Genomic DNA, 43,442 nt, shown 5'->3' with positions numbered 1-43,442 from the left:
TGCGCTCCGTCGACCGGCCCGTCTACGACACCCTCATGTCCGACCAGCTCGACACCGCCGTCGAACGCAACGGCAAGGGCGACCTCGCCACACTCCTCGCCGGCGGCGACACCTGGACCGTCGTCGGATGACGCCGACGGGGGAACACGGACTTCAGACTAGGAGCTCCTCGTGACGTACGTGATCGCGCAGCCCTGCGTAGACGTCAAGGACAAGGCCTGCCTCGACGAGTGTCCGGTGGACTGCATCTACGAAGGCCCCCGCATGCTCTACATCCATCCCGACGAATGCGTGGACTGCGGTGCCTGTGAGCCCGTCTGCCCCACGGAATCCATCTTCTACGAGGAGGATCTGCCGGAGGAGTGGAGCGTTTTCGGACCCGCCAACGCGGACGTGTTCGAGGGGCTGGGCGCGCCGGGCGGTGCGGCCGCTCACGGACCTCTGGCCCAGGACCACCCGGTGGTCGACAGCGTGACGGCGGTCGGGAGCAAGGCCTGACAGCGGCTGGACCGTGCCCCAGGCGTCACCCAGGCAACGCATCGCCATGCGGATGCCCAGTCCCCGGGAGGAGTTGGGGAACATCATGAGGTTCCATGTCCTCGGGCCGCTCGAAGTCACCGACCAGGGTGAAGCGGTACCGATACAAGGCATCAAGCAACGCGCGGTACTGGGCTTTCTCCTGCTCAGTGCCAACCGCGCGGTAGCCACCAGCGCGTTGATGGACGCCCTGTGGCCGGGGGGTGAGGCTCCCAACACGGCGCGCAAGATTCTGCACAACGCCATCTGGGGGCTGCGCAGTGCGCTCGGCTCCGGACAGCCGGAAGGCGACGGGCCGGCACTGATCACCCGGCCTCCGGGTTACGTGCTCCAGCTCGACCAGGACGCCGTGGACCTGCATCGGTTCCAGCGGCTTGCGGAGGAGGGGCGCTCGTACCTCGCCGAGGGGTCGGCGCAACGGGCCGCGGCGGTCCTGCGCAAGGCCGTCGGTCTCTGGCGTGGGGCCGTGCTCGCCGACCTCGTCGAGGCAGGGTTCGCCTGGCCCGAACTGGCCGGCCTGGAGAGCACCAGGGTCGACGTGCTGGAGGACTACTTCGACGCGGAGCTGTCCCTGGGCCGCCACCACGCGGTCCTGCGCGACATAGAGGCGGCGGCCGAGGCGGGGTTGCTGCGGGAGCGGCTGTGCGGGCAACGGATGCTCGCGCTCTACCGGTGCGGCCGGCACACCGACGCGCTCGGCGCGTACAACCGGATGCGCCGGCAGCTCGTCGAGCAGCTCGGCCTCGAACCGGGCCGCAAACTGCAATGGCTGCAGCAAGCGATCCTGCGGCACGACGATTCGCTGCTCGTACCGGAAGCCGTCCGGGAGACGATCGTCGCGGGTGAACGGTCCGCCAGGCAGCCGCGGACGGCCGAGGAACGGTCCCGCACGTCTGCCGGGGCCGCGGAAGCAGGGGCGTCCCGGGTGCTGGAGCACCCGGAGACGGTCAGGGCGCCGTACCTGCCGACGCAGCGGGCGAACGTCGCCCCCGCGTCGGCGGTCGCGTCGGTGTCGGTCCCATCCGTGCGCGCGGGGGTCGTGCGGCAGGACTGCAGCGTGGTGATGGTGCAGGCAGCGGTCGACGAACGCAGGGCCGACCCCGAGGTCACGCGGGCGGAGCGGAGCCTCGCCGAGACGCTGCGGCGCACGGCCGGCTACTTCGACGGGACCGTGGCGGCCCCGGCGGGACCCGCGCTGCTCGCCGTGTTCACCGGCCCCGACGCGGCCAAACGAGCCGTCTCCACCGCTCTGGCCATGCTGGAGCCACGCGTCCGAGGCATGTCCGCACGCGCCGTCGTCGTCACCGGCGAAGCGCGGTTGTTCCAGTTGGACAGGGGACCGGAGGTGGCCCCCATGGTCGCCGGCCCCGTCCTCGACACGTGCCGAGCCGTGATGGCGCACACCGCACCAGGCACGGTCCGGGCCTGTGAGCGGACCCGGGAGCAGACCAGTGGGAGCGCGGGAGTGAGCTACGCAGCGGCGGGCCGGCCGGCCGCGGGGTGGCGCGCGCGCTCCGTCCGGTGGCGCTCCCTGGCCCATCCGTCCATTCCCATCGTGGACCGGGACTACGAACTCGAGGTGCTGTACACCCTGCTGGGCCGGGCCCGGCACCGCTCCGTGGCGCAGCTCGTCACCGTCCTCGGGGACGCCGGGGTCGGCAAGACCCGTATGGTTCTGGAGTTCGAGCGGCGCGCCGTGGCCCGGTGGGACGATGTGGAACTCGTCGTGAGCGGTCCCGACGGTGCCGACCGGCCCCTTGGACTGCTACGGAACCTGCTGCTGGCCCTTTGCCACGCACCGGTCGGCACGGACCCGGCGACCAGTGCTGATCTGGTGCGTCAGGTCACGCACGGATGCATCGCGGACCGGACCGAGGCCGCCCGCGTCGGCGACCGCGTCACCGAGTTGATCACGGCGGGGGAGCAGGGGCCGCCTCCGCACCGCCAGGAGGCCCTGCTCGCGGCGGGCTGCCGGCTGCTCAACGCGGCAGCCCTCGACCACCCGCTGGTGGTGTTCGTCGACGACGGACATGAACTGGACGACGCCGAACTGGACTTCCTGGAGCAGTTCGTGGCCGGCGCCCCCTCGCCGTTGATGCTGATCATGGCGGCCCGGCCCGAGCTGCTGCCGCGGAGGCCCTCGTGGGGCAGTGGTCGGACGCAGGGGGCCACACTGACGCTGCCACGGCCGACCGATGCCACCGTGGACCGGCTCTCGGACATCCTCCTGGCGAGGATGAAGCAGGGCCGGCTCGAGCTGCCCACACCGGTGATGAGCGAGATGCTCGACAGCGATGCCCCGCATGCGCGGCGCCGTGCCCTGGTGCGCACACTGATGTGTCTGGACACGACGTTGACCGGCAGGCTCGTCACCAGAGGCACTCTTCCGGATCTCTCCACCGCCTCATCGGCGACCGGGGCGTAGGGAGCGGTTGCCACCGCTCCGCCGCCGATGAAGCGGTGGCAACCGGTCAACTCGCCGTCACGTCCACGAGCAGCCCGGCCGAGAGCACCGAGGCAAGACAGGAGAGCTGCTCCTCGAGGTAGAAGTGTCCGCCGGGGAAGACCTCCAGAGCGAAGTCGCCCCGGGTGTGTTCTCCCCACTCCATCGCTTCCTGCATGGTGACGACCGGGTCGTCATTTCCGACCAGGGCGGTCACCGGTACCTCGAGTGGGGTGCCGCCGCGCCACGCGTAGGAGCCGAGCGCGCGATAGTCGGCCCGCAGCACGGGCATCACGAGCTCCAGGAGCTCGGGGTCCTGCAACACCGCCTGGCTGGTCCCGCCGAGCCGACGCACGGCGGCCAGCACCTCGGCATCGGTGGAGAGCTGGTCGTGGACGCTGGGGCGCGGCCCCGGCGCACCGCGCCCGGACAGGAACAGACGCCTGGGAAGCGGCAGACCACGTGCCGCGAGCAGACGAGCCGTCTCGTAGGCGACGACCGCGCCCATGCTGTGCCCGAAGAACGCGTACGGCTCGTCGGTCGTCGGCGCCCACTCCTCGGCGATGGCCTCGGCGAGCGCGACGAGACTCGTCGCAGGCTCCTCCAGGCGCCGGTCCTGGCGCCCGGGATACTGGACCGACAGGACGTCGAGTTCCGCGGGAAGCGTCCGTGCGAGGCGCAGGAAGGCGGTCGCCGAAGCCCCGGCGTGCGGGAAGCACAGGAGCCTGAGCTCTCCCTCCCGGGCCGTTCCGAACCTGCGGAACCATCTGCTGTCCACCATGTCGTCTCCTTCGTCTCCTCGTCTCCTTGACCCTGCTCCCGCACTCAGCCGGTGGACTCGGCCGTGCCGTCGACGCGTGCGAGGATCTCGTCGGCGACGAGCCCCGGCACTTCCTGGGGTTGCCAGTGCGAGACACCGCGGAGCGTGACCAGTCGGTACGGTGCGGACACGTACTCGGCGGTCTTCTCCGCCGCCAAGGTGGAGACCGACTCGTCGGCGACGCTCCAGATGAACGTCGTCGGCACCGTCACCTCGCCCATGTCGCTGCGCCCGTCCAGGAGCGTGCCGTGGCGGTACCAGTTGAGGGAAGCGTGGAAAGTACCGGGCTGGAGGTGGAAGCCGACGTAGCGGGCCTGCTGCTCGGGGGTCAGTGCGTTGTCGGCGCCGGCGAGCAGTTCGCGCAGCCTGGCCGCGTCGTCGTCCAGCCAGTACTGCGTGGAGCCCTCGGCGGTGAGGAGATCGACGTACTTCGAGGAGCGCTGCTGCTCCGGGTCCACGAGGTAGGCGTGCTGGTAGGCGTCGAGGTGCGGGAACGCGACGGCGGTCAGGGTGCGCACCCGGTCGGGGTGGTGGGCGGCCAGGTACCAGGCCACGATCGCGCCCCAGTCGTGCCCGACGATGTGCGCGTCGTCCAGGCCGAGCTCGTCGAGGAGGCCGAGGACGTCCTGGGCCAGCAGAGGCAGGGCGTACTGGTCGACGGGCTCGGGCCGGGCGCCGGGTGAGTACCCGCGCTGGTTGGGGGCGATGGTGCGCAGACCCGCCGAGTTCAGGGCCGGCACGACGTCGGTCCAGGACTCGAAGTGGTGCGGCCAGCCATGCAGCAGCACCACGGGTTCGCCGTGATCCGGCCCCGACATCTCCACGTCGAAGGTGAGACCACCGGTGGTGACCGGGACGACCTCACGGCCGCGGGCGATGCTGCGCTCGGTCGGCGTTCCGTCGTCGGTGAGCGAGCCGGGGCGGGCGCCCGAGGAGTGCTCCACGAGGGCGGTGATCTCGGGTGCGGAGAGCGCCGCCGCCGGGTCGAGCAGGCTGACCACCCGCACGTACGCGACAGCGACCTCGTCGTGCTCGGCAGCGGCCTCCAGCAGGCGGCTGACGTGGCGCTGCTCCGGCGAGTCCGGGTCGGCGAGGCCGAGGCGGGCGGTGTCGTTGCCGATCGCCATGCCCCAGGGTGTGTCGAGGGCCTCGCGCGCCAGATCCGCGAAGTACTCGGTGGCGCGAGGCTCCCCGGGGCGGCGCAGATGCCCGGCGAGCACCGTCGCCTCGATCGCCGCGACCGTCATCCCCTGCGCGTAGGTGGGGTTGAAACTGCACACCGCGTCCCCGATGACGAGCAGACCCTCGGGGAAGCCGGTGAGGCGCTCGTAGCGGCGGCGCAGGTTCGCCGGGAAACGGTAGGGCACCAGCTCGTCGACCGGCGTCCCCCGGGAGACGGCGTCATACACGTCGGGGGTCGCCAGCGACTTGAGGAAGGCCAGGAAACCCTCCTCGTCGGTGGGCGGGTGGTCGCCGTCCATGCCGTATGCGGTGACCACGGTGCGGTTGCCGTCGACCCGGGCGCACACCGCTCCTCGGGGAGAGGCGGGCGAGGCCACGACGTGCACGGAAAGGTCATCCCCCATGGCCTCCCGGGGGATGTCGTAGTGCCGGGTCGTGTAGCCGAGGCCGACCTTGAAGGTCTCTTCCTCCACCTGCGGGTATCCCCACTCGGTGAGCCAGACCGGTGTGCGCGAGCCACGTCCGGACGCGTCGATCACGAGGTCGGCCTCGACGCGGCGGGTCGTACCGTCGGCGTCCGCGAGCACGGCCCCCGTCACCCGCCGCTCCCCGTCCGCGGTGAGCAGTTCCCGAACGGAGGTCCGCTCCAGGATGTGTACGGACGGCAGCGCTCGTACGCGGGCGCGGACGCCGCGTTCGATCAGCGGCCGGCTCGCGGAGATCAGCTCCAGGCCGGAGCGAGGCTGCCGTATCACGCGGCCCCCGAGGATCCACCGCACGTTGCCGGTGACGTCACCGTGCGCCGCGCCCGCCGTGACGAACTCCCGCGTGATGCCGGGAAAGAGTTCCTCGATGATCCGCTGCCCACGAGAGAGCAGCGCGTGCACGTGCCGGCCTTGGGGGACACGGCGCCGCGGCTCGTTGTCGTCGGTGAGCACGTCGCGCTCCACCACGACCACCTCGTCGTACGTGTCGGAGAGCACTCGCGCGGCGAACAGTCCCGCCATTCCCGCGCCGAGCACGATCGCGCGACCCCGGCCTGAAATTCCCACGACTTTCTCCTCCGTCTGGTTCGCAAGGCGATCTCGTTGCGCGAAGCGACCGTTGAATTGCTATGCGTGATCGACGGGGCTTCACGCTACCTGCGGCCGGTGCATTTGTGTCAACCATCGGATAACCGGGCGCCCTCGACGCATTTGGAGCCGGTGATTACCGGATCGAGAACCGGAAGTGACCTGGGGTCCTGCGGGCGCCTTTACAGTGAATGTGCCATTGCGTCAGGCGCAATTGAGCGATGCTCGCGACCTGTTGACCGGGTGTACGGAGAATTCGTAGGCGAGCAGGAATTTTCGGGGGACTCGGGGTTCTTGCCGGAAAGATCGCACGGAGCAGAGGAGAAGCATGACCACGACCGTCCCAGCCACCGGAGCGTCCGTCGGTGCGGAAGAGCTGATATCCCGTGCCGGCGCACTCGTGCCCCTGCTGCGGTCCAACATCGACCGCACCGAGCAGCTCGGCAACCCCACCCCGGAGAACCTCGCCGCCCTGCGCGAGGCCGGGCTCTTCCGTCTGACCACGCCGACTGCCCATGGCGGTCTGCACCCGAGCATGCGCAGCCAGGTCGAGATCATCGCCGAGGTGGGCCGCGGCTGTGCCTCGACCGGATGGATCGTCGCCAACCACGCCGCGTCCACCGAGTTCACTCTCATTCTCGAGGAAGAGGCCACGGAGGAGATATTCGGTGACAACCCGGACGCGATCCTGCTGTCCGCGGGGACCGGGCCGGGTGCCCGTGCCGAGAAGGTGCCGGGCGGCCTGAAGGTGAACGCGCGCTTCCCGTACGCGTCCGGTTGCGAGATTTCCGACTGGGCGTTGTGCATCGCGATCCCTCTCTACGACGGGGACCGACAGATCGGCGCCGCCAATGCGCTGGTGGCGCTCGAGGACATCGAGATCACCCGCACCTGGAACGTCGCGGGCATGCGCGGGACCGGAACCCACGCCATGACCGTCTCCGACGTGTTCGTGCCCGATCGGCGCACCCTCGTCGTCGAGAAGGACGACACGGACCGTCTGGAGGAACTGCTCGGGCCGAGCGAACTCGTCAAGGGCAATCTGCACTCCCTGTCCGCCCTGGTCGGCGCGGCGCGCGGTGCCCTCGACGTGGCAGCGGAAGCGCTCGCCAAGAACAAGCCGATCGTCTACTCCACGTACCGCCGCGCCGCTGACTCGCCGGCGATCCAGCGGGCGTTCACCGAGGCGACCCACCTGGTCGACACCGCCTATCTGCACATGCTGCACGTGGCCGACGAGTTCGACCGGCTGGTGCCCGGCGAGGAGCTGCCCCGGGTGGCCCGCGCCCGGGCCCGGATGCACTCGGCGTCCGCGCTCGGCAGCGCCCGCGAGGGCATGCAGCAGATCCTGCACGTCGCGGGGACCGGTGGCTTCGCCGACACCAACCCGATCCAGGCGTACTGGCGCGACCTGGAGGTCGGCAGCCGCCACAACCACCTGGCCCTTCCGCTGATCGTCGAGGACTACGGCCGGGCCCTGCTCGACATCGGGCCGACGGTCACCGCGTTCCACTGATCACGCGAGCCGACCCATGACCGCACACGGACCACGACGGAGGTTTGACCCGACCATGGCCGAACCAGACCTTGCCGAATCGCACCTGCTCGGCTGGCTGTCCACCGTCGGCCTCGACGCCCACTACGTGCGCGCCGAGGGCGACTACCTCTACCGGCTCGACGAACGGGGACGAGAGATCCCCGTCGTCGACTTCGCCGGGGGCTACGGCTCGCTGATGTTCGGCCACAACCATCCGGAGATCGTGGCCCTGGCCCAGCAGATGCTGACTGCCCAAGCCCCCGTGCACGCACAGTTCTCGCGTCACCCCTATGCGACCGAACTCGCCGCCCGGCTCACGGCCGTGGTGCAGCGCGAGACCGGTGAGGACGGGACGTACAACGCCGTCTTCGCCAACAGCGGCGCCGAAGCGGTCGAGATCGCCGTCAAGCACGCGGAACTGGACCGCGCCCTGAAGGTCGCCGAACTGCAGACCGAGATCGCCGAGCACCTCGAGTCGGTTCGGGCAGCCGTGACCGAAGGCACCGCGGCCGTCCCGGACGAGGTGGCCCGCGTCGCGGGACTCGGCACCGGCGAGGCCGGCCCGGTCGCCATCGACCGTCTCATCGCGCACATCGACGAGGTGAACGCGGCACGGGCGGGTGCCGAACCCCTTCTCTTCGCCCTGGAGGGCGGATTCCACGGCAAGCTGATGGGCAGTGTGCAGCTCACGCACAACGCCGCCTACCGCACACCCTTCGCAGCCCTCGGGACCTCGGCCCGCTTCGTCACCCGGGAAGAGATTCCGGCCCTGCCCAAGATCTTCGAAGAGGAGCGCGTCGACCTTCTGGACCTTGCCGTCTCCGGCAACGAGGTCGCGGTCGTGCACCGTCGCCTGCCGCTGCTGTGCGCCTTCGTGCTCGAACCGATCCAGGGTGAGGGCGGGATCCGACTGCTCGACTCGGAGAGTGCCGCCACGATCCAGTCGGCATGCGCCGAGGCGGACGTCCCGATCGTCGTGGACGAGGTGCAGAGCGGTATGGGCCGTACGGGCACCTTCCTGGCCAGTACGGGCATCGGTCTGCGCGGAGACTACTACGCCCTGGCCAAGAGCCTCGGTGGTGGCATCGCCAAGGCGGCCGTCATGCTGGCCCGTTCCTCGCGCTACCGTCCCCAGTTCGAACTGGTGCACAGCTCCACGTTCGCCAAGGACTACTTCTCCACCACCATCGGGCTCAAGGTCCTCGACCTCCTGGAGGCCGACGACGGTGCGGCGTACCGCAAGGCCGCCGAACGCGGGGCGCACCTCCTCGACATGCTCCGGTCCGTGCAGCGGGACTTCCCCGACGTCGTGCGCGATGTGCGCGGCCGGGGGCTGATGGCGGGGCTGGAGTTTCACGACCAGTCCGGTTCGGAGGTCGAGGGGCTGCGGCAGCACGCGGAGGGAGCCACTCTCGGTTACGCCCTGGCGGGCAAGCTGCTCCGCAGCCACCGTGTCCGCACCTTCCCGACCGCCAGCTCGCCGAACACCCTGCGTTTCGAGCCCTCGATCCACATCGGCGACAAGGAAGTCGCCCAGCTCGAGGCGGGCCTGCGTGAAGTCTGTGCCCTCCTGCGGGCGCAGGACGGTCCGGGCCTCCTGGAGATCACTCCCGCGGCGTGAGAGGAAGAACTGCCATGGCGACACCCCTGCTGGAACGCCCTTCTGAAGGCCCCCAGGCCGGATCCGTGGCCGAACTGGACGAGATCCGCGAGCGGGCGACGGCCGGGCCGAGCGAGAAGGCGACGGCGGCGCAGCACGCGAAGGGCAAGCTGACGGCCCGTGAGCGGATCGGGCTCCTCCTCGACCCGGATTCGTTCAGGGAGGTCGAGCAGTTGCGCCGGCACCGGGCGTCCGGGTTCGGGCTGGAGAACAAGAAGCCGTACACGGACGGTGTGGTCACCGGCTGGGGGACGGTGGAGGGCCGTACGGTCTTCGTCTACGCGCACGACTTCCGGATCTTCGGCGGTGCGCTGGGTGAGGCGCACGCCACGAAGATCCACAAGATCATGGACATGGCCATCGCGGCGGGTGCGCCGCTGGTCTCCCTGAACGACGGCGCGGGCGCCCGTATCCAGGAGGGTGTGAGCGCCCTGGCCGGGTACGGCGGCATCTTCCAGCGCAACACCAGAGCCTCGGGTGTGATCCCGCAGATCAGCGTCATGCTCGGTCCGTGCGCGGGCGGTGCGGCGTACTCGCCCGCCCTGACGGACTTCGTGTTCATGGTCCGCGAGACCTCGCAGATGTTCATCACCGGCCCCGACGTGGTCAAGGCCGTCACCGGTGAGGAGATCACCCAGAACGGCCTCGGCGGTGCCGACGTGCACGCCGAGACGTCCGGTGTGGCGCACTTCGCGTACGACGACGAGGAGACCTGCATCGCCGAGGTGCGCTACCTCCTGTCGATGCTCCCGCAGAACAACCGCGAGAACCCGCCGGTGGTGCCCTCGGACGACCCGCCCGACCGCCGCGGGGACGTACTCCTGGACCTGGTTCCGGCGGACGGCAACCGGCCGTACGACATGCACAAGGTCATCGAGGAGATCGTCGACGACGGCGAGTACCTGGAGGTCCACGAGCGCTGGGCCCGCAACATCGTCTGCGCGCTCGCCCGTCTGGACGGCCGGGTGGTCGGCATCGTCGCCAACCAGCCGCAGTCGCTCGCCGGGGTCCTCGACATCGAGGCCTCCGAGAAGGCCGCGCGCTTCGTCCAGATGTGCGACGCCTTCAACATCCCGATCGTCACGCTGCTCGACGTGCCGGGCTTCCTGCCGGGTGTCGACCAGGAGCATGGCGGCATCATCCGGCACGGCGCGAAACTCCTGTACGCGTACTGCAACGCGACCGTGCCCCGCGTCTCGCTGATCCTGCGCAAGGCGTACGGCGGTGCCTACATCGTCATGGACTCGCAGTCCATCGGCGCCGACCTGACCTACGCGTGGCCGACCAACGAGATCGCGGTGATGGGTGCCGAGGGCGCCGCGAACGTGATCTTCCGCCGGCAGATCGCCGAGGCGGAGGACCCCGAGGCCATGCGGCAGAAGATGGTCAAGGAGTACAAGGCCGAACTGATGCATCCGTACTACGCGGCCGAACGTGGCCTCGTCGACGACGTGATCGATCCCGCGCAGACGCGCGAGGTGCTGATCTCCGCGCTGAAGATGCTCGCCAACAAGCACGCGGACCTGCCGGCCCGCAAGCACGGCAACCCGCCGCAGTAGGCAGGAGACCGCCATGAACATGTCCAGCGTAAGGATCGTGAAGGGTCACGCCGAGTCCGACGAGCTGGCGGCCCTCACCGCGTTCCTGGTGGCTCGCGCCGCCGCTCATGGGCGCCCCGTACCTCGGCATGACCCGTCCAAGGCCGGCTGGCGCCGCCTGGAACGCACCCCGGGCTTCCAGGCCCCCCACAGCTGGCGGAGCTAGGGCCTGTCCACCGAGCCGAGCCCGGCCGTGGCCTCGGGGCATGGCCGGGCTCTCGCGCGGTGCCGTGCCCGCCCTGCGCCCGCCGGCCCACGCATCGTCACCATCCGATCCCACATCCCTGTTGGAGTACCCCATGACCGGACTGTCCCGCCGCGGGCTGATCACCGGAGCCGCAGCGGCGGGCAGCGCCCTGACGCTGCCCATGACCTCGACGGGGGCGGCCGCGGCCGAATCCGGCCCCGCCGGTCCTGCGGCGGCCCTGCCCGAATCCGTCCAGGTCTTCCGCAACGATCCCCGGTACCCGGGTCTCGTCTCAGGAGCGAACCAGCGCTGGGTCGGCAGACCCGACTACATACGCATCGTCAGCAGCACCGCGCAGGTGGTGGCCGCGGTCCAGGAGGCCGTCGACAAGAGGCTGCGCGTCGCCGTGCGCAGCGGCGGGCACTGCAACGAGCCGTTCGTGTCCGACCAGGACGTCCGTGTGGTCATCGACATGTCCCAGATGGCCGACATCTCCTACGACAAGCGGCACCGCGCCATCGCGGTCGAGCCCGGCGCCATGCTGGGCTCCGTCTACCGGACGCTGTACAAACGCTGGGGAGTCGTCCTGCCCGGCGGGACCTGTCCGACGGTCGGCGCGGGAGGGCACATCACCGGCGGCGGCTACGGCGCGCTGTCCCGCTCACGCGGCCTGACCGTGGACCACCTCTACGGAGTCGAGGTCGTCACGGTGTCCGCGGACGGCAAGGCGCGCGCGGTGATCGCGACCCGCGAGCCCGACGACCCCAACCGTGACCTGTGGTGGGCGCACACGGGTGCCGGCGGTGGCAACTTCGGTGTCATCACCCGCTACTGGCTGCGTTCCCCGGACGCCACCGGCAGCGAACCGGCGCAGCTTCTGCCCCAGGCCCCCACCGAGGTGCTGCTCTCCGACGTCAGCTGGTCGTGGCAGGACCTGGACGAGAAGTCGTTCAGTCGCCTCGTGCGCAACTTCGACGCCTGGCACGCCCGCAACGCGGGTCCGGACTCGCCGGGCCGTTTCCTGTACAGCCAGCTGAAGCTTCAGCACCGCTCCGCCGGCACGTTCCACATGTGCACCCAGGTCGACACGGCCGCTCCCGACGCGGAGGCCCTGCTCGACGAGTTCCTCGCCGCGGTCTCGGCGGGCACCGGTGTCACCTACCAGGTCGGGGACAGGGCCCGGACTCCGTGGATGTACGCGGTCACCCAGTGGTTCGGTTTCGTCGAGGCGGCGGTCTCCCGCTGGAAGGCCAAGGCGGCCTACGTGCGCAAGCCCATGCCGGACGACCAGATCGCCGCCATGCACCGGCACCTGACCCGCACCGACTACGACAACCCGACGGCCCTGGTCAACCTGATCAGCTACGGCGGGCGCATCAACGCGGTCGCGCCCGACGCCACGGCGGTCGCCCAGCGCGACTCCCACATCAAGATCCTCTACGTGAGCCTGTGGACCGGTGTCGGCGACGGTGACACGGCACGGCACGAGAAGTGGGTGCGGGACTGTTTCGCGGACGTGTACGCGGCGACCGGTGGAGTGCCGCGCCCGGACGGCGTGAACGACGGCTGCTACATCAACTACGCCGACGCGGACATGGCCGATCCCGAGCTGAACCGCTCGGGAATCCCCTGGCACCGCCTGTACTTCAAGGACAACTACCCGAGGCTGCAGCGGGTCAAGGCGGCGTGGGACCCCCGCGACGTGTTCCACCACGCGCTCTCCGTTCGAAAGCCCTGACGGTCCTTTTGAGCCAATTGAAATTGGTTGCCGCAGAGGGGAAGGGCGGTGACGCCGCGCGAGTTTCCCTGGGTGCCGCGGATGAGCGGACCTTGGAACGGCAGTGATCACGTTCACCGATGACTGTCATGTACATGTTTTTCCGTGAGAAAGGACATCCATGTCTTCGAACCCTGTTCCGGGGCAGGAGCCTCGCGCCGGACTACGGCAGTGGTTCGGCCTCTTCGTGCTGCTGTTCCCCGTCATGCTGATGACGGTGGACCTGGGAGTGCTCTGGCTGGCGACTCCCGCCATGACCGCCGACCTGCAGCCGTCCAGTTCCCAACTCCTGTGGATCACCGATCTCTACGGATTCATGACGTGTGGATTCCTCCTGGTCATGGGGACCCTGGGTGACCGACTCGGGCGGCGTCGGCTGCTGATCCTCGGTTCGCTCGGCGTGGTCGCGGCCTCGCTGCTCGCCGCGTACTCCACCAGCCCGGAGATGCTGATCGTCGCCCGCGCCCTCCTCGGCGTCGCCGGTGCCGCGGTGCTGCCGTCGACCCTCTCCCTGATCACCCACATGTTCGCGGACGCGCGCCAGCGGGCCACGGCGATCGCCATGTGGGTCACCGCGCTGTCCGTGGGCATCGCGGTCGGCCCGATCATCGGCGGTGTGTTCCTCGAGCACTGGTGGTGGGGGTCGGTGTTCCTGCTCGCCGTGCCGATCATGGTGGTCGCCATCCCGGTGGTCCTCGCGATCGTGCCGGAGTACCGGGACCCCGCTCCGGGGCGCTTCGACCTGGCCAGCGTGATCCTCTTCCTGCTCGGCATCCTGCCGGTGGTGTACGGGATCAAGAAGTTCGCAGAGTTCGGCTGGAGCCCCACTTACCTGGTGGCGATGGTCGTCGGGGTGTTCTTCTCGGCACTCTTCGTACGCCGTCAGCGTCGTCTGGAGTCGCCGCTCCTGGACATGCGGCTCTTCGGTGACCGCGTGTTCACCGGAGCGCTGCTCGTGCTGCTCCTCGGCATGATGGCTCTCAACGGCGTCGAGTACCTGGTTCCCCAGTTCCTCCTGGTGACCGGCGACCTCAGCCCGCTGGAGGCCGGCCTCTGGCTGTTGCCGAGCGCCATCGGCCTGATCGTGGGCTCGCAGCTCACCCCGGCGCTCTCGCGCCGCATCCGGCCGGCGCTCGTGATCGCGGGTGGCACTGTGATCACCCTGGCGGGCTTCTGGCTGACGGCGACGGCGAGTCCCGACGAGTCGGGTGTCGTACCCGCCGCTGTCGGGCTGACGATCGTCATGTTCGGTGTCGCCCCGATCAGCGTGCTCGGCACCAACCTCGCCGTGGGGGCCGCTCCGCCGGAGAAGGCCGGCGCGGCGGCGGGGGCGGGACAGACCGCCTACGACCTCGGCCTGGCCCTCGGCATCGCGGTGACCGGTTCCGTCGCCGTCGCCGTCTACCGCGGTGATGTGGCCGATGCCGTACCCGCCGGAGTGCCCGCAGAGGCGGCCGAGGCCTCGCGCGACACCATCGGTGGCGCCACCGCGGCCGCCGAGGATCTGCCCGGTGGGCTCGGCGAGGAGCTGCTCACCGTCGCGCGGGACGCCTTCGCCGCGGGCTTCCACACCACCGCGTGGGTTAGTGCCGGGTTCGCCGTGGTGACCACGGTCATCGCCCTCGTGCTCCTGCACAGGATCCCGGCCATCGGCAAGGAGACCCCCGCACCGGAGGAGCCGGCCGGTCCGCCTGAACACGCCGACCGCGTCGAGCAGGAGTCCCGGACCGTCGCCTGACCCGAAGAACGCGAGGGGCGGTCGCCGCAGGGTTTCCGCGGCGGCGACCGCCCACCGTTGTGCTCAGGAGCGTGACGCGGCGGTTTCCGCCCCGTCGGGTCCGGCGGATCCGTCAGCCACGAGGAACCCGGCCAGGGCAGCGTCGACGGACTCGGCGACGTACTGGCGAACCTTCTCCTGCGGTTCGTCGGAGACGGTGTCGTGGACGAGGTGGACGGTGACGTCCTTGATGCCGCAGAACTCCGAGATGCCGACCCGCAGATGGCGGTCGATCATCGCGTCCAGGCCCTGCTCCGCGTAGGAGCGCCGCGAGCCACCGGCCAGCCCGAGCCACAGGATGCGTTTGGCGGCGAGCGCGGTGGGCTCCGGACCGTACGCGAAACCGTGGTTCCACACCCGGTCGATCCAGCCCTTCAGGATGGCCGGTACGTCGAACCACCACACGGGGAAGACGACGACGACGGCATCGGCCGAGGCCAACCGGTCCATGTGGGCGTGCACCTCGTCGGTGTACCGCTTGCCCGGATCGTGCCAGTCCGGCTCGTCCGCCGGGTCCATCCGTGGATCGAAGCCCTCGGCGTGCAGATCCAGTACGTCGACCGCGTAGCCGCTGTGTGCCAGCCGCCGCCGTGCGCGCTCGCCGGACAGGCCTGTCAGAGAGTCACCGCGGGGGTGGGCGAGAACGAGGAGCGCACGATGCGCTTCGGTGCCGGACGTTGACATAACACCCTTCTCGGATCGGTGAGTGAGTCGACGTGAAGCACCGTAGAGCCGTCCGCCGGCGGTCCCGGTGATCGGCCCGCATCGCCGTGCGACTTCGGCATTTCCGCACCGCTGTCCGACCGTGGGGGAGCCCGGCGGCAGGACGGCTGTGGGCACGGGCGTCCGGGCGCGGGAAGTGCCCCACCTCCATGAAGAACTCCGCGTACCTCGCGAACAGGTCCGGCGTCAGAGGGGGGCAGTGCACATCGCTGCCCACGAGGGCCGCATGCGTCTCGGAGGTGTCGATCGGCGGGTAGAAGGAGTCGGTGTCGGACGTCATCATCTCGAAGGCGTGGAGCAGCGGCTGCAGGGCGTTGTCCCGGTCGGACCGCACCCGGCCCCGCCACTCCTCCCAGCCCAACTCGCCGATCTCGTAGCCAAGGCTCCGGAGGTTTCGGACGCACTCGCCGAGGCTCAGAGAGCTCGGGTTGAACAGATGGAAGGTCCGACCCACGCAGGCCTCCTGCCGTGAGAGGGCGAGGATGGAGCCGCTCACGTAGTCGACCGGCAGCAGGTGGAAGCGCCCCTCGACCCCGGCCGGGGCTGCCCCCGACTGCAGGATGCCCTTGAGGCTCAGCCACACGAAGTCCCTGGTCTGGCAGGCACCGTTGACCGTGTCGCCGGAGATCACGTCGACCCGGTACACGGAGACCGGCAAGCCGCGCCCGCGGGCGAGTTCGATGATCTGCTCCGCCACCCACTTGCTCTGCAGGTAGCCACTGGGCAGGCGCTCCGCGGGCCCGGTCGGGTCGCCGACCTTCAGCGGGGCACCGTCGGGACGGGGCCCGTCGAAGACGCCCACGGTCGACACGTAGTGCACCGGCACGGTGCGGTGCCGGGCCGCGAGACGCAGGACCTCCTCCGTGCCGGCGACGTTCGCGGCGCGCAGCGTCGTGTACGGGTGCAGCCAGTGCACGTGCGCACCGTTGTGGTAAACGGCGTCGACCGTGCGCGACAGGGTGTCGAAGTCCGACGCGGACAAGCCCAGCCGGGGCCGCGAGAGGTCGCCCACGACGATCGACAGGCGGGACTCGTCGACCGCGTCCCACAACCGGTACCACTCCATGTTGGCCCGCAGCCGGGCCAGTGCGTCCTCCCCGTCCGAGCCACGCACCAGGCAGTGCACGGTCGCGTCCGTCGAACGCATCAGGTCCCGCAACAGGAACGCGCCGAGGAATCCGGTGGCGCCGGTCAGCAGGACCTCTCGGGGAGCCCGCGCGTCGGTGACGGTCTCGCTCGCCGGACGGATGTCGTCGGCCAGGCGCACCTCCGCGGCGAAGTCCACGGCGTCGGCGGTCGCGTCCCCCTCCGCCTCGCCGAGCAGCCGTGCCCGGACGTAGGCAGCCAGGGCACCGGGAGTGGGATGGTCGAAGACCAGCGTCGCGGGCAGCTTGCCGCCCGTCAGCTCGCCCAGGCGGTTGCGGAGTTCCACGGAGGTCAACGAGTCGAAGCCGAGCGTCGTCAGCGGCTGATCGACCCCCAGGGCCGACGTGTCGGGGTGGCCGAGGACGCGTGCGATCCGGTCGAGCACCGCGTCCAGGACGAGCCGTTCCTGCTCCGCCGGTTCCCGTCCCGCGAGCGCCTCGGCGAGGGAGGCCGTGGACTGCTCGTGGGCCGCCGCGACCCGGCGGCCCGGCAGGCGGTGGAGTGCCGAGAGGATCGCGGGAGAGGGGGTGCGCTGGTCGCGGAGGGCGGCCACGTCGACCGGGGTGGCGACGACCGCGGCCCGGCCCAGGGTCAGGGCGAGATCGAACAGCGCGGGACCCTGCTCCTCGGGCACCGGCCGGAAGCCGGTGCGCGCGATCCGCTTCAGGTCGGTTTCCGTGAGATTGCCGCTCATGCCGCCGCGCTGCTGCCACAGCCCCCAGGCGATGGCCGTCGCGGGCAGCCCCTGGGCGTGGCGGTACTGCGCCAGCGCGTCCAGGTAGTGGTTGGCCGCAGCATAGGGGGACTGGCCGGGGCCCCCGACCACGGCGGCCACCGAGGAGAAGAGCACGAAAGCGGTGAGGGGCAGGTCGGCCGTGAGCTCGTGCAGGTGCCAGGCCGCGTCCACCTTCGGACTCAGGACGGCGTGCAGCCGCTCGGGTGTCTGCGCCGTGATCAGGCCGTCGTCGAGGACGCCGGCCGCGTGCACGACTCCGGTCAGTGGATACGCGGCGGGTATCGCGGCCAGGAGGGCGGCGAGCGCGTCCCGGTCCGCCGTGTCGCACGCGGCGATCGTGACCTCGGCCCCGAGTTCCGTGAGTTCCTCCGCCAACTCCCGGGCCCCGGCGGCCTGCTCACCCCTGCGGCTGGTGAGCAGCAGGTGTCGCACCCCGTGCTCGACGACCAGGTGCCTGGCGAACAACGCTCCCAGGGAGCCGGTTCCGCCGGTGATCAGTACGGTGCCGTCGGGGTTCCACGGCGCGGTCCCGGTACGGGCGTCCCGGACGGCCCTGGCCAGCCGAGGGACGTACACCCGGCCCGCGCGGACGGCGGCCTGCGGCTCGCCCGCCAGGACGAGGGCGGCCACGACGTCCGGGTCGGCGGCCCCGCCGTCCGAGTCCACGAGGTGGATCCGCCCGGGGTGCTCCGACTGGGCCGAACGCAGCAGCCCCCAGGCCGCGGAACCCGCGAGGTCGGTGATGTGGTCCTGGGCGTGTGTCGAGACCGCGCCGGAGAACTCGACCACCAGGGGTGTGTCCTCCAGGCGTTCGTCGGACAGCCACTGCTGCACCGATCGCAGTACCTGCTCCGCCACCTGATGCGCCTGCGCAGGGGGTGCGGACTCCGCGACGGGCCGAGGGCGGAACACCACATGGGGCGGGGCGTGCCCAGCCGCCGCGGCGGCAGCGGCGTCGGCCGGACCCGCGAACGCGACACCCCCCGGGTCAGCGGTGCCGAGGAAGCCCGGCGCGGCGTTCACCGTGGCAGCGAGCGCGTGCGCAGGCAGGGCGAACGGCGTCCAGTCGACCTGGAACAAGGAGTCCGCGTGACGGCCGGCGACCATGGACAGCTCGGCCTCGGTGACGGGGCGCACGGCCACCGCGCCGATCTCGGCGACCGGCTGCCCGCTCGCGTCCGCCAGCCGCACTCGCGCACCCTCGGCGCGGTCGGGATCGATCCGGACCCGGAGCACCGAAGCGCCCGACGCATGGACCTTCACGTTCTGCCACCGCAGAGCCAGCTCCGGTGCGGCGTCGGCCGTGGCCGCGCCACGGACCGCCGGCCGGACGGCCGCGTCGAGGAGCGCCGGGTGCAGCACGAAGTCCGACGCCGGCTCTCCCTCGGGCAGACGCAGTTCGGCGAAGACCGTGCCCGCGCGGCGCCAGGCCGCGGTCAGCGAGCGGAACGCTCCGCCGTAGGCCAGTCCCGCGGACTCCCACAGTGCCTCCGCCTCGTCGCGGGGCATCTCCTCGGCGTCCGGCGGGGGCCAGGCCGTCAGTTCGAAGGGAGCGCCGGCCGCCGTGACGGAGAGGACCCCGTCGGCGTGCGCGGCCCACGGGGCGTCCCCCTCGTCGGGGCGGCTGTGCACGGTCACCACGCGACGGCCGTCGTCGTCCGGGCCTCCCACGCCCACCTGAAGCTGCAGCGAGCCGTTCTCCGGCACCACGAGGGGCAACCGCACGTCGAGTTCGTCCAGCGCCGTGGCACCGAACTCGTCACCCGCGCGCACGGCCAGCTCCACCAGGGCGGAAGGCGGGAGCACGGTCCGTCCGAGCACCCGGTGGCCGGCGAGCCACGGATGGGTGCGCAGTGACAGCCGGCTGGTGAACACCGCCTGGTCACCGCTCGCCACCCAAGAGGCCGGGCCGAGCAGCGGGTGCCCGGTGGCCCGCAGACCGAATCCGGTGCTCTGCCGCGCGGCGGCCGTCACGTCGTGCCAGTAGCGCTGGTGCTGGAAGGCGTACGCGGGCAGCTCGACACGCCGGGCGCCGGTCGGTTCGTAGAACGCCCGCCAGTCGACGTCGGTGTCGTGGGCGTGCAGCGTGGCCAGCGCGGCGGTGACAGCCGCGGGCTCGGGAAGATCGCGGCGGAGCAGGGACACCGAGCAGACCATGGACGCGGAGGCGAGCGCGCTGAGCACCGGGTCGGGACCGATCTCGAGCGCGTTGCCGACCTCCTCCGCGGCCAGGGTGTCCAGCGCGTCGGCGAAGCGAACGGTGCCGCGCAGCTGGCGTACCCAGTAGTCGGCGGTGACCAGGTCGTCACCGGAGGCCAGGCGGCCGGTGAGCGTGGAGACGACGGGGATCCGCGGCGGGTGGTACGTCACCGACTCGGCGACCGCGCGGAACTCGTCCAGCGCGTCGTCCATGTGCGGCGAGTGGAAGGCATGGCTGACCGCCAGCCGGAAGGTCTTGGCGCCACGCTCCCGCCACAGCCGCGCCACGGACTCGGCCGCGTCCTCGTCGCCCGAGACCACCACGGCGGTCGGACCGTTGACGGCCGCCACGGTCAGCCGTCCGGCGTACGGAGCGAGGCTCGCCACGACCTCGCTCTCCGGAGCCTGCACGGCGATCATGGCGCCGCCCGGCCGCGCCGCCTGCATGAGCCGGCCGCGTGCGGTGACCAGGGTGGCCGCGTCGGCGAGGGTGAGGACTCCGGCGACGTGGGCCGCGGCGAGTTCGCCGATGGAGTGTCCGGCGAGGTAGTCGGGTGTGACGCCCCAGGACTCGACGAGGCGGTGGAGGGCGACCTCGATGGCGAACAGGGCGGGCTGGGTGTAGGCGGTGGAGTCCAGCTCGAGGCCGGTGGCGGTGACCTCACAGATGGGCTGGTCCAGGTGCTTCGACAGGTGGGCGCACACCTCGTCGTACGCCCGCGCGAACACGGGGAAGGCCGTGTACAGCTCGCCGCCCATGCCCTTGCGCTGGGCACCCTGCCCCGTGAACAGGAACGCGGTGCGGCCGTTGCTCCGGGCTCCGTGGATCAGCCCCGGGTGCGCCTCGCCGTCCGCGAGGGCACGCAGTCCCGCGAGCAGTTCCCCGCGGTCGGCGCCGGTGACGGCGGCGCGGTGCTCCAGGGCGGCCCGGGTGGTGGCCAGGGAGCAGCCGATGTCCGCCGGGCAGAACTCGTGGTCGGTGAGGAACGTGTGCAACCGGTCCGCCTGCGCGCGCAGGGCTGCCGGCGTACGCCCCGAGAGCAGCCAGGGGGCCGGGGCCGCCACGGACGGTTCGGGCCGCTGTTCCTCCGGCTCCTGGGCGGGGGGCTGTTCCAGGATGAGGTGCGCGTTGGTCCCGCTCACCCCGAACGCGGAGACGGCCGCCCGGCGCGGTCGGTCCACCTTCGGCCAGGGGCGGGCTTCGGTGAGGAGTTCGACGGCTCCGGAGTCCCAGTCGACCATCGGGGTGGGTTCGTCGACGTGCAGGGTCCGGGGCAGTGTGCCGTGGCGCATCGCCTGGACCATCTTGATGACACCGCCGACTCCCGCCGCCGCCACGGTGTGCCCGATGTTGGACTTGAGCGAGCCGAGGTAGAGGGGGCGGTCGGCGGGGCGGTTGCGGCCGTAGGTGGCGAGGAGGGCCTGGGCTTCGATGGGGTCGCCGAGTCTGGTCCCGGTGCCGTGTGCTTCGACGGCGTCGATGTCGGCGGGGGCGAGTCCGGCGTCGGTGAGGGCCTGGCGGATGACGCGTTCCTGGGCGGGGCCGCTGGGTGCGGTGAGGCCGTTGGAGGCGCCGTCCTGGTTGACGGCGGAACCGCGGATCACGGCGAGGACCCGGTGTCCGTTGCGACGGGCGTCCGAGAGCTTCTCCACCAGGAGCAGGCCGACGCCCTCCGACCAGGACGTGCCGTCCGCGGCAGCCGCGAAGGACTTGATACGGCCGTCGGGCGCGAGTCCGCTCTGCCGGGAGAAGTCGACGAATCCGCCCGGAGTCGCGGTCACCGTGGCGCCGCCGGCGAGCGCGAGGTCGCACTCGCCGCGGCGCAGCGCCGAGGCCGCGAGATGCAGGGCCACCAGCGACGACGAACAGGCGGTGTCCACGGACACGGCCGGTCCTTCCAGCCCGAACGTGTAGGAGATCCGGCCCGAGGCGACGCTGCTCAGCTTGCTCGTCAGCAGATAGCCCTCGAACTCCTGCGGCCCCTCCAGGCCGAGATAGCTCTGCTCGATGACTCCCGCGAACACCCCGGTGCGGCTGCCGCGCAGTGTCCCCGGGTCGATCCCGGCGTGCTCGAAGGCCTCCCACGCGGTCTCGAGGAGAATCCGCTGCTGGGGATCCATCGCCGCGGCCTCGCGCGGGGATATCCCGAAGAACCCGGCGTCGAACTGTGCGGCGCCGTCGAGGAAACCCGCCTCGCGCGCGTAGGAGGTGCCGGGCTCGGCCGGGTCCGGATCGTACAGCCGTTCCAGGTCCCAGCCCCGGTCGGTGGGGAAGGGGGATATGGCGTCGGTGCCGTGCTCGACCAGGTTCCACAGATCGTCGGGTGAAGACACACCACCGGGGAAGCGGCAGGCCATGCCGACCACGGCGACCGGCTCGGTGTCGGCCGCCTCCAGTTCGGCGATGCGGCGGTTGGCCCGCTGCAGATCGACTGTGACCCGCTTGAGGTAGTCGACCAGTTTCTCTTCGTTGGACATCGCGTTCCTGACTCTCCTTGGACGAGGAAGGGGCGGATCAATGGCGGGCGGAGCCCAGTTCGTTGTCGATGAAGCTGAAGATCTCGTCCACCGACGCCGAGGCGAGTGCTTCGGCCGCGTCGACGTCGTCCTCCTCGGCGCCCGCCTCGCCCGCCGCAGCGGTCTCGATGCGACCCATCAGGGCGCGCAGCCGCGAGGACACCGTCGTGGACCAGGCATCGTCGCCGAGCATGGGCAGGAGTCCCTCCAGCTGGTCGAGCACCTCCAGGACCACCTGCTGGGAATCGGCCTCCTGAGGGGTCAGCCGTTCGCGCAGATAGGTGGTGAGGGCCGAGGGGCTGGGGTGGTCGAAGACCAGCGTCGGCGACAGTCGCAGGCCGGTCACGGCACTGAGCCGGTTCCGGAGCTCCACGGCGGTCAGTGAGTCGAAGCCCATTTCCTGGAAGGCGCGGTCGGCGTCGATGCCATCCGGGTCCGTGCGGCCGAGCACGGCCGCCACGTCCGCGCGCACCAGGGAGAGAATCAGCTGCTCCTGCTCGCGGTCGGTCATCTCGGTCAGGCGGTCCGCCAGTTGGTCCTGGGTGGAGATCTCGCCCGCGGTGGGACGGGAGATCGGCCGGCCGCCGGCCGCCAGGGTGCTCAGCAGCACCGGCACCCTGGCCTGGGCCCGCACCGCGGCCAGATTCACCGGTAGGGCGACCAGAGCCGCCCGCTCGTCGGCCGTGGCGCGGTCGAACAGTGCTCTGCCCTCCGCCGGGTCCAGAAGTTCGAATCCTTCCAGAGCAAGGCGGTCGAGGTCCTTCTTGTCCAGGCCCGCGTCCGCTCCGCCCCGCTCCCACACACCCCAGGCGATGGAAGTGGCGGCGAGGCCCCGGGCGCGGCGGTGGGTGGCGAGTGCGTCGAGGAACGCATCGGCCGCCGCGTGGTTGGCCTGACCGGGCGCGCCGAGGACGCTCGCCGCGGAGGAGAACAGCACGAACGCCGACAGGTCCTTCTCGCGGGTGAGCTCGTGCAGGTGCCAGGCCGCGTCCGCCTTCGGCCGGAGCACGGTGTCGAACTGTTCCGTGGCGAGGTTCCGGACGAGGCCGTTGTCCAGGACGTCGGCCGTGTGTACGACGGCGGTCAGCGGCCGGTCGTCGGGGATCTCGGCGAGTACGGCGGCGAGCGCCTCGCGGTCACCGGCGTCACAGGCCGCGAAGGCCACCTCTGCGCCCAGCTCACGCAGCTCCGCCGCCAACTCGTCCGCGCCGTCGGCCTGGTCGCCGCTGGGGGAGAGCAGCAGCAGGCGCCCCGCCCCGTGCTCGGCGGCCAGGTGCCGGGCGAAGTCGGAGCCCAGGGCGCCCGTGCCGTCCGTGATCAGTACGGTGCCGTCACCCCAGTCCGGGGTGTGTCCGCCCGACGCGGTGGCCGGTACGCGCTTGAGCCGCGGCACCCGGACGGAGCCGCCGCGTACCGCGGCCTGTGGCTCGCCGCCGGCGACCACCGTCGCGAGCGCCGCGGCGGCGTCGAGGGGGTCGACGTCGGTGTCGGCGATGACGAACCGGTCGGGTGCCTCGGACTGGACCCCCCGCAGCAGGCCCCAGACGGCGGCGCCCGCGAGGTCCGTGACGTCCTCGGTGGCCTCGGTGGCGACGGCACCTGAGGTCACCACGACCAGCGGGGTCCCCTCCAGCCGGTCGTCGGCCAGCCACGCGCGTACCACCTCGACGGCTCGCGTCGTCGCGGTGCGTACCGCGGCGTCCGGGGCGCCGGGCGTGGCGGGCCAGGGAAGCAGGACGGCGTCGGTGGGCCTTCCGGTGCCGATGGCCCGGGCGACCGCTTCGACGTTCTCGAAGTGGCCCTCGCCCGTGGTGCCCGGGGCGATCACCGCGAGAGCGGGGGACATGGGCCTGTCGGGCAGCACGGCCGACACCCAGACCTGCTCCAGGAGCGCGTCCTGGAACGCGCCGCCCACCGGGGTGAACCGCGCGACGGGAAGCTCCTGGTAGGTGATCGCGTCGACGGTGGCGACCAGCCCGCCGGACGCGTCGGACAGGCGGAGCGCCACCGTGTCGTCGTCGGCCGACGAGACCTGGGCCTTGACGGCGGTGGCACCGGTCGAGTGCAGCCGGATGCCCGACCAGCGCACGGCTGCCCGAACGCTCGGTCCCGGCTCCGCTTCGTCCGGCCGGGACGGACCGCGGCCGGGGGGCCGGGGGGTGAACCCCGGCAGGGCCGCGTCCAGCAGGGCGGGGTGCAGGCCGTACGCGCGGGCCTCGGACTGCAGAGCGGCCGGCAGGTGTGCCTCGGTGCCCGTGCCGGCCTCGGCCTCCGGCGCACGGAAGGCGGGGGGAGCGGCGTGGTCGCCGGGGTAGTGGCCCTCGGCAAGAAGGGTCCATGCGGCTTCGGGGACGTCCGGCCGGGCGGAGATGGCCATATGGCGCCGGCCTTCCGCGTCCGGTGCGTCCACGCGCACCTGCACCTGCACGGAACCCTCTTCGGGCAGCACCAGCGGAGTGTGCGCCTCGAGCTCCCCGACGACGGGACTGCCGGTCAGCTCACCGGCACGCACCGCCAGCTCCACCAGTGCGGCGGGCGGCAGCACCGGGCGGCCCAGCACCTGGTGGTCGGCGAGCCACGGGTGGGTGCGCAGGGACACCGAACTGATGAACACGGTCTGCCCGGTCCCGGCCACCGTGATGGGGAAGCCGAGCAACGGGTGCCGGTCGGTCCCCGGGCCCGGGGCGCCCGATTCGACGGGCAGCATGTCGAGCCAGTAGCGCTGGTGCTGGAACGCGTAGGTCGGCAACGGGACCTGGCGGGCACCGGTGGACGCGTAGTAGGCGTGCCAGTCGACGGGCGTGCCGTGCGTGTGCAGTGCGGCGATCGCGGAGGTGACGGTCGACGACTCGGGACGGTCCCGGCGCAGCGACGGTACCGCGCACGTCATGGTGGCGGCGGCCAGAGCGGTGAGGACCGGGTCGGGCCCGAGTTCCAGGGTGGTGGTGACGCCCTCGGCCTCCAGGGTGCTCACGGCGTCGGCGAACCGGACGGTGCCGCGCAGATGGCGCACCCAGTAGTCGGCAGTGGTCAGGTCGTCGCCCGTGGCCGTCAGGCCGGTGAGGGTGGAGACGACCGGGATGCGCGGCGCGTGGTAGGTCAGCCCCGATGCCACCTTCCGGAACTCGGCCAGTACGGGCTCCATGTGCGGAGAGTGGAAGGCGTGGCTGACCTTGAGCTGCCGGGTCTTGTGCCCCTGCTCCTGGAGCCGGGCGGCGATGTGGTGCACGGCGTGCTGGTCGCCGGAGATCACCAGGGACTGGTGCGCGTTGACCGCGGCGAGGGCCACCTCCGCCTCGCGCCCGGCGAGCAGTGGCGCCACGAGTTCCTCCTCGGCCTGCACGGCGATCATGGCGCCGCCCGGCCGCGCCGCCTGCATGAGCCGGCCGCGTGCGGTGACCAGGGTGGCCGCGTCGGCGAGGGTGAGGACTCCGGCGACGTGGGCCGCGGCGAGTTCGCCGATGGAGTGTCCGGCGAGGTAGTCGGGTGCGACGCCCCAGGACTCGACGAGGCGGTAGAGGGCGACCTCGACGGCGAAGAGAGCGGGCTGGGTGAATTCGGTGGAGTCCAGGCCGACGCCGTCGGCGATCACGTCCAGGACCGGGCGGTCCAGATGCGGGTCGAGTGCCGCTGCCACAGCGCCGAGGGCATCGGCGAACACGGGGAACGCGGCGGCCAGCTCCTTCCCCATGCCCACGCGTTGGGACCCCTGCCCGGTGAAGAGGAAGGCCGTACGCCCGTTCCCCCGGGTGCCGCGGAGCAGCGTCGGGTGCGGGGTGTCCTGGGACAGCGCACGCAGGCCGGCGAGCAGTTCGTCGCGGCTCGACGCCGTGATCGCCGCCCGGTGGTCCAGGGCGGCACGGCCGGTGGCCAGGGAGAAGCCCACGTCGGGGCAGGAGAGCTCCTCGGACGCCTTGACGTACGCGTACAACCGCGCCGCCTGGTCGCCCAGGGCACCCACCGTCTTGCCGGAGACGAGCCACGGCACCGCTCCCGGCAACGTGGCTGCCCGCTCTGCCTCGGCCACGGGCTGGTCCGTGCCGTCCTCCTCCGCCGGGGAGGAGCGGTGTTCCTCGACGATCACGTGCGCGTTGGTTCCACCGAAACCGAACGAGGACACCGCGGCGCGACGCGGCTGCTCCTCCCTGGTGGTCCAGGGGCGGGCTTCGGTGAGGAGTTCGACGGCTCCGGAGTCCCAGTCGACCATCGGGGTGGGTTCGTCGACGTGCAGGGTCCGGGGCAGTGTGCCGTGGCGCATCGCCTGGACCATCTTGATGATCCCGCCGACGCCCGCCGCGGCCTGTGCGTGCGCGATGTTGGACTTGAGCGAGCCGAGGTGGAGGGGGCGGTCGGCGGGGCGGTTGCGGCCGTAGGTGGCGAGGAGGGCCTGGGCTTCGATGGGGTCGCCGAGTCTGGTGCCGGTGCCGTGTGCTTCGACGGCGTCGATGTCGGCGGGGGTGAGTCCGGCGTCGGTGAGGGCCTGGCGGATGACGCGTTCCTGGGCGGGGCCGTTGGGTGCGGTGAGGCCGTTGGAGGCGCCGTCCTGGTTGACGGCGGAGCCGCGGATCACGGCGAGGACCCGGTGTCCGTTGCGGCGGGCGTCCGAGAGCCGCTCCACGAGCAGCAGGCCCACACCTTCGGCCCAGCCGGTGCCATCGGCGTCGGCGGAGAAGGACTTGCTGCGGCCGTCGGGCGCGAGCCCGCGCAGCCGGGAGAACTCGATGAACGCCACGGGCGTCGACATCACCGTGGCACCGCCGGCGAGCGCGAGGTCGCACTCGCCGCGGCGCAGCGCCGAGGCCGCGAGATGCAGGGCCACCAGCGACGAGGAACAGGCGGTGTCCACGGACACGGCCGGTCCTTCCAGCCCGAACGTGTAGGAGATCCGGCCGGAGGCGATGGAACCCGCGCTCCCGCTGAACAAGTAGCCCTCGAAGCCCTCCGGCGGCAGGTGCGGCCGTGATCCGTAGTCGTTGTACATGACGCCGGTGAACACGCCGGTGCGGCTGCCCTTCACCGACTGCGGGTCGATCCCGGCCCGCTCGAAGGCCTCCCACGCGGTTTCCAGCAGAAGCCGCTGCTGCGGATCGGCGGCGAGCGCCTCACGCGGGGACATGCCGAAGAGCTCCGGGTCGAACTGGTCCGCGTCGTGCAGGAAGCCACCCTCCCGGGCGTACGACGTACCGGACTGCTCCGGTGCCGGGTCGTAGAGCCGTTCCAGGTCCCAGCCCCGGTTCGCCGGGAACCCGGACACGGCGTCGGTGCTCTTGACGACCAGGTCCCACAGGTCCTCGGGCGAGTTCACACCGCCCGGATAGCGGCAGGCCATGGACACGATGGCGATCGGCTCGCGAGCCCTGTCCTCGACCTCGCGAAGACGGCGCTTCGCGTCACGTGCGTCGGTGATGGCCTTCTTGAGGTAGTCGCGGAGTTGCGCCTCGTCAGCCACGTGAATTCAGCTCCCGGGGATCGGTGTGTTCGGTGTACGTGCGCGGCCGTCCGGCCCGCGCGGGGGCGCGGACGGGCCACTGCGGCGTTCCAGGTGGGGCGGCAGGCCGGCACGGCGTGCCGGGCGGGGGCGTCGATGCGGTCACGTGGGCCTCACTCCGCTTCGTCGAGCAGCGCGAACAGCTCTTCGTCGCTGGCCGAGTCCAGGTCCGCATCGTCGGCGGCGGGCGCGGCCACGCCGCTGGATCCCCCCGAGGCTTCGGCCGCGGCGAGCAGTTCCCGCAGCCGTGCCGCGATGCGTCCGCGTGCCTCCTCGTCGGACGAGGACGAGCTGATCGCCGTCTCCAGACCGTCGAGGGACGCCAGGACCGGGTCGGCCGCCGAAGCCTCCTCGACCGCCAGTTCGCCGAGGACGTACCCGGCCAGGGCCTGAGGTGACGGGTGATCGAAGACCAGCGTGGTCGGCAGCCGCAGTCCGGTCGCCCGGTTCAGCTGGTTGCGCAGCTCCACCGCCGTCAGGGAGTCGAAGCCCAGTTCCTGGAAGGCACGGTCGGGTTCGATGCCGCCCGGGTCGTCGTGTCCGAGCACGGCTGCCACCTGGGTGCGCACCAACTCGGTCAGGAATCGCTCCCGCTCGCTCACCGGGAGGCTCGCGAGGCGCCGGGCGAGCGGCTCCTCCCCGGGCGCCGCGCCGGCGGCTGCCGTGTTCGTCGCCGCCCTGCGCCGGGCCGGGGGCGCCAGCGCCCGCAGCACGGGCGGTAGTTCCTCGCCGCGGGCGCGGAGCGCCGCGGCGTCGAGGCGGCTGACCGCGAGCACGGCTTCGCCGGTGGCGGGCGCCATGTCGAACAGCGACATCGCGTCCCGATTGGTGAGGGGGAGGAGCCCCAGCTGGGCCAGGCGCCGCAGATCCGTCCGGTCCAGGCCCCCGGAGATGGTGCTGGTCTCGCCCCACAGCCCCCAGGCGAGTGAGGTGCCGGGCAGCCCCTGGGCACGCCGGTGGGCGGCGAGCGCGTCCAGGAAGGTGTTGCCGGCCGCGTAGTTGGCCTGTCCCGCGGTCCCGACCAGGCCGGCCACCGACGAGTACAGGACGAACGCGGTCAACGGCGCGTCCCGGGTCAGTGAGTGGAGCAGCCAGGCCGCGTCCACCTTGGGCCGCATGACGGTCTCCAGCTGCTCGGAGCTCAGCTGCCCGAAGGTGGTGTCCGCCAGGACGCCCGCGGTGTGCACGACGGCGGTCAGCGGGTGCTCCCGCGGGACGCCGGACAGGACCTCGGCCAGGGACGCGCGGTCCGTCACGTCGCAGGCGGCCACCTCGACCTCGGCCCCCAGTCCGGTCAGCTCCGCGTGGAGTTCGGCCGCTCCCGGGGCGGCCGGGCCGCGGCGGCTCAGCAGCAGCAGCCTGCGGGCGCCGTGTTCGGTCACCAGATGGCGGGCGAGCGCGGTGCCGAGCGTGCCGGTGGCCCCGGTGATCACCACGGTGCCGGTGTCCCAGCGAGGCGTGTCCGCCCCGGTGCTCGGAGGGCCGGTGCGGGCCAGGCGCGGCACGGACAGTGTGCCGCCGCGCACCGCCACCTGCGCCTCGCCGCAGGCCACCGCGGCGGCCAGTCCCTCGTCGGGGGCACCGGACGCAGGGTCGAGGTCGACGAGCGTGAGACGGTGCGGGTTCTCCGCCTGCGCGGACCTGATCAGGCCCCACACCCCCGCGTGCGCCAGGTCGGTGACGTCCTCGGCACCGACCGCCACGGCACCCCGGGTGACGATCACGAGTCGCGATCCGGCGACACGTTCGTCGGCGAGCCACGCCTGCGTCGTCTCCAGGGCCCGCCGAACGGCGCGCCGAGCCCGCTCGGGGAGGGCGACGCCGCCGTCCCCGTGGTCCCCGCCCTCGTCGAACGCGGGCAGCAGCACCACGGGAGGCACCGGGCGCCCCGTGTCCAGGCCGTCGCCGAGGGCCTTCGGATCGGCGTACACGGAGTCGACCCCGAGGCCAGGGCCCGCCCCGGGGCCGCCGAGCACCGCCCAGTCGGCGACGGAACCGGGCTCCGCGGCGGCCGGCAGCTCCGTCCAGCCGACCCGGAGCAGCCCGTCACGGGCCGTGGCCGTACCGGCCTGGCGCAGCGCCTCCTTCGACAACGGCCGGAGCATCAGGGACTCGACGGTCGCGACCGGTGCCCCGGTACCGTCCGCGACGGTCAGCTCCGCCTGCAGGGAACCGTCACCCGCACTGGTCGTGCCCAGGCGCACCCGCAGGGTGGTGGCGCCGGTCGCGTGCAGGTTCGCGCCGGACCAGGAGAACGGCAGCCACGAGGTGCCGTCCTGCTCCGCGACGCCCGGCAGCAGCGGGTGCAGAGCGGCGTCCAGCAGCGCGGGGTGCAGCCCGAACCCGCCCGCCGCGGACCGCAGTTCGTCGTCGAGGGTGACTTCGGCGAACAGTTCGCCGTCGCCCTTCCACAGGCGCCGCAGGTTCCGGAACGCCGGGCCGTAGCCGTAGCCGAGTGCGTCGAGACGGTCGTAGGCACCGTCGAGTTCCACCTCCTGGGCTCCCGCCGGCGGCCACGACGTCAGGCCGACGCCCGGCACGGCGTCCGCCGAGACCAGTCCTTCGGCGTGCGCGGTCCAGGGCTCGTCCGGGCCTGCCCCGTCGTCGTCCGGCCTCGCGTACACGGTGACCGGCCGGCCGCCGGCGGCGTCGGGTTCGCCGACGACCACCTGGAGCTGCACACTGCCCTGCTCGGGCAGCACGAGCGGAGCGGACAGCGTGAGGTCCACCACGTGGTCGCAGCCCACTCGCTCACCGGCCGTCAGGACCAGTTCCAGCAGGCCGGTCGCCGGCACGAGCACCGTGTCGTGCACCGCGTGGTCGGCGATCCAGCCGTGGCTGCGCCGGGAGATCCGCCCGGTGAGCAGGTACGCGTCCCGGTCGGCGGTGCGCACCGCGGCGCCGAGGAGGGGGTGGCCGGCCGAGGCGAGACCGAATCCCTCGGCGTCGCCCGTCGTGACCGGCCCCTCCAGCCAGTAGCGCTGGTGCTGGAAGGCGTACGTGGGCAGCTCTTCACGGCGTGCACCCGGGTACAGGTGCGACCAGTCGGCAGCCGCGCCGCGCAGTACCGCCTGGGCCACGGCCTTCGCGAAGGTACTGGCCTCCGGCCGCCCCGACCGCAGTACCGGCACGAGCAGCCCCGCGTCCGTGGACAGGCAGTCCTGCGCCATCGACGTCAGAACGCCGTCGGGGCCCAACTCGACGAACTCGGTGACGTCCTGCTCCTCCAGGCGGCGGATGCCGTCGTGGAAGCGCACGGCCTCACGGATGTGCGTCGCCCAGTAGTCGGGAGAGGCCAGTTGCCCGGCCGTGGCGAGCTCGCCCGTCACATTGGACATGACGGGAATGCGCGGCTCGTGGTAGGTCAGCGTCTCGGCCACCGAGCGGAACTCGTCGAGGACGTCCTCCATGTGCGGCGAGTGGAAGGCGTGGCTGACCGGGAGCCGCTTGGTCTTGCGGCCCTGGTCGCGCCAGTGTGCGGCGATCCGGTCGACCAGGGCGTCGTCACCCGAGACCACCGTCGCCCGTGGCCCGTTGACGCCCGCGACGGCCACGCTCCGCGGGTCGTACTGCGCGAGGTGGGCCCGTACCTCCTCCTCGCCGGCCTGCAGCGCCACCATCGCACCGTCCTCGCGAGCCGCCTGCATGAGGCGACCACGCTCGGCCACCAGGGTGCAGGCGTCCGGAAGGTCGAGGACCCCGGACGCGTGCGCGGCGGTGATCTCACCGATGGAGTGGCCCATGAGGAAGTCGGGGGAGAGACCGTGGTGCAGGGCGAGCCGGAACAGCGCGGTCTCCACCGCGAACAGTGCGGCCTGCGTGAACACCGTCTGGTCGATCAGCGCCGCGTCCGCGGAGCCGGGCCGGGCGAACAGCACGTTCTTGAGCGGGTACGTCAACTCCTGGTCGAGATGCGTGCACACCTCGTCCAGAGCCGCGGCGAACACGGGGTCGGACGCGTACAGCTCCTGCCCCATGCCCAGGCGCTGACTGCCCTGACCGGTGAACAGGAAAGCGGTCTTGCCGCGTCGCCCCGTGCCCGCCCGGACCACGGACGGCGACTGACCGCCCTCGGCGAGGGCCCTGAGGCCGGAGAGCAGTTCGTCGCGGCTCGTGCCGACGACGGCGGCGCGCCGGTCCAGTCGGGCCCGCAGCGTGGCGAGGGAGAAGCCGACGTCCACGGGGCGCAGTCCGGGCCGTTCGGCGAGGTGGTCGTGGAGTCGCCGTGCCTGTGCCCGCAGCGCGCCCTCGTCCTTGGCCGACAGGAGCAGCGGCAGTGCGCCGTCGACCTCGCCTGCCGCCTCGTCCGCGGGCGGCGCGGGTTCTGCCGGTGCCTGTTCGAGCAGGACGTGAGCGTTGGTGCCGCTGATGCCGAACGAGGAGACACCGGCGCGTACCGGACGTCCCGTCCGCGGCCACGGCCGTTCTTCCGTGAGCAGTTCGACCGCGCCGGAGTCCCAGTCGATGTGGGGCGACGGGTTCTCCGCGTGCAGCGTGCGCGGCAGCACCCCGTGGCGCATGGCCTCGATCATCTTGATGACACCGCCGACTCCGGCGGCGGCCTGTGCGTGCCCGATGTTGGACTTCAGCGAGCCGAGGTACAGCGGGCGGTCCGCGGGCCGGTCCTGACCGTAGGTCTCGAGCAGCGCCTGTGCCTCGATGGGGTCACCCAGACCGGTGCCGGTGCCGTGCGCCTCGACGGCGTCCACCTCGTCGGGGCCGAGCCCGGCGGCGGCCAGGGCTTCCTGGATCACCCGAGCCTGCGAGGGCCCGTTGGGGGCGGTCAGACCGTTGCTCGCACCGTCCTGGTTGACGGCGGTGCCTCGTACGACCGCCAGGACCTCGTGCCCGTTGCGGCGGGCGTCGGACAGCCGTTCCACGAGCAGCAGGCCCACGCCCTCGGCCCAGCCGGTGCCGGAGGCCTCGGCGGCGAACGAACGGCACCTGCCGTCGGCGGAGAGGCCGCGCTGCCGTGAGAACTCCACGAACGTGTTGGGCCCGGACATCACCGTCACACCGCCGGCCAGGGCGAGTTCGCACTCGCCCTGCCGCAGGGCGTTCGCGGCCAGGTGCAGCGCGACGAGCGACGACGAGCAGGCCGTGTCCACGGTGATGGCGGGGCCCTCCAGACCGTACTGGTAGGCCAGGCGGCCGGAGACGACGCTGGAGAGGTTGCCCGCGAGCAGGAAGCCCTCGAACTCCTCCGGACTCCTGGCCAGCCGCGATGCGTAGTCGTCGTACATGGCGCCGGCGAACACACCGGTCCGGGACCCGCGCACCGACGCCGGGTCGATTCCGGCGCTCTCGAACGTCTCCCAGGCCACCTCGAGCAGCAGCCGCTGCTGCGGGTCCGTGGCGGTGGCCTCGCGCGGCGACATCCCGAAGAACGCCGGGTCGAACAGGTCGGCCTCGTGCAGGAAGCCGCCGTGCCGGGTGTACGAGGTGCCCGTGTGCTCCGGGTCCGGGTCGTACAGGCCGTCCAGGTCCCAGCCCCGGTTGACGGGAAACTCACTGATCGCGTCCGTGCCTTCGGCGACCAGGCGCCACAGATCCCCGGGAGAGCGCACCCCGCCCGGGAAGCGGCAGGCCATGCCGATGATCGCGATCGGCTCGTCCGTGGCACCGCGCCGCACCGGTGCGGCGGCCACGGCGGGCTTGGCGCCGTCCACCACCTTGCCGTGGAGATACGCGGCGAGGGCCGACGGCGAGGGGTGGTCGAACACCAGGGTGGCCGGCAGCCGGAGCCCGGTCGCCGCGATCAGGCGGTTGCGCAGCTCCACCCCGGCGAGCGAGTCGAAGCCGATGTCCTTGAAGGCCCGCTCCGGCTCGATCCGGTCCGCGCCGGTGTGTCCGAGCACCCCGGCCACGACGGTCCGGACCAGTTCCATGACGGCGCCCAGGCCCTCGCAGTTGGGCATCGCGGCGATCTGCCCGGCCCAGGCACTGGCGTCCGAGGTCCCCGTCGGCGCGGCCTTGGCGGCGGACCGGCGGCCGCGCACCAGCCCCCGCAGCGGCGCCGCGGGAAGTTCACCGGCCACGCGCATACGGCCCAGGTCGAGCTTGGCCGGCACGGCGAGCGCCCTGCCGCCCTCGACGACGGCCGCGTCGAACAGGGCGAGCCCGGTCTCCGGCGTGAGCGGCGTGATGCCGGCCCGGGTCCAGCGCGCCAGGTCGGCTTCGCCCAGGTCCGCGCCCATGCCGTGGGTGCCGTCCCACAGCCCCCAGGCCACGGAGGTGGCGGCCAGGCCGCGGGCGCGGCGATGCGCGGCGAGTGCGTCGAGATACGTGTTGGCCGCCGCGTAGTTGGCCTGCCCCGCGGTGCCGGTGATGCCGGACACGGACGAGAACAGGACGAAGAAGGAGAGCGGCTGGTCCGCGGTCAGCTCGTGCAGATGCCGGGCGGCGTCCGCCTTCGGCCGCAGCACGGCCGTCAGCTGTTCGTCGGTCATCGCGTGCACGGTCGCGTCGTCGAGGACGCCCGCGGTGTGCACCACGCCGGTGAGGGTGTGCCCCTGCAGGGCGGCCTCCAGGGACGCCCGGTCGCTCACGTCGCAAGCGGCGATGGTGACGTGAGCCCCCGATCGGGTGAGCTCCGCCGCCAGCGCGTCGGCCCCCGGGGCCTCGGGGCCGCGCCGGCTGGTCAGCAGCAGTTTCCGTACGCCGTACTCGGCCACCAGGTGCCGGGCGAACAGACCGCCGAGACCGCCGGTGCCGCCGGTCACGAGGACGGTGCCGTCCGGGTCGGGTTCCGGTGCCCGGGCCGAGGGGTCGATGGCCGCGCGCACCAGGCGCGGCACCCGCAGCTCCGCACCGCGTACCGCGACCTGCGGCTCGCCCGTGGCGACGGCGGCGGCGACCAGCTCCTCGGCCTGCGGGGTGCCGTCGACGTCGATGATCGCCACACGGTCGGGGTGCTCGGACTGGACGGACCGCACGAGGCCCCACACCGGTGCCCCCGCCAGACCGCGGACCTCGTCGTCGGGCAGTACCCCGACGGAGTCGCCGGTGACGAAGACCAGCCGGGAACCGTCGAACCGCTCGTCGGCCAGCCACTGCTGAGTGAGCGCGAGGACCCTTCGCAGGCTCCGGTGCGAGGACGATGCCGTGTCCTCGCTGCCGAGCCGTGCGACCCGTACGAGCAGGACGTCCGCGTCGAACGCTCCCGGCAGGTCGTCCTCGTCCGTCTGCTCGAGCATCCGGAGCGCGGAGCGGTCCCCAGGAGCCACGACGGGCCACTCGACGTGGAACAGGGCGTCGCCCGGGCCTTGCGCCCGCGGCGCGACACGGTCCTTGGCGACCGGCCGCAGCGTCAGCGACTCGACCACGGCGACCGGCTCCCCCGTCCCGTCGAACAGGTCGAGCCGCACCGCGTCGGTACCCGCTTCGGTGATCACGACCCGCAGGGATGTCGCCCCGGAGGCACGCAGCACTCCACCGCTCCAGGCGAACGGCAGCCGGATCTCCTCGGGCCGGCCGCTGTCGGCGGCCGCGAGGACGACCGGGTGCAGTGCGGCGTCCAACAGCGCCGGGTGCAGCCCGAACCGGGCGGCGTCCTCGTGCAGTTCGGCGGGCAGCGCGACCTCGGCGTACGTCCGGTCCCCGGCCCGCCACAGACCGCGCAGACCCTGGAACGCGGGGCCGTACTCGTATCCGAGGCCCGCGAGTCGCTCGTACACGTCGTCCAGAGGGGTGGCGTCCGCCTCCGTGGGCGGCCACTGCGCCGGCGGTTGCTCCGGCAGTCCGCCGGTGGCGGCGCTCGTGTCCAGGGCACCGGAGGCATGCCGAGTCCACGGCAGGGCCTCGCTGTCGTCGCCCTCGGGCCGGGAATGCACGCTGAACGGGCGGAGCCCCGAGGCGTCCGGCGCGGCCACCACGAGCTGCAGCCGCACCGCCTGCCCCTCGGGCAGCACCAGCGGTGCCTCCAGGGTGAGCTCGGCGACCCGTCCCGCGCCCGCCTGGTCCCCGGCGGCCACCGCGAGTTCGAGGAAGGCGGTCGCGGGGACGAGGACCGTGCCGCTGATGCTGTGATCGGCCAGCCATGGATGGCTGCTCAGGGACAGCCTGCTGGTGAACACCAGCTCGTCGCGGTCCGCGAGCGGCACCGACGTCGCGAGCAGTGGGTGCTCCGCCGGGTCCACGCCGAGACTGCGGGCATCGGTGCGGGGCTGCGGCAGGAGCCAGTAGTGCTCGCGCTGGAACGCGTACGTCGGCAGTTCGACGTGCCGGGCGCCCGTGCCCTGGTAGTACGCCTCCCAGTCGACCGCCGGGCCGCGCACCGCGGTCCGCGCGAGCGCGGCGACGGCCTCCGGCACCTCGTCCCTGCCGCGGCGCAGCAGCGGTACGAAGACGGCGTCGCCGGCGGTCTGCTGACCCATGGCCGTGAGGACGGCGTCGGGGCCGAGTTCCAGGTACGTGGTGACGCCCTCGGCCTCCAGCCGGCGGATGCCGTCGGCGAAGCGGACGGCCTCCCGGACATGGCGTACCCAGTACCCGGGGTCGGTGAGTTCGGTGGCGGGCTCACCGGTGACGTTGGAGATCACCGGGATCCGGGGCTCGTGGTAGGTCAGGGACGCGGCCACCGCGCGGAACTCGTCGAGCATCGGCTCCATGAGCGGCGAGTGGAAGGCGTGCGAGACCTTCAGCCGGGTCGTCTTGCGTCCCTCGCCCTCGAAGTGGGCCTTGACGGCGAGCGCCTGGTCCTCGTCACCGGAGATCACCACGGCCTCGGGCCCGTTGATCGCGGCGATGGCGACCTGGTCGGTGAGGTGCGGCAGGACCTCCTCCTCGGTGGCCTGGATCGCCACCATCGCGCCGCCCTCGGGCAGGGCCTGCATGAGCCGGCCGCGTGCGGTCACCAGCCGGGCGGCGTCGGAGAGCGACAGGACCCCGGCGACGTGGGCCGCGGCTGTCTCACCGATGGAGTGCCCGGCCAGGAAGTCGGGCCGCAGGCCCCAGGACTCCACCAGGCGGTAGAGCGCCACCTCGATGGCGAAGAGGGCGGGCTGGGTGTGTTCGGTGCGGTTGATCCGCTCGGAGTCCTCGCCCCAGACCACGTCCCGGAGCTCTTCGCCGATCTCCGCCAGTACGGCGTCGAAGGCCTGCGCGAAGGCGGGGAAGGCGGCGTACAGCTCCCGACCCATGCCCAGTCGCTGGGAGCCCTGCCCGGTGAACAGGAACGCCGTGCGGCCCTCCTGGGCGGAGCCGGTGATCACTCCCGGGGCGGTTTCGCCCCGGCTGAGTGCGCCGAGCCCGGCGAGCAGCTCTTCGGTGTCGGCCCCGGTGATCGCCGCGCGCCGTTCCCAGGCGGTGCGGGTGGCGGCGAGGGAGAGGCCGATGTCGGCGGGGCTCGGCTCCGGACGGTCGGTCAGGTGCGACAGCAGCCGGGCGGCCTGGGCGCGCAGCGCGGTCTCGTCCCGGGCGGACAGCATCCACAGCGGCCGGACCTGGCGGGCGCCGGCGGCGGGCCTGGGTGCCTGGGGGGTGGGCTCGGCCTGCTCGATCACCACGTGCGCGTTGGTGCCGCTGATGCCGAAGGACGAGATGGCGGCCCGATGGGGGCGGCCCTCGGCGGAGGGCCAGGGCCGGGCCTCGGTGAGGAGCTCGAGGGTGCCCGACGTCCAGTCGACGTGCGGCGTCGGTTCGCTGATGTGCAGGGTCCGGGGCAGTGTGCCGTGGCGCATCGCCTGGACCATCTTGATGACACCGCCGACTCCCGCCGCGGCCTGTGCGTGTCCGATGTTGGACTTGAGCGAGCCGAGGAAGACCGGCTGCCCGCCCTCGGAGCGCCTGCCGTAGGTGGTGAGGAGGGCCTGGGCTTCGATGGGGTCGCCGAGTCTGGTGCCGGTGCCGTGTGCTTCGACGGCGTCGATGTCGGCGGGGGTGAGTCCGGCGTCGGTGAGGGCCTGGCGGATGACGCGTTCCTGGGCGGGGCCGTTGGGTGCGGTGAGGCCGTTGGAGGCGCCGTCCTGGTTGACGGCGGAACCGCGGATCACGGCGAGGACCCGGTGTCCGTTGCGGCGGGCGTCCGAGAGCTTCTCCACCAGGAGCAGGCCGACGCCCTCCGACCAGGACGTGCCGTCGGCGTCGGCGGAGAAGGACTTGCTGCGGCCGTCGGGGGCGAGCCCGCGTTGCCGGGAGAACTCCACGAACATTCCGGGCGACGACATGACGGTGACGCCGCCGGCCAGGGCCATCGTCGTCTCTCCCTGACGCAGCGAGCGTATGGCCATGTGGAGTGCCACCAGGGACGAGGAGCAGGCCGTGTCCACGGTCACCGCGGGGCCGAGCAGTCCCAGCTGGTAGGCGATCCGGCCGGACATGACGCTGCTGGTGGAGCCGGTGAGCAGGTGGCCCTCGACGCTCGGCGGGGCCTCGTGCAGACGCGGGCCGTAGTCCAGTGCCGTGGCGCCGACGAAGATGCCGGTGCGGCTGCCCGCGAGGCTGCGCGGATCGAGGCCCGCCCGCTCGACCGCCTCCCACGCGGTCTCCAGCAGGAGCCGCTGCTGCGGGTCCATGGAGAGTGCCTCGCGCGGGGAGATCCCGAAGAAGGCGGCGTCGAACTCGCCCGCCCCGTGCAGGAACCCGCCCTCGCGCACCGAGCTCTTGCCGTTGCGCTCGGGGTCCTTGTCGTAGAGGTCCGCCTCCCACCCGCGGTCCTGCGGAAAGCCGGAGATCGCATCGCGCTCCTCCGCGACCAGTCGCCACAGCTCTTCGGGCGACGTGACTCCGCCGGGATAGCGGCAGGCCATACCCACGATGGCGATCGGCTCGTCGGCATGCACGGCCTGGGGCACGAACACGTCGGCGTCGGCGTCCGCCGTGCCGGTCAGCTCGGCACCCAGGTGGGCGATGACCGCGGCGGGCGTCGGGTGGTCGAAGAGCAGTCCGCCGGGCAGGGCGAGGCCGGTCGCGGCGCCGAGCTGGTTGCGCAGCTCCACCGACATCAGCGAGTCGAATCCCAGTTCCTTGAACGGCAGCCGGAGGTCGACCCGCTGGTCCGGGGAGTACTCCAGGACCGCGGCGATCCGCCCGGTCACCAGGTCCGTGACGGCTCGCTCCCGGTCACCTTCCGACAGTCCCGCGAGCCGTGCGCCCAGCTCACCGCGCGGCACCGGGGCCGCCTCCGCGGACCGGGCCGGGGCCGAGGGCGCCGTCCGTTCGACGGGACGGCCGCCGATCCAGTGATGGCTGCGCTGGAAGGCGTACGTGGGCAGTGCGGTGTGTCCGCCGCCGTGCCCGGCGTAGGCAGCCGACCAGTCCACCTCGATGCCGCGCACATGGGCCGTGGCGAGGGCGGTCAGCATCGCCCGCCGCTCGTCGCGCCCCGCGCGCAGCACCGGGACGGCCAGCACGTCCTCTCCCCGCGCCGACGCGCCGACGAGCGCGGCGAGGACGGCGTCGGGGCCGATCTCGACGTAGGTGGTGACGCCCTGGGCGTCGAGATGCCGGATGGTGTCGGCGAAGCGGACGGCCTCGCGGATGTGGCGCACCCAGTACTCGGGGTCGGTGAGTTCGGTGGCGGGCCCACCGGTGACGTTGGAGATCACCGGGATACGGGGCGCCTGGTACGTCAGGGAACGGGCCGTCTCACGGAACTGGTCGAGCATGGGTTCCATGAGGGGGGAGTGGAAGGCGTGGGAGACCCTGAGGCGGGTGGTCTTGCGGCCCAGGTCGTCGAAGTGGGCCTTGACGGCGAGGGCCTCGGTCTCGTCGCCGGACACGACCAGGGATTCGGGCCCGTTGACGGCGGCGACGGTGACCTGGCCGGTGAGGTGCGGGAGGACCTCCTCCTCGGTGGCCTGCAGGGCGATCATGGCGCCGCCCTCGGGCAGGGCCTGCATGAGCCGGCCGCGTGCGGTGACCAGGGTGGCCGCGTCGGCGAGGGTGAGGACTCCGGCGACGTGGGCCGCGGCGAGTTCGCCGATGGAGTGTCCGGCGAGGTAGTCGGGTGTGACGCCCCAGGACTCGACGAGGCGGTAGAGGGCGACCTCGACGGCGAACAGGGCGGGCTGGGCGAATTCGGTGCGGTTGATCCGCTCGGTGTCGTCGCCCCAGACGACTTCGCGCAGGGGGAGGTCGATGTGGTCGAGGACGGTGTCGAAGGCCTGGGCGAAGACGGGGAAGGCCTCGTACAACTCCCTTCCCATGCCGATGCGTTGGGCGCCCTGCCCGGTGAACAGGAAGGCGGTCCGGCCCTCCTGCACGGAACCGGTGACCACCCCTGGAGCGGGTTCGCCCCGGCTGACCGCGCCCAGGCCGGCGAGCAGGGCCGTGCGGTCCTCGCCGAGCACCACGGCGCGGTCGGAGAAGGCGGTGCGGGTGGTCAGCAGCGCATGGCCCACATCGATGGGATCCGACGTCGCGGATTCGGCGGACAGGAAGTCCAGAAGCTTGGCGGCCTGTGCGCGCAGTGCGCCGACACCCCGGCCGGAGACCAGCCACGGCACCACACCGGCCCCGTTTCCGGACGGCGTGGCCGCGGAATCCGGGACGGAGTCCGTCGACGGCCCTTCCGAAAGCACCACGTGGCAGTTGGTGCCGCCGATACCGAACGAGCTGACTCCGGCCACGAGCCGGCGCTCCGGACGGGGCCAGGGAGTCAGCCGGTCGACGACGGCCAGCCCCAGGGCCTCCAGATCGATGGCCGGGTTGGGGGACCGGAAGTGGAGGCTTGCCGGGATCTCCCGGTGGCTGATGCTGAGCAGCGCCTTGATGAGGCCGGTGATGCCGGCGGCACCCTCCAGATGGCCGACATTGGTCTTCGCCGAGCCGACCAGCAGCCGGCCCGAGGCGTCGCGCGCCGAGCCGAGGACCCCACCGAGCGCGTTCGCCTCGATGGGGTCACCCACCGGCGTACCCGTGCCGTGCAGCTCGACGTACTGGACCTCGGAGGGATCGATGCCCGCCTTGGCGTACGCCTCGCGCAGCACCTGCTGCTGCGCCTCGCCGCTGGGCACGGTGAGCCCCGGGGTGGCGCCGTCGTTGTTGACCGCGCTGCCGCGGATCAGGCCGTGAATGCGATCGCCGTCGGCGAGGGCACGGGCGAGGGGCTTGAGGACGACGAGTCCGCCGCCCTCCCCCCGTACGAACCCGTTGGCACCGGCGTCGAAGGTGCGCGGCACTCCGTCGGGGGAGAGGCCGCCGAAGCGCTCTTCGGTGACCGCGGTCTCGCCGAGGATGTTGAGATTGACGCCGGCGGCGATGGCCATGGACGACTCGCCGGTACGCAGCGACTCACAGGCCAGGTGCACGGCGACGAGCGAGGAGGACTGGGCGGTGTCGACGGTGAGGCTCGGGCCGCGCAGGCCCAGGTGGTACGAGACGCGATTGGCGATGATGCCGCGATTGACACCGGTCATCGTGTGCTGCGTGATCGCTGAGGAGCCGTACTGACCGACGAGGCTCTCGTAGTCGGAGCGGATGGTCCCCACGAACACCGAGGTACGAGTGCCGCGCAGGTCGGAGGGTAGGGTCCCGGCGTCCTCCAGAGCCTCCCAGGCGAGTTCGAGGACGAGCCGCTGCTGCGGGTCCATGGCTGCCGCCTCACGCGGCGAGATGCCGAAGAACCCCGCATCGAAGTCGCCGACGTTCTCCAGGAACCCGCCCCTGCGCACACCTGCCTGCGCGGGCGCCTCCACCGATTCCCAGCGGTCGGACGGTACGTCGGTGACGGCATCCGTGCCGTTGCGAAGGAGGTTCCAAAAAGCGGCGGGATCGGGCGCCATCGGCAGTCGGCAGGACATTCCGACGACTGCGACGGCGTCTTTCGCCGCGTGCGGACCCAGGTTCTCCGCAGAACTGCCCTTACTCGTCATCACGCCCGGCTGCCCTTTCCTTGCCGAATTATCAACTGCTCGAAACAACACGAGTTCTGAACATCGATTGACGGGCCCTTGACATCGATTGACAATGTGAATGTCCTCGGCCGCGTCCGGCGCCGTACGCGAGTTGCCTTCACGCGCCGCGCGCGACAGCCCGCTGGAACGTGCCGTCGAAGAACAGCAGGCCGTCGTGGCCGCTGCCGCGCCGTGCCTCGACGACCTGGCCGACGAAGATCGAGTGGTCGCCGAAGCTGTACGCGGTCGACAGATCGCACTCCAGCCAGGCCAGTGCGCCGGTCAGCAGGGGGGCGCCGGTGTGCCGTCCGGGCGTCCAGTCGATCCGGCTGAACTGCTCCGGGCCAAGCGGCCGGTGTTTGTCCGCAAAGAACCGCACCACATCTTCCTGGGTGGCCTCCATGATGGAGACACCGAAGTGACCTGCGGCGGTGATGGCCTCGTGCATCACCGCGCTCCGGCCGACGCAGCACAGCACCGCCGGTGGATCGAGGGAGACGGAGGTGAACGCGTTCGCGGTCATCCCGTGGATGTGTTCACCGCCGGTGGACAGCACGGTGACACCCGTGGCGAACCGCGCCATGACCTCACGCAGCGCGGCCGGGTCGGCGACGGCGGTCGGGCCTCGGTCGGCTCCGACTTCCGTGGTCACAGAGTCCATGTCACGTCCTTCGCGTAATCCATTGCTCCCGGAACATACGGGACCTGAATGGAACGTCTGGAACTGTCGAGTAATTGGCTGCTCAGAGGCCCCGCATACCAGATGTGGCCGACGACACAGCCACTTTCGGACGCCGGGAAGGGAGCGCCACGATCCGGTAATCGGAGCATCTCACGTGGCCGTACCGAAGAATTTCCGGACGGTGATCGCCCGGCACAAGGTGTCGTATAGCTTCCAGGCATGGTCAGTTCACACGAGCGCACCATGAATTCCCCGGCCGGGGATGCCGCCGATATGCCCCGCTGCCTGGCGGAGGCGCTGCAGGAGGGTCTTGCCCGGGCGGCCACCCGGCGTGTGGCCGGTCCCGGGCCGAGAACGCGGTTCCTGTCGATCGGCGTCGCCAAGTGGTCGGTGCCCGCCCGCGCGGGGTGGATTCTGCGGCGCTTCGGGACGGCCTTGGCCGCTGCCCTTGGCCCGAGGGCGGACGAAGCGGCCCGTGACGCCCTCCTCGCGTACGCTCGGGACAGTCTTCTGGGCGCGCGTGACGGCGGTGAGCGGTCCCTGCGGGACGCCGGGGTGACGCCCTACCAGCAGGCCGTCGCGTGTGGACTGCTCATGGAGTGCGTCTGTCTGGAGCTCCTCGAAGCTCCGGACTTCGCGTTCGTCGGCGGAGGTGACGGTGCCGCCCAGGCGGCCGGCACCGTTCGGATGCTGGGTGACCGGCTGCGCAGCCCGGCGGCTCGTGACCGTGTGGAGGACGCCGACTGCTGCCGCAGTGTGCGGCGCAGGATCGCCCGCGACCTGCATGACCACGTGGGCGCGGCGCTCGGCGCGGCGCGCCGTCACCTCCACGGTGCCGTGTCGGAGGCCGGTTCCCCCGCCATGGGCCTCGAAGCCCTGGACACGGCGTTGGGCGAGGCGGAGCACGGCGTGCGGCAGGTGCTGCACGACCTGCACGGCGCCCTGGTCGTGCCGGGGCTGAGGGACGCACTGCACGAGTTCGTGGCGACGGAGTTTCCGCCGAGCACGCCGGTCGCGGTGAAATGGACCGGCAACGAGGGCCTGCTGTCGCAAGCACAACGCCGCGGCATCTTCCTCGTACTGCGTGAGGCACTCCGGAACAGTCTGCGGCACGCGCCCGGGCACGCGGTCACGGTCAGCGTGCGCGTCACCCGCTGGTGGGCCCACGCCGCCGTCCAGGATGACGGCCCCGGCTTCGACCCCGGTCACGCACCCGGCGTGAGGGGCCATGTGGGGCTCGACGCGATGCGCGACCGGATGGAGGACCTCGGCGGCCGGCTGACGGTCACCAGCGCCCCGGGCGACGGCACCCGCGTCGACGTGCGGTTGCCCCTGCCGCGCTGAACCCCGTGGCCCCCACCGGGCCGACAGGCGGTCCGTATCGCTGATCCACTTCGAGAGGGAGCCTCAATCGTGCGCAAGGTGCTCATCGCCAACCGTGGCGAAATCGCTGTCCGCGTGGCCCGGGCCTGCCGGGACGCCGGGATCGCGAGCGTGGCCGTCTACGCGGACCCGGACCGGGACG

General features: G+C 72.0%; 16 protein-coding genes and 2 pseudogenes. 11 read left to right on the top strand and 7 right to left on the bottom strand.

Annotation, left to right across the window (positions count from 1 at the left end; all coding sequences use genetic code 11):
- The 3 genes and pseudogenes from RM812_RS35210 to RM812_RS35200 form a co-directional block, all read left to right on the top strand.
- Positions 1-131, top strand: a pseudogene (locus tag RM812_RS35210) (2-oxoacid:ferredoxin oxidoreductase subunit beta); the annotation flags it as partial.
- A 40-nt stretch (positions 132-171) separates the two neighbouring features.
- Entirely contained in the window at positions 172-498 is a 327-nt protein-coding gene (fdxA, locus tag RM812_RS35205) for a ferredoxin (RefSeq protein ID WP_311582595.1), read from the top strand.
- A gap of 85 nt (positions 499-583) precedes the next feature.
- On the top strand, positions 584-2,962 hold the full coding sequence (locus tag RM812_RS35200) for a BTAD domain-containing putative transcriptional regulator (RefSeq protein WP_311582592.1): 2,379 nt from the start codon (positions 584-586) through the stop codon (positions 2,960-2,962).
- A 46-nt stretch (positions 2,963-3,008) separates the two neighbouring features.
- Here RM812_RS35200 and RM812_RS35195 read toward each other — a convergent pair whose 3' ends face one another.
- Together RM812_RS35195 and RM812_RS35190 are read right to left on the bottom strand one after the other, a co-directional pair.
- Entirely contained in the window at positions 3,009-3,761 is a 753-nt protein-coding gene (locus RM812_RS35195; RefSeq protein WP_311582589.1) for a thioesterase II family protein, read from the bottom strand.
- A gap of 44 nt (positions 3,762-3,805) precedes the next feature.
- Complete coding sequence (locus tag RM812_RS35190; protein WP_311582587.1) at positions 3,806-6,034, bottom strand: alpha/beta fold hydrolase; 2,229 nt, start codon at positions 6,032-6,034, stop codon at positions 3,806-3,808.
- Between the two features lie 349 nt (positions 6,035-6,383).
- On the opposite strand from RM812_RS35190, the gene RM812_RS35185 reads away from it, so the two are divergent.
- The 6 genes from RM812_RS35185 to RM812_RS35160 all read left to right on the top strand — a co-directional run bounded on the left by RM812_RS35185 (position 6,384) and on the right by RM812_RS35160 (position 14,552).
- Positions 6,384-7,571 (top strand): acyl-CoA dehydrogenase family protein, encoded by a 1,188-nt coding sequence (locus tag RM812_RS35185; protein ID WP_311582584.1) that lies wholly within the window; start codon positions 6,384-6,386, stop codon positions 7,569-7,571.
- A 55-nt stretch (positions 7,572-7,626) separates the two neighbouring features.
- Positions 7,627-9,213: an aspartate aminotransferase family protein gene (locus tag RM812_RS35180; protein WP_311582581.1), complete on the top strand. Its 1,587-nt coding sequence runs from the start codon at positions 7,627-7,629 to the stop codon at positions 9,211-9,213.
- A 14-nt stretch (positions 9,214-9,227) separates the two neighbouring features.
- Positions 9,228-10,811, top strand: coding sequence for an acyl-CoA carboxylase subunit beta (locus tag RM812_RS35175; RefSeq protein ID WP_311582578.1), 1,584 nt, complete (start codon positions 9,228-9,230; stop codon positions 10,809-10,811).
- A gap of 13 nt (positions 10,812-10,824) precedes the next feature.
- On the top strand, positions 10,825-11,016 hold the full coding sequence (locus tag RM812_RS35170; RefSeq protein WP_311582575.1) for an acyl-CoA carboxylase subunit epsilon: 192 nt from the start codon (positions 10,825-10,827) through the stop codon (positions 11,014-11,016).
- A gap of 133 nt (positions 11,017-11,149) precedes the next feature.
- A complete protein-coding gene (locus RM812_RS35165) occupies positions 11,150-12,775 on the top strand; it encodes an FAD-binding oxidoreductase (RefSeq protein ID WP_311582572.1) in 1,626 nt (541 codons plus the stop codon).
- 160 nt (positions 12,776-12,935) lie between these two features.
- Positions 12,936-14,552, top strand: coding sequence for an MFS transporter (locus RM812_RS35160; RefSeq protein WP_311582569.1), 1,617 nt, complete (start codon positions 12,936-12,938; stop codon positions 14,550-14,552).
- Between the two features lie 63 nt (positions 14,553-14,615).
- Here the strand turns inward: RM812_RS35160 and RM812_RS35155 are convergent, their stop codons facing one another.
- The 5 genes and pseudogenes from RM812_RS35155 to RM812_RS35135 all read right to left on the bottom strand — a co-directional run bounded on the left by RM812_RS35155 (position 14,616) and on the right by RM812_RS35135 (position 41,896).
- Positions 14,616-15,275: an NAD(P)H oxidoreductase gene (locus tag RM812_RS35155; protein WP_311582566.1), complete on the bottom strand. Its 660-nt coding sequence runs from the start codon at positions 15,273-15,275 to the stop codon at positions 14,616-14,618.
- Positions 15,214-21,855: a thioester reductase domain-containing protein gene (locus RM812_RS35150; RefSeq protein WP_449657856.1), complete on the bottom strand. Its 6,642-nt coding sequence runs from the start codon at positions 21,853-21,855 to the stop codon at positions 15,214-15,216. The genes RM812_RS35155 and RM812_RS35150 overlap by 62 nt, the downstream gene beginning before the upstream one ends.
- 55 nt (positions 21,856-21,910) lie before the next feature.
- A pseudogene (locus RM812_RS35145) lies at positions 21,911-27,322 on the bottom strand (beta-ketoacyl synthase N-terminal-like domain-containing protein); the annotation flags it as partial.
- A 191-nt stretch (positions 27,323-27,513) separates the two neighbouring features.
- Positions 27,514-41,214 carry a type I polyketide synthase gene (locus RM812_RS35140; protein ID WP_311582601.1) on the bottom strand — a complete coding sequence of 4,567 codons (13,701 nt, stop codon included), beginning with the start codon at positions 41,212-41,214 and terminating at the stop codon, positions 27,514-27,516.
- Positions 41,215-41,353: 139 nt separating this feature from the next.
- Positions 41,354-41,896 (bottom strand): flavin reductase family protein, encoded by a 543-nt coding sequence (locus RM812_RS35135; protein ID WP_311582557.1) that lies wholly within the window; start codon positions 41,894-41,896, stop codon positions 41,354-41,356.
- A gap of 240 nt (positions 41,897-42,136) precedes the next feature.
- Here RM812_RS35135 and RM812_RS35130 point away from each other — a divergent pair, with 240 nt between their 5' ends.
- Both RM812_RS35130 and RM812_RS35125 read left to right on the top strand, forming a co-directional pair.
- Positions 42,137-43,261, top strand: a complete 1,125-nt coding sequence (locus RM812_RS35130) for a sensor histidine kinase (RefSeq protein ID WP_311582554.1) — start codon at positions 42,137-42,139, stop codon at positions 43,259-43,261.
- 69 nt (positions 43,262-43,330) lie between these two features.
- Positions 43,331-43,442: biotin carboxylase N-terminal domain-containing protein (locus RM812_RS35125; protein WP_311582598.1), on the top strand; the 112-nt coding region annotated here is incomplete at its 3' end.

The sequence above is a fragment of the Streptomyces lancefieldiae genome (genome assembly GCF_031845825.1).
Classification (GTDB): domain Bacteria; phylum Actinomycetota; class Actinomycetes; order Streptomycetales; family Streptomycetaceae; genus Streptomyces; species Streptomyces lancefieldiae.
Note: the sequence above shows the minus strand (reverse complement) of the source record. Positions and strands in the feature narration are given on the sequence as shown.

Excerpts from the sequence above, each read along its gene's own strand:
- RM812_RS35200 (WP_311582592.1), top strand. The coding sequence starts at position 584 with ATGAGGTTCCATGTCCTCGGGCCGCTCGAAGTCACCGACCAGGGTGAA.
- RM812_RS35195 (WP_311582589.1), bottom strand. The coding sequence starts at position 3,761 with ATGGTGGACAGCAGATGGTTCCGCAGGTTCGGAACGGCCCGGGAGGGA.
- RM812_RS35185 (WP_311582584.1), top strand. The coding sequence starts at position 6,384 with ATGACCACGACCGTCCCAGCCACCGGAGCGTCCGTCGGTGCGGAAGAG.
- RM812_RS35180 (WP_311582581.1), top strand. The coding sequence starts at position 7,627 with ATGGCCGAACCAGACCTTGCCGAATCGCACCTGCTCGGCTGGCTGTCC.
- RM812_RS35175 (WP_311582578.1), top strand. The coding sequence starts at position 9,228 with ATGGCGACACCCCTGCTGGAACGCCCTTCTGAAGGCCCCCAGGCCGGA.
- RM812_RS35170 (WP_311582575.1), top strand. The coding sequence starts at position 10,825 with ATGAACATGTCCAGCGTAAGGATCGTGAAGGGTCACGCCGAGTCCGAC.
- RM812_RS35165 (WP_311582572.1), top strand. The coding sequence starts at position 11,150 with ATGACCGGACTGTCCCGCCGCGGGCTGATCACCGGAGCCGCAGCGGCG.
- RM812_RS35160 (WP_311582569.1), top strand. The coding sequence starts at position 12,936 with ATGTCTTCGAACCCTGTTCCGGGGCAGGAGCCTCGCGCCGGACTACGG.
- RM812_RS35155 (WP_311582566.1), bottom strand. The coding sequence starts at position 15,275 with ATGTCAACGTCCGGCACCGAAGCGCATCGTGCGCTCCTCGTTCTCGCC.
- RM812_RS35140 (WP_311582601.1), bottom strand. The coding sequence starts at position 41,214 with ATGACGAGTAAGGGCAGTTCTGCGGAGAACCTGGGTCCGCACGCGGCG.
- RM812_RS35135 (WP_311582557.1), bottom strand. The coding sequence starts at position 41,896 with ATGGACTCTGTGACCACGGAAGTCGGAGCCGACCGAGGCCCGACCGCC.
- RM812_RS35130 (WP_311582554.1), top strand. The coding sequence starts at position 42,137 with ATGGTCAGTTCACACGAGCGCACCATGAATTCCCCGGCCGGGGATGCC.